The organism is Bacteroides neonati (genome assembly GCF_000499785.1).
In the GTDB taxonomy this organism is placed as follows: Bacteria; Bacteroidota; Bacteroidia; order Bacteroidales; family Bacteroidaceae; genus Bacteroides; species Bacteroides neonati.
On the sequence record NZ_HG726023.1, the window covers coordinates 326,532 to 384,202 of the forward strand.

At 39.8% G+C, this 57,671-nt stretch carries 44 protein-coding genes, 1 tRNA gene and 2 pseudogenes (1 of these 47 only partly in view); 25 read left to right on the forward strand and 22 right to left on the reverse strand.

From position 1 onward, the window contains the following. Nucleotides 1–23: 23 nt before the first annotated feature. Both TY03_RS22675 and TY03_RS14025 read right to left on the reverse strand, forming a co-directional pair. Nucleotides 24–200 carry a hypothetical protein gene (locus TY03_RS22675; RefSeq protein WP_187373998.1) on the reverse strand — a complete coding sequence of 59 codons (177 nt, stop codon included), beginning with the start codon at nt 198–200 and terminating at the stop codon, nt 24–26. Nucleotides 201–337: 137 nt separating this feature from the next. Continuing rightward, a complete protein-coding gene (locus TY03_RS14025) occupies nt 338–784 on the reverse strand; it encodes a MarR family winged helix-turn-helix transcriptional regulator (RefSeq protein WP_042371041.1) in 447 nt (148 codons plus the stop codon). 158 nt (nt 785–942) lie between these two features. Here TY03_RS14025 and rpsF point away from each other — a divergent pair, with 158 nt between their 5' ends. From rpsF to rplI, 3 genes are read left to right on the forward strand one after another with little or no spacing between them, the layout of a single operon-like run. Beyond that, on the forward strand, nt 943–1,287 hold the full coding sequence (gene rpsF / locus TY03_RS14030; RefSeq protein ID WP_042371044.1) for a 30S ribosomal protein S6: 345 nt from the start codon (nt 943–945) through the stop codon (nt 1,285–1,287). Nucleotides 1,288–1,290: 3 nt separating this feature from the next. Beyond that, nucleotides 1,291–1,563, forward strand: coding sequence for a 30S ribosomal protein S18 (gene rpsR / locus TY03_RS14035; RefSeq protein WP_042371046.1), 273 nt, complete (start codon nt 1,291–1,293; stop codon nt 1,561–1,563). An 11-nt stretch (nt 1,564–1,574) separates the two neighbouring features. After that, nucleotides 1,575–2,018 (forward strand): 50S ribosomal protein L9, encoded by a 444-nt coding sequence (rplI, locus tag TY03_RS14040; RefSeq protein WP_042371047.1) that lies wholly within the window; start codon nt 1,575–1,577, stop codon nt 2,016–2,018. Between the two features lie 217 nt (nt 2,019–2,235). Here rplI and TY03_RS14045 read toward each other — a convergent pair whose 3' ends face one another. Both TY03_RS14045 and TY03_RS14050 read right to left on the reverse strand, forming a co-directional pair. Then, nucleotides 2,236–2,442: a hypothetical protein gene (locus TY03_RS14045; protein WP_042371050.1), complete on the reverse strand. Its 207-nt coding sequence runs from the start codon at nt 2,440–2,442 to the stop codon at nt 2,236–2,238. A gap of 168 nt (nt 2,443–2,610) precedes the next feature. Beyond that, nucleotides 2,611–4,284, reverse strand: a complete 1,674-nt coding sequence (locus TY03_RS14050; protein ID WP_042371051.1) for a long-chain fatty acid--CoA ligase — start codon at nt 4,282–4,284, stop codon at nt 2,611–2,613. 141 nt (nt 4,285–4,425) lie between these two features. On the opposite strand from TY03_RS14050, the gene mtaB reads away from it, so the two are divergent. Genes mtaB through TY03_RS14065 form a run of 3 tightly spaced genes read left to right on the forward strand, consistent with a single transcriptional unit; the run spans nt 4,426 to nt 7,329 of the window. Next, nucleotides 4,426–5,742 carry a tRNA (N(6)-L-threonylcarbamoyladenosine(37)-C(2))-methylthiotransferase MtaB gene (gene mtaB / locus TY03_RS14055; RefSeq protein ID WP_042371054.1) on the forward strand — a complete coding sequence of 439 codons (1,317 nt, stop codon included), beginning with the start codon at nt 4,426–4,428 and terminating at the stop codon, nt 5,740–5,742. Nucleotides 5,743–5,772: 30 nt separating this feature from the next. Further along, a complete protein-coding gene (locus tag TY03_RS14060; protein WP_042371056.1) occupies nt 5,773–6,804 on the forward strand; it encodes a glycosyltransferase family 2 protein in 1,032 nt (343 codons plus the stop codon). 6 nt (nt 6,805–6,810) lie between these two features. After that, a complete protein-coding gene (locus tag TY03_RS14065; RefSeq protein ID WP_042371058.1) occupies nt 6,811–7,329 on the forward strand; it encodes a methylglyoxal synthase in 519 nt (172 codons plus the stop codon). A 60-nt stretch (nt 7,330–7,389) separates the two neighbouring features. Here TY03_RS14065 and folB read toward each other — a convergent pair whose 3' ends face one another. The 3 genes from folB to TY03_RS14080 all read right to left on the reverse strand — a co-directional run bounded on the left by folB (nt 7,390) and on the right by TY03_RS14080 (nt 13,309). Next, nucleotides 7,390–7,758 carry a dihydroneopterin aldolase gene (gene folB, locus TY03_RS14070; protein ID WP_042371060.1) on the reverse strand — a complete coding sequence of 123 codons (369 nt, stop codon included), beginning with the start codon at nt 7,756–7,758 and terminating at the stop codon, nt 7,390–7,392. Nucleotides 7,759–7,853: 95 nt separating this feature from the next. After that, entirely contained in the window at nt 7,854–10,574 is a 2,721-nt protein-coding gene (locus tag TY03_RS14075) for a 4-alpha-glucanotransferase (protein ID WP_042371062.1), read from the reverse strand. A 197-nt stretch (nt 10,575–10,771) separates the two neighbouring features. Beyond that, a complete protein-coding gene (locus TY03_RS14080; protein WP_042371064.1) occupies nt 10,772–13,309 on the reverse strand; it encodes an adenosylcobalamin-dependent ribonucleoside-diphosphate reductase in 2,538 nt (845 codons plus the stop codon). Nucleotides 13,310–13,581: 272 nt separating this feature from the next. Here TY03_RS14080 and TY03_RS14085 point away from each other — a divergent pair, with 272 nt between their 5' ends. Then, nucleotides 13,582–14,325, forward strand: coding sequence for an NADPH-dependent oxidoreductase (locus TY03_RS14085; protein WP_042371401.1), 744 nt, complete (start codon nt 13,582–13,584; stop codon nt 14,323–14,325). Between the two features lie 58 nt (nt 14,326–14,383). Here the strand turns inward: TY03_RS14085 and dnaA are convergent, their stop codons facing one another. From dnaA to TY03_RS14100, 3 genes and pseudogenes are all read right to left on the reverse strand, one after another. Then, nucleotides 14,384–15,805, reverse strand: a complete 1,422-nt coding sequence (gene dnaA, locus TY03_RS14090; protein WP_042371067.1) for a chromosomal replication initiator protein DnaA — start codon at nt 15,803–15,805, stop codon at nt 14,384–14,386. 344 nt (nt 15,806–16,149) lie between these two features. After that, nucleotides 16,150–17,046: an MlaD family protein gene (locus TY03_RS14095; protein WP_042371069.1), complete on the reverse strand. Its 897-nt coding sequence runs from the start codon at nt 17,044–17,046 to the stop codon at nt 16,150–16,152. Between the two features lie 18 nt (nt 17,047–17,064). Beyond that, nucleotides 17,065–18,349 (reverse strand): annotated as a pseudogene (locus TY03_RS14100) (N-acetylmuramoyl-L-alanine amidase family protein). Nucleotides 18,350–18,415: 66 nt separating this feature from the next. Here TY03_RS14100 and TY03_RS14105 point away from each other — a divergent pair. The 9 genes from TY03_RS14105 to TY03_RS21520 all read left to right on the forward strand — a co-directional run bounded on the left by TY03_RS14105 (nt 18,416) and on the right by TY03_RS21520 (nt 26,326). Further along, entirely contained in the window at nt 18,416–19,312 is an 897-nt protein-coding gene (locus TY03_RS14105; protein WP_042371072.1) for a bile acid:sodium symporter family protein, read from the forward strand. A gap of 179 nt (nt 19,313–19,491) precedes the next feature. Further along, nucleotides 19,492–20,685, forward strand: coding sequence for a site-specific integrase (locus TY03_RS14110; protein WP_042371075.1), 1,194 nt, complete (start codon nt 19,492–19,494; stop codon nt 20,683–20,685). Nucleotides 20,686–20,787: 102 nt separating this feature from the next. Beyond that, on the forward strand, nt 20,788–21,711 hold the full coding sequence (locus TY03_RS14115) for a hypothetical protein (RefSeq protein WP_042371076.1): 924 nt from the start codon (nt 20,788–20,790) through the stop codon (nt 21,709–21,711). Between the two features lie 118 nt (nt 21,712–21,829). Then, nucleotides 21,830–22,117 (forward strand): helix-turn-helix domain-containing protein, encoded by a 288-nt coding sequence (locus TY03_RS14120; RefSeq protein WP_042371077.1) that lies wholly within the window; start codon nt 21,830–21,832, stop codon nt 22,115–22,117. A 5-nt stretch (nt 22,118–22,122) separates the two neighbouring features. Beyond that, entirely contained in the window at nt 22,123–23,172 is a 1,050-nt protein-coding gene (locus tag TY03_RS14125) for an AAA family ATPase (protein WP_042371078.1), read from the forward strand. An 86-nt stretch (nt 23,173–23,258) separates the two neighbouring features. Continuing rightward, complete coding sequence (locus TY03_RS14130; RefSeq protein WP_042371080.1) at nt 23,259–24,215, forward strand: toprim domain-containing protein; 957 nt, start codon at nt 23,259–23,261, stop codon at nt 24,213–24,215. Between the two features lie 145 nt (nt 24,216–24,360). Beyond that, nucleotides 24,361–24,729: a MobC family plasmid mobilization relaxosome protein gene (locus tag TY03_RS14135; protein WP_042371082.1), complete on the forward strand. Its 369-nt coding sequence runs from the start codon at nt 24,361–24,363 to the stop codon at nt 24,727–24,729. Beyond that, entirely contained in the window at nt 24,695–25,615 is a 921-nt protein-coding gene (locus tag TY03_RS14140; protein ID WP_042371084.1) for a relaxase/mobilization nuclease domain-containing protein, read from the forward strand. The genes TY03_RS14135 and TY03_RS14140 overlap by 35 nt, the downstream gene beginning before the upstream one ends. A gap of 18 nt (nt 25,616–25,633) precedes the next feature. After that, a complete protein-coding gene (locus TY03_RS21520; RefSeq protein WP_052332498.1) occupies nt 25,634–26,326 on the forward strand; it encodes a hypothetical protein in 693 nt (230 codons plus the stop codon). A gap of 806 nt (nt 26,327–27,132) precedes the next feature. Here TY03_RS21520 and TY03_RS14150 read toward each other — a convergent pair. Next, a complete protein-coding gene (locus TY03_RS14150) occupies nt 27,133–28,062 on the reverse strand; it encodes an IS4 family transposase (protein WP_230201980.1) in 930 nt (309 codons plus the stop codon). A 157-nt stretch (nt 28,063–28,219) separates the two neighbouring features. Here TY03_RS14150 and TY03_RS14155 point away from each other — a divergent pair, with 157 nt between their 5' ends. Genes TY03_RS14155 through TY03_RS22220 form a run of 3 tightly spaced genes read left to right on the forward strand, consistent with a single transcriptional unit; the run spans nt 28,220 to nt 32,382 of the window. Continuing rightward, entirely contained in the window at nt 28,220–28,543 is a 324-nt protein-coding gene (locus TY03_RS14155; protein ID WP_042371086.1) for a hypothetical protein, read from the forward strand. Further along, nucleotides 28,536–29,222 carry a hypothetical protein gene (locus TY03_RS14160; RefSeq protein WP_052332499.1) on the forward strand — a complete coding sequence of 229 codons (687 nt, stop codon included), beginning with the start codon at nt 28,536–28,538 and terminating at the stop codon, nt 29,220–29,222. Before TY03_RS14155 ends, TY03_RS14160 begins: the two co-directional genes overlap by 8 nt. Before the next feature lie 28 nt (nt 29,223–29,250). Continuing rightward, nucleotides 29,251–32,382 carry an esterase/lipase family protein gene (locus tag TY03_RS22220; RefSeq protein WP_052332500.1) on the forward strand — a complete coding sequence of 1,044 codons (3,132 nt, stop codon included), beginning with the start codon at nt 29,251–29,253 and terminating at the stop codon, nt 32,380–32,382. A gap of 462 nt (nt 32,383–32,844) precedes the next feature. On the opposite strand, the gene TY03_RS22480 is transcribed toward TY03_RS22220, so the two are convergent. Beyond that, the gene (locus TY03_RS22480; protein ID WP_154663600.1) at nt 32,845–32,994 is read right to left on the reverse strand and encodes a hypothetical protein; all 150 of its coding nucleotides are present in this window, start codon (nt 32,992–32,994) and stop codon (nt 32,845–32,847) included. 298 nt (nt 32,995–33,292) lie between these two features. Between TY03_RS22480 and TY03_RS14175 the strand changes: the two genes are divergently transcribed. The 3 genes from TY03_RS14175 to TY03_RS14185 all read left to right on the forward strand — a co-directional run bounded on the left by TY03_RS14175 (nt 33,293) and on the right by TY03_RS14185 (nt 37,460). After that, complete coding sequence (locus TY03_RS14175) at nt 33,293–33,688, forward strand: VOC family protein (protein WP_042371087.1); 396 nt, start codon at nt 33,293–33,295, stop codon at nt 33,686–33,688. Between the two features lie 455 nt (nt 33,689–34,143). Then, complete coding sequence (locus TY03_RS14180) at nt 34,144–34,680, forward strand: HD domain-containing protein (protein ID WP_042371411.1); 537 nt, start codon at nt 34,144–34,146, stop codon at nt 34,678–34,680. An 89-nt stretch (nt 34,681–34,769) separates the two neighbouring features. Beyond that, the gene (locus TY03_RS14185) at nt 34,770–37,460 is read left to right on the forward strand and encodes a putative LPS assembly protein LptD (RefSeq protein ID WP_042371088.1); all 2,691 of its coding nucleotides are present in this window, start codon (nt 34,770–34,772) and stop codon (nt 37,458–37,460) included. Between the two features lie 81 nt (nt 37,461–37,541). Here the strand turns inward: TY03_RS14185 and ung are convergent, their stop codons facing one another. Together ung and asnA are read right to left on the reverse strand one after the other, a co-directional pair. Then, nucleotides 37,542–38,204 (reverse strand): uracil-DNA glycosylase, encoded by a 663-nt coding sequence (gene ung / locus TY03_RS14190; RefSeq protein WP_042371089.1) that lies wholly within the window; start codon nt 38,202–38,204, stop codon nt 37,542–37,544. Between the two features lie 2 nt (nt 38,205–38,206). Continuing rightward, entirely contained in the window at nt 38,207–39,244 is a 1,038-nt protein-coding gene (asnA, locus tag TY03_RS14195; protein ID WP_042371090.1) for an aspartate--ammonia ligase, read from the reverse strand. Nucleotides 39,245–39,455: 211 nt separating this feature from the next. Here asnA and TY03_RS14200 point away from each other — a divergent pair. Then, nucleotides 39,456–39,527, forward strand: a tRNA-Arg gene (locus TY03_RS14200). Between the two features lie 87 nt (nt 39,528–39,614). Here TY03_RS14200 and TY03_RS14205 read toward each other — a convergent pair. From TY03_RS14205 to TY03_RS14230, 6 genes and pseudogenes are all read right to left on the reverse strand, one after another. Beyond that, on the reverse strand, nt 39,615–41,018 hold the full coding sequence (locus tag TY03_RS14205; RefSeq protein WP_042371091.1) for a hypothetical protein: 1,404 nt from the start codon (nt 41,016–41,018) through the stop codon (nt 39,615–39,617). Nucleotides 41,019–41,021: 3 nt separating this feature from the next. Further along, nucleotides 41,022–43,682, reverse strand: a complete 2,661-nt coding sequence (locus TY03_RS14210; protein WP_042371092.1) for a glycoside hydrolase family 2 TIM barrel-domain containing protein — start codon at nt 43,680–43,682, stop codon at nt 41,022–41,024. Further along, the gene (locus TY03_RS14215) at nt 43,682–44,461 is read right to left on the reverse strand and encodes a sialate O-acetylesterase (RefSeq protein ID WP_042371094.1); all 780 of its coding nucleotides are present in this window, start codon (nt 44,459–44,461) and stop codon (nt 43,682–43,684) included. Before TY03_RS14215 ends, TY03_RS14210 begins: the two co-directional genes overlap by 1 nt. 96 nt (nt 44,462–44,557) lie before the next feature. Continuing rightward, nucleotides 44,558–46,153 (reverse strand): RagB/SusD family nutrient uptake outer membrane protein, encoded by a 1,596-nt coding sequence (locus tag TY03_RS14220; protein WP_042371096.1) that lies wholly within the window; start codon nt 46,151–46,153, stop codon nt 44,558–44,560. 13 nt (nt 46,154–46,166) lie between these two features. Further along, nucleotides 46,167–49,226 carry a SusC/RagA family TonB-linked outer membrane protein gene (locus tag TY03_RS14225; protein WP_042371097.1) on the reverse strand — a complete coding sequence of 1,020 codons (3,060 nt, stop codon included), beginning with the start codon at nt 49,224–49,226 and terminating at the stop codon, nt 46,167–46,169. 160 nt (nt 49,227–49,386) lie between these two features. Further along, nucleotides 49,387–53,417, reverse strand: a pseudogene (locus TY03_RS14230) (two-component regulator propeller domain-containing protein). 249 nt (nt 53,418–53,666) lie between these two features. Between TY03_RS14230 and TY03_RS14235 the strand changes: the two are divergent. Beyond that, on the forward strand, nt 53,667–55,301 hold the full coding sequence (locus TY03_RS14235) for an alpha-L-fucosidase (protein WP_042371099.1): 1,635 nt from the start codon (nt 53,667–53,669) through the stop codon (nt 55,299–55,301). 14 nt (nt 55,302–55,315) lie between these two features. On the opposite strand, the gene TY03_RS14240 is transcribed toward TY03_RS14235, so the two are convergent. Beyond that, nucleotides 55,316–55,987: an HAD family hydrolase gene (locus TY03_RS14240; RefSeq protein WP_042371101.1), complete on the reverse strand. Its 672-nt coding sequence runs from the start codon at nt 55,985–55,987 to the stop codon at nt 55,316–55,318. A 91-nt stretch (nt 55,988–56,078) separates the two neighbouring features. Between TY03_RS14240 and TY03_RS14245 the strand changes: the two genes are divergently transcribed. Continuing rightward, on the forward strand, nt 56,079–56,549 hold the full coding sequence (locus TY03_RS14245; protein ID WP_042371103.1) for a DUF5035 family protein: 471 nt from the start codon (nt 56,079–56,081) through the stop codon (nt 56,547–56,549). Nucleotides 56,550–56,644: 95 nt separating this feature from the next. Here TY03_RS14245 and TY03_RS14250 read toward each other — a convergent pair whose 3' ends face one another. Continuing rightward, a protein-coding gene (locus TY03_RS14250) for a glucose-6-phosphate isomerase (protein ID WP_042371105.1) crosses the window boundary here: on the reverse strand, nt 56,645–57,671 show its 3' portion. The gene runs 311 nt beyond the window's last position; 1,027 of the gene's 1,338 nt are visible here — the last part of the coding sequence; its start codon lies off the right edge, out of view; it ends in the stop codon at nt 56,645–56,647.

The following is a 57,671-nucleotide window of genomic DNA, read 5'->3' on the forward strand; positions in this document are numbered from 1 at the left end:
GCTTTTTTATATTTGATCAAATATTAATCGGTAATTCTCTTGTTAATGACAATATACGAGATAAGTCCTAATACAACCAAAACAGCTGAACCGCCCAGAATTGCATTGTTGTTTACATTACCGGTAAAGGAACAAACAAGCAAAGTGATCGCTCCGACTAAGATTAATATTAATCCTAAATTCTTTAATAAGCCTTTCATGTGTATGTATTTTAATAGATTATTATATTCTTGTCGCAAAGAAAAGCATAATTCTTTAACGGGCGAAATAATTTGTGCAAAAAAACAATTATTTAAGAGTAAATAGCCGATTTTAGGCTGCACAGTTCAGTGGATTGCTAATCTTTTGTATTGAAAAAGATTTTGCGCAGTACCTCTTGACTAATACTCAGCTCTTCCGAAGTTACTCCATATAATGCCTCTATCAGTGTGCGATTAGCTATATTGCGAGCCTTTTCTTCCAACTCTTTTCCTGTTTTAGTTAAGTGAATGAGGTTTGTCCGACGGTCCTTCTTATCCGAAATGCGCACGACTAAATGCTGACGCTCCATATTATCAATTAGGCGAGTCATGCTAGGCTTGTCCTTAAAAGTTGCATTGCACAACTCTTGTTGGGTGACGCCGTCTTTCTCCCACAGAAAAATAAGCACGGTCCATTGTTCGGGACTAATCTCTAAACCATTCATACGGAAGTTACGATATAATTTTCGGTTGATGGCAGCAGATACCTTACCATTCAAAATGGCAAATATAAGGCGAATATCAAAATTGAATTGTTCTATCATGAAATTATTGTTTAAGCAACTTTGCAAAGGTAAAGGTCTTCTTTGAGAATTCCTATATACGGGTACAAAAAAACATTAAATGTTTGCAGATCAAAATAAAATGGCTAACTTTGCACCGCATTTTAAAATAAAATAATTATTTATTTAATTAAACGAGTATGAATCAATATGAAACCGTTTTCATTTTAACTCCCGTTTTGTCTGATGTTCAGATGAAGGAAGCGGTAGAAAAATTCAAAGGCATTCTTCAGGCTGAAGGTGCTGAGATTATCAATGAAGAGAACTGGGGATTGAAGAAACTGGCTTATCCTATCCAGAAGAAATCTACAGGATTCTATCAATTGATTGAGTTCAAAGCAGAACCTACTGTAATTGACAAGTTGGAACTTAATTTCCGTCGTGACGAACGTGTGATCCGTTTCTTGACTTTCAGAATGGAGAAATACGCTGCAGAGTACGCTGCAAAAAGAAGAAGTGTTAAATCAAACAAAAAGGAGGATTAAATCATGGCACAACAAGCTCAATCAGAAATCAGATATTTGACTCCCCCCTCAGTAGACGTTAAGAAAAAGAAATACTGCCGTTTTAAAAAGAGTGGTATTCGTTATATCGACTACAAAGATCCTGAATTCTTGAAGAAATTCTTGAATGAACAAGGAAAAATCCTTCCTCGCCGTATTACCGGTACTTCTTTGAAGTTCCAGCGTCGTATTGCGCAGGCTGTGAAGAGAGCACGTCACTTGGCGTTACTTCCATTTGTAACTGACATGATGAAATAAGGAGGAAAAGTATGGAAATTATATTGAAAGAAGACGTAGTAAACTTGGGTTATAAGAATGATATCGTAACAGTAAAATCTGGTTATGGTCGTAACTTCTTAATCCCTACTGGGAAAGCTATCATCGCTTCTCCTTCTGCAAAGAAAATGTTGGCTGAAGACTTGAAACAGCGTGCTCACAAACTTGAGAAAATCAAGAATGACGCAATTGCCGCTGCTGCTAAGTTGGAAGGTGTTGCTTTGACTATTGCAACAAAAGTAAGCTCAACCGGTACCATCTTTGGTTCTGTAGGTAATATTCAAATTGCTGAAGCATTGGCAAAGTTAGGTCACGAAATCGACAGAAAGAGCATCGTTGTAAAAGACGCTGTGAAAGAAGTTGGTTCTTACAAAGCAATCGTAAGACTACACAAGGAAGTTTCTGTTGAAATTCCTTTCGAAGTAGTTGCTGAATAAGCATTATACATTTTACGTATAAAATATAAAGTCCCAACTCACAATTGAGTTGGGACTTTTTTTATTAAAGATTTTCGTATAGGGGTGTGCTGTCTATTTTGCTAACCTTCCTGTTTAATAGAATGTGGAGTCGATGGAGTAGCTATATATAAAAAAGGTCTGTCATGTTTAACATGACAGACCTTTAAAGTCTCTTTTCGAGTTCGTTGAACTGTAATTATTCAGCTACTACGATAGAAGCGCTATCTACAACAGTTGTATCAACTGCTGCTGCTGCTTCTGCTGCTGCTGCTTCTACAGCTGCGATAGAGTCAGCGATACGGATAGAATCTGCAGTTGCTTTTTCAGCGTCAGCTGCTTTGTTACCACAAGATGCGAAAGATACAGCTACGATAGCTACGAACATCAAAACTAATTTTTTCATTTTTTTTGCTTTTTAAATCTGTAATACAATCAATTGCTTATTAAAACATTGCAAAGATATGTACTTTCTCAATACGTTGTTCTCGAAAGACCAACTTTTTTTTATTTTTTTTTTAGAAGAGTGTTTTTTTATGTAATTTAGCATGTTATACAACATGCTAAAAGATAGCTAAACCTCTGCTATACTGTTGTATAGGTATCTTTTGATACTTCTTTTCGGAGTCTTCTCAAACTCAGTAGGATAGAGTTGGATTTGGCTCACTTTCTCGTATGAAGCGACCATGCTATTGAGACTTTTTAGATTTTCTCCCATAATCGTTTTTAAGTTTTCATCGTCGCTTAAACCTAGGGAGTCTAATGCTTCATAATCGGCGTACACCAAACCTACCAATTTTTTGTTTCGTTCAATAATTAAGCTCTCCAGAATGAATGGCATATTATTGAGTTTGGCTTCAATTTCTTCCGGAAAGATATTCTGCCCACTCGAACTTAAAATCATTGTTTTAAGTCTTCCGCGGATGAATATATTGCCTTCCTCATCTATGGTGCCCAAATCGCCGGTGCGTAACCAGCCATCTTTGCTAAAAGCTTCTTTGGTGGCTTCCTGATTTTTATAATAGCCTGCCATTACATTTTCTCCCCGTACTTGTATTTCTCCTATTTCGGCTTCCTGATTTTCTTTATAAACACGGGCCTCCATGATATCCAATATTTTGCCGGATGAACCTGGGAGAAATTCGTTCCAAGGTGCATAGCTGATAAGTGGTGCACACTCCGTCATGCCATAACCAATGGTAAAGGGAAATTTAATTTTGTAAAAGAAGGCTTCTACTTCGGGGTTCATGGCGGCTCCGCCAATAATAATTTCCTTAAAACGTCCTCCTAATGCATCGATGAGTTTTTTGCGGATTTGACCATAAATCTGGTTGTCGAGCAAAGGAATACTCAATGCCCATTTCATGCTTTTCTTAGCGATGAGGGGTTGAATGATATTCTTATATATTTTTTCGATAACCAGAGGAACGGTAATGATGAGGTTTGGCTTTACCTCCTCGAAGGCTTTCATGAGAATTTTGGGAGATGGAGTTTTTCCCAATAAAGTAACATGTGTACCAACGGCAGTCGCTGTTAAGAAATCGAATGCACACCCATAGGCATGGGCTAATGGAAGGAAGGAAAGTACCTTATCACCTCGCTTCAGAAGCTCGGTACGAATACCGAATGTTACATTGCCGGCAAGGTTATTACCGGTAAGCATAACGCCTTTACTGAAGCCCGTAGTGCCGGAAGTATAATTGAGCAGCATTACCTTATCATTAGATAAGGTGGTGTATTCGATATTCTCGGGATGGAATCCTTTGGGATAAGCAGTATGCATCTCTTCATCCAGATGCTTGATAAATCGCTGAATAGTCTCTCCGTCCCGTTGATAAAGGCAACGGAAATCTGTAAGGGAAAAAGCTCCGCGAATTCCCGATAGCTTTTCTTCTTCAAGTACCTCCCAGATGCTATCACTGGTAAAGAGAAAGACCGATTCGGAATGGCCGATGATATGGTGAACATCGTTCGGATTAAAGTCCTGAAGAATAGGAACCACAATGGCACCATACGTGATGGTCGCCATATAGGCGATGCACCATCTGGCATTATTTTTTCCGATAATGGCAATTTTATCGCCACGGCGCAGACTGCAGTGCTTGAACAATAAGTGCAGACGGGCTACCTCTTCGGCTACTTGCCCATAGGTATAACTCTCTTCTTCACCATAATCAGTGTAACAGGGTAAATCCCAGTTTTCTCGGAAACTACTTTCGTATAGTTTGATAAAATTCTCTTTAATCATTGCACGTTTTTTAATGATTTGTGCAAAAGTAGGAATAAACTTTCATAACTTAAAGCGTTTACTTCATGAACTAATGAATCGGATAACAACTTTTAAAACTAATAATGCGTAAATTTGCACCAAATATGTATTTTAAGGATTATGATAGATACCACCGTATTTCAGGATAAGACAGCCGTTTACTATACTTTGGGCTGCAAATTAAATTTCTCAGAGACTTCTACCATAGGTAAGATACTGCGCGAAGCGGGTGTGCGTACTTCACGAAAAGGCGAAAAGGCTGATATTTGTGTAGTCAACACGTGCTCTGTAACCGAGATGGCCGATAAGAAGTGCCGTCAGGCCATTAACCGGCTTGTGAAACAACATCCGGGTGCATTTGTCGTAGTGACGGGTTGCTATGCTCAATTAAAACCCGGCGACGTCTCGAAGATTGACGGGGTTGACTTAGTATTAGGTGCCGAGCAAAAAAGCGACTTACTACATTATTTAGGCAACTTGCAAAAACATCAGGAGGGCGAAGCGCATACCTCTGCTTTAAAAGATATCCGCTCTTTCGCTCCCTCTTGTTCGCGGGGCGATCGTACCCGCTTCTTTCTAAAAGTGCAAGACGGATGTGACTATTACTGTTCGTATTGTACCATTCCGTTGGCACGCGGACGGAGTCGCAACGGTACGGTTGCTTCAATGGTCGAACAAGCCCGTACGGCTGCTGCCGAAGGTGGCAAAGAGATTGTGTTGACCGGAGTTAATATTGGCGATTTTGGAAAGAGTACCGGCGAAACTTTTTTCGATTTAGTAAAGGCACTTGATGAGGTCGAAGGCATTGAGCGTTACCGTATCTCTTCTATTGAGCCCAACTTACTGACGGATGAGATTATCGAATTTGTGTCTCGTTCGCGTCGATTTATGCCTCATTTTCATATTCCGTTACAGTCCGGTAGTGACGATGTACTTGCGTTGATGCGTCGCAGATACGACACAGCCTTGTTTGCATCGAAAATAAGTCGAATCAAAGAAGTGATGCCCGATGCCTTTATTGGTGTTGATGTCATTGTTGGTACCCGCGGTGAAACAGAAGAGTTTTTTGAGAATGCTTATCGCTTTATTGAAAGTCTTGATATAACCCAGTTGCACGTATTTAGCTATTCCGAGCGTCCGGGTACTCAAGCCTTGAAGATCGACCATGTAGTAACACCCGACGAAAAACATAAGCGCAGCCAAAGGCTTCTTGCTTTATCGGAGGAGAAAACAAAAGCTTTTTATACTCGCCACATCGGACAAACCATGTCTGTATTGATGGAGAAGAGCAAGCCGGGTACGCCCATGCACGGTTTTACTGCTAATTATATTCGTGTGGAAGTGGAGAATGAACCGTCGCTTGATAATCAGTTAGTCACTGTTCGCTTAGGCGAGTGGAATGAAGATGAAACAGCGTTGAAAGGTACCATTCTTTAAATGATATAATCGGTTTTATACTATACACCTATGATTAAGGTTTCGATTGTGATCTTGAATTGGAACGGATGTGAGATGCTTCGTTCGTTTCTTCCTTCTGTTATTCGTCATTCCCAAGGCGATGGCATTGAGATCTGCGTAGCTGATAATGGTTCTACGGATCACTCTGTCGATATGTTGCGTAGAGAGTTTCCATCTGTTCGCCTTTTGCTGCTCGAACAGAACAATGGTTTCGCCGATGGCTATAACCTGGCTTTGCAGCAGGTAGAGGCAACCTATGTCGTGCTACTTAATTCGGACGTGGAGGTTACTCCGCATTGGTTGAACCCTTTAATTTCTTATTTGGACACACATCCCGAAGTCGCTGCCTGTCAACCCAAGATACGGAGCTGGCATAACCAAACTGTATTTGAGCATGCAGGGGCTGCCGGAGGGTTTATTGATAGGTATGGATATCCTTTTTGCAGAGGGCGTTTGATGGAGGTTGTCGAAGAAGACGGCGGACAATATGATACCATTTGTCCCGTGTTTTGGGCTACGGGAGCTGCCTTATTTATCCGGCTGGAGGATTACCGGAAGGTGGGAGGGCTTGATGGACGCTTCTTTGCCCATATGGAGGAGATTGATCTTTGCTGGCGACTTCGTGCCCGGGGTAGGAGCATTGTTTGTATTCCTCAGAGTGTTGTATATCATGTAGGTGGAGCAACGCTTAAAAAAGAGAATCCGCGTAAGACATTTCTAAACTTTCGTAACAATCTTGTTATGCTTTACAAGAATTTGCCTTCTCATGAATTGCGTTCAGTGATGCGTGTGCGTTGTGTACTCGATTATGTGGCTATGCTGGTGTTTCTACTCAAGATGCAGGCACCGAATGCAAAAGCCGTTCTTGAGGCGAGGCGTGAGTATGCTGTTATACGTTCGTCATTTACGGCTGTTCGTGAGGATAATCTGAAAAAAACTGTCGTACGTATTATCCCCGAACGGATAAAAAGTAGTATCTTGTGGCAGTTTTACGTGAAGAGGCGGAAGCATTTCTCACAATTACTTAACTTTAATGAATAACATCAAATGAAAACTTTTGTAAGAAGAAATATTGGCTTGGTAGCCCATGATGCCATGAAGAAGGATTTGGTAGAGTGGGTGCTCTGGAATTCGGAATTATTGATAGGACATAAGTTCTATTGTACAGGTACTACCGGTACATTAATTCTGGAAGCATTGAAAGAAAAGCATCCCGAAGTGAAGTGGGACTTCACGATTCTCAAATCAGGTCCGTTAGGAGGTGATCAGCAAATAGGATCACGTATCGTGGATGGAGAAATAGATTATCTGTTTTTTTTCACCGATCCGATGACATTACAGCCTCATGATACAGATGTGAAGGCGTTGACCCGATTGGCGGGAGTCGAAAACATTGTTTTCTGCTGTAATCGCTCCACGGCCGATCACGTGATTTCCAGTCCTTTATTTGCCGATCCTACTTATGTACAGGTTCGTCCCGATTATTCCGGCTATACACAGCGTTTCAAGGGTAAGCCGGTGGTGATCGAAGCGGTAGAATCGATTAAGAAGAGAAAGAAAAAATAAGAGAAAGAATAATAATGAATAATGGTTACTAATAGCCCATCAAGAGTGTATTAGTAACCATTATTTTTTGCATATCATCTCTACACCTGCGCTATCTATATCGGCACTCATAGGTGGGTGTCTCTTCGAGAGTTTGATGTTTAGTTCGTCAATAGCCGGAAACTCATCGAACAACCGCTTCGCCATACGACCGCATACGTGTTCTAATAACTTTGACGGAATAATCATCTCCTCTTTCAATACATCGTATACGTCGGCATAGCTCACCGTATTTTTTATTTCATCTGTCTGTGCCGCATGTTCAACGTTTACTTTGAGTTTCAGGTTGACCAAAAACTCATTGCCTACAACCGTCTCTTGCGGTAATACGCCATGATAAGCGTAGAAGCAGATGTTTTCTAAAAAAATATAACTCGACTGGATGGTCATCTTCTTACTTATTACTAGATTATATTTGCAAAAATAGGCTATTTATTTGAAACGATGAAAGCAAATAGATTCTTTTGTAAGCAGAGAAACGACTATTATCGATTCTCTTTGTCTGATTTCAGAGGCTTCCTTCCGGTTTGATTGACTAATTCTTTTATTTTGTTATTCAACCCCTCGGCTTTAAGAAGTTCCTCTAAGGTTAAGTGCATCCGGTATCGCCAATAATGACGCGGGTTGGAAGGCACATTGATGCGTTCTTCCTGTACGTTCGGATTGCGCCATGTCTCGTCTATCGAAAGCCAGTCCTGCCATGCCAGAATACAAAGAATGGAGTTACTGTATAGATGATTGCGCACAACCTCTTCGCACAACTCTGCCGTTGCTACCGAAGGAGCATTGCCATGACGACCCAGCATGGAGTTGTAATATCGCTGCGTCTGTTGATAATCTTCTTCCCACCATCCACGTAGTGTAGACATATCATGGGTCGAAATGGTGCAAACAGAACGATATGGATATTCATTAAGATGTCCGAATTCGTAGGTCGGGTTCTTAGGCATGCGCTGAATCTCGAGACTAAGAATACGCAGGTCGTTCATGACCCAAGCAACACATTCGGGAATCATTCCGAGGTCTTCGCCACATACCAGCATACGAGTCGACTGCGTTAGCTGTGGCAGTTTCTTCATGGCCTGCTGATGCCAGAATTCATTGTGACGATGGTAATAATACTGATCGTACAAACGGTTGAAAGCAGTTTTCTCCCATTCATTGAGTGATCGATAAATAAAATCGTGCTGTACGCCTATACGTGGATGAAACTTCTGAGGCTCTTTATGGTCGGGTACAAATAGCACATCGCTGATCAGTGAATATAAACCTTCTTTAATGCGAGAGCTTTCTTCATCTGTTTTATCAGCAAAATAAGCTTCTACTTTACGTTGCGTATCGAACTCGGAACGCATGCGGTAAACCTCCCACGTGTCTGTTGGTTCGATAAACGTTTCTTTCACATAATCAGTATGCGAACCGAAAACCTGTTCGAGGAAATACTCATGTATGTAAGGTTTTAAAAATTCGTCTCTGAAGGACAGACCGTAGCTTTCAATTTCCATTTTACTCATGGGCAGTGCCGGTACGAACTGTCCCAACAGGCCGTGTACGGCATTCATCGGTATCTCCCAGATACGGAAGAAACCTAATATATGATCTATGCGATAGGCATCGAAGTATTCCGACATTTTATGGAAACGCTTCATCCACCAGGCATAGCCATCTTTCTCCATCATTTCCCAGTTGTAGGTTGGAAATCCCCAATTCTGCCCGTTTACGGAGAAATCATCCGGAGGGGCTCCAGCTTGTCCGTTGAGGTTAAAATAGTGGGGTTCTGTCCACGCTTCGACGCTGTTGCGGCTTATCCCGATCGGAATATCTCCTTTCAGTACTACACCATTGTCTCTGGCATACTTAGTAGCAGCCATGAGTTGCAGGTGAAGGTTGAATTGTATGTAGAAATAGATTGCAATGCTTGAGTAATCAGCTGCTTGTGGCTGACATAACTTTTCTATTTCCTCTGCATTATAGATCGTATATTGGGGCCATTTTCTAAAATCGGGTGTTTTATATACATCGCGCAAATGGCTGAATACGGCATACGGTTGTAGCCACTCCTTATTTGATTCAAAGAATGTTTTAAACTCTTCTGACGCTAATACTTTTTCGCCTTCTTGCTTGAATATAAGCTCAAAATAGTTCCACTTTAGCTGATTTACTGCCTCATAGTCGATAGCCGGCAGATTATTCAGTTCTTTCTGCTGTTTGGCGAATGTTGCTAATGCTTTCTTATCTTTGAGTTTACCTAATTGTTGAAGGTTGGTATACATGGGATGAAAAGCATAAATGGAGATACTGTTGTATGGATACGAATCTGTCCACGTATGCGTCATGGTAGTATCGTTGATCGGTAGTATCTGTACCACTTGCTGATCGGTACTTACGGCCCAATCTATCATTTGTTTCAGATCTCCTAAATCACCGATGCCATAACTACTCTCCGATTTTAAGGAGAATACGGGGATTGCTACCCCGGCACCTTTCCAGGCAGGAGTTTGGAAGTAGGCATATCGATCGGAAATGACGAGTGTTTCGTTTGCCTTTATCTCGGGGTTGGCCATATAGCGATTCGGGTTGCTTTCCCAGGCTTCGGCCTTTTTCTCTTTCTTATTATATAATACGAATTTGTATTCGAGTGGAAATGTAAGTTTAGTTGCATCTATTTCGGCTATCCATTCCGGAAAGTTGCTATCGCTCATTAGTAATGCGTTGCTCGATTCCCAGTTGCCCAATATGCTTTGGTTGCCGCAGATGGCCAAACAATAATCGCTACTGATGCGAGGAGCATAAGCTTTGATGACTAAGCTTTTCTTATAACTTTTGGGCAAAGCTGCCTTATGTCGATGGGCTAATAGCGACTCTGTAAAAGCTGCACTGTAGAGATATTGCTGTTCGGGTATGTTTTTCCAATTATCATAAATTCGATATTTCTTGTTTTTATCTCCCCGTAAATAAAGGTGGCGTGGTATGCTATTCCACTCATTTCGAACGATTTTTTCATCTTTCCAAATGAAATAACTATACGTAATAACGTTTTCATCAGAGGGTTGCAGCTCCTTTTGGACTGTCCAATGAATACCGTCAACGGTCTGTAACGGGATTGCTTTGGCAAAATCGTTGTTACCTAACTCCGAAGTAGACCCTGTTAACCAAACCTCTTCTCCCCAGCTGGTTCGATATTCAATATTAAATGATACGATCATATATTAGATTTTAGTTTTTTATATTGATAGCATACTATTATTACTACTGCAAGTATAGAGATATTATGTGTTATGTCGTACTCATGTGTTTGCCGAACTAATCTAAAAAGTATGCAAACGTTTGTGCTGTATTTGTGCTAACATAAAAAGGAGCCCGTAACGGTGCTCCTTTTTATGTTGGTTATTTGTATGTTCTATTATCCGCATCTGGATGTACCACATGTGGTGCATATCAGACACCCTTCTTGGTAAACCAATGTTTCACTGCCGCAGTTGGGGCATTTCTTGCCTCTTGCTTCCGTACCATCCTGAATGTATTTCTTCAGTGCACGTTCTACGCCATTCTTCCAGGTATTGATGTTTTCGCTGTCAAGCTGCAAAGAACCGACAAGTTTGATCACTTGTTCGATAGGCATTCTCCAACGCAGTACACCCGAGATTAGTTTCGCATAGTTCCAATACTCTTTGTTGAACTTTTCGGATAGCCCTTCGATCGTCGTTTTATATCCACGCTTGTTTTCGAACTGGAAGTCATATCGTTTGTTTCCATGTTCATCTACGCTTTTAATAATTCGACCTGTGGTCACTGTTTTCGGCAATAGAATTCCTTCGTCGTCATCTTGCAAACCGGTAAATATCTCGTAAGGACGTCCGTCGAGTAATCCTACAAAAGCAACCCATTTCTCTTTGTTGTTTTGGAAGCGTACTACATCTGCCTCAAGGATTGTTGGGCGAACTTCTACTACCGTAGGTGGTTTACAGGGAGGAAGCTCCTCTTTTTTGTCCGACTTAGTCGAAATCAACACTCCCGAACGAGAGCCGTCACGATACACCGTACATCCTTTACATCCCGACTTCCAGGCTTCTACGTAAAGGCGGTTCACGAGATCCTCATCTACGTCATTGGGTAGATTGATGGTTACACTGATTGAGTGATCGACCCATTTTTGAATTCTTCCCTGCATTTTCACCTTCATCAACCAATCAACATCGTTGGAAGTAGCTTTGTAGTAAGGTGAATGAGCAACCATGTCGTCAATCTCCTCCGATGTATAACGCTTGGCCGGATTGTACCCGTTAGCTTCCATCCATGTTACGAATTTATGGTGGAATACGATGTATTCTTCAAAAGCATCTCCGGTTTCATCAATAAAATCTACGCGTACGTTGGTGTCATTTGGGTTTACTTTTCTGCGGCGTTTATATACCGGTAAGAATACGGGTTCGATTCCGGAAGTTGTTTGAGTCATTAGACTTGTTGTTCCGGTAGGAGCAATGGTTAAGCAAGCAATGTTCCGGCGTCCGTATTTTTTCATATCCTCATACAATTGCGGATCTGCTTCGCGGAGGCGATTGATGAATGGATTGTTTTTTTCGCGGTCACTATTGTATACCTCAAATGCACCGCGCTCCTTGGCCATATTTACCGATGAGCGGTAAGCATGTAAAGCTACGATCTTGTGAACTTCTTCCGAGAACTCGGTTGCCTCTTCCGTTCCATACCGTAGTCCCAGCGCAGCAAGCATATCGCCTTCGGCTGTGATACCAACACCGGTGCGTCTTCCTTGTCCGCTTTTCTTATATATTTTCTCCCAAAGTTCGCGTTCGGCATGCTTCACATCGTCTCCTTCGGGGTCGGCATTGATTTTTTCAATGATGCGTTCAATCTTCTCCAACTCCAGATCAATAATGTCATCCATGATTCGTTGAGCCAATTCAACATGCTTTTTGAATAGCTCGTAATCAAAATGCGCCTCTTTCGTAAATGGGTTTACTACGTATGAGTATAGGTTGATAGCTAGTAATCGACAAGAGTCATAAGGACACAAAGGTATTTCTCCACACGGATTTGTAGAGACCGTTTTGTAACCTAAATCGGCATAGCAATCGGGTACGGATTCGCGAATGATGGTATCCCAAAAGAGAACACCCGGTTCTGCCGACTTCCATGCGTTGTGAACGATCTTTTTCCACAAAGTAGTAGCATTTATTTCTTTCGTTGTAGTCGGATTCTCCGAGTCGATAGGGTATTGTTGCGTATAAGTTTTCTCTTCGGTAGCCGCTTTCATGAAGGCATCGTCCAGCTTCACTGATACGTTGGCTCCTGTAACCTTACCTTCTGTCATTTTTGCGTCAATGAATGCCTCCGAGTCGGGATGCTTAATTGAAACACTTAACATCAGTGCACCGCGGCGACCATCTTGAGCTACTTCGCGCGTAGAGTTCGAGTATCTCTCCATAAAAGGAACAAGTCCCGTGGAAGTGAGTGCGGAGTTTTTGACTGGTGAGCCTTTGGGGCGTATGTGTGATAAATCATGTCCCACACCACCGCGACGCTTCATGAGTTGTACCTGCTCTTCATCAATCTTAATGATTGCACCGTAAGAGTCGGCAGCACCGTCTACGCCAATGACGAAACAGTTGGAGAGTGAAGCTACCTGATAGTCATTGCCGATACCGGTCATTGGACTGCCTTGCGGAACGATGTATTTGAAATGATCAAACAGCTCGAAAAGCTCCTGTGCGCTTAGCGCGTTGGCGTACTTTGATTCTGCTCGTGCAACCTCGTTTGCAATTCTCCAATGCATATCGTCGGGCGACTTTTCGTAAATATTTCCGAATGAGTCTTTGACTGCGTATTTATTCACCCAAACCCGCGCTGCAAGTTCGTCGCCTTGAAAGTATCGTAATGATTCTTCGTATGCTTCGTTATAAGAATAAGTTTGTTTTTTCACGGTTTATTTGCCTTGATAGTTAGTTAATTTAATAGAGCTATGGTAGTAGGAGTTCGCTGTAATTAAAAACAATGCAAAGCTATGAATGTTTTTTATTATAGCAAAAGAAAATTCAATTAAATTTATAGTTTTCTTTTTTTAATTGTTATATTATTGATTATTAGAGTATTGTGTGTTTTGTTTTGCCCTTGAAGTTTTCCAAAAAGAAAATTATATTTATTTGTTATGCTGGCATAGATATTATTCTTTTTGTATCTTTGCAAAAAAAAGATATGTTTGAAACGATAAAAAACAGAAGGACTATCAGGAAATACTCACAAAAGGATGTATCTCCCGAAATGTTAAATGATTTTCTTGAGGTGTCTTCTCGTGCATCGACGCTTGGAGGTATTCAGCTTTATAGTATTGTCGTGACACGTGATGCTCAAATGAAAGAAAAATTGTCTCCGGCGCATTTTAACCAGCCAATGGTGAAGCAGGCTCCGGTAGTGCTTACTTTTTGTGCGGATTTCAATCGCTTTAGTCGGTGGTGCGAACAACGAAACGCACAACCGGGCTATCGCAACCTGATGTCGTTTTTGAATGCAACGATGGATACTCTTCTGGTCGCTCAAACATTTTGTACTGTTGCCGAGGAGGCTGGTTTGGGCATTTGTTACTTAGGCACTACCACCTACAACCCACAGATGATTATTGATACATTGGGTTTGCCCGAATTAGTATTCCCTATCACCACTATAACTGTGGGGTATCCTGAAGCAATTCCGGCACAAACCGATCGTTTGCCATTGGACGCAATTGTGCATGAAGAGCGATATCAAGAATATACTCCATCTAAAATAGATGAGTATTATGCTTATAAAGAATCACTCCCGGAAAATAAGCTTTTTGTAGAAGAAAATAAGAAAGAAACATTGGCTCAAGTGTTCACTGATGTGCGCTACACAAAGAAAGACAATGAATTTATGTCCGAAAACTTATTGAAAGTACTTCGTCGGCAGAAGTTTATAGAGTAGTGCTGATTTTATAATGAAGAATGAACATGCAATCGGTATATTCATTCTTCATTATAAACTAATTTCCTTTTTTCTTAAGTAGGGTCTGTATGTTTTCGATGTCTGATCGAAATGCTTTATCGACTTCACACTGGCCTTTAACTGTTTTGCAAGCATGTAGTACGGTAGCGTGGTCTTTGTTTCCTATGAATTTACCAATTTTAGAAGTTGAGAAATCGGTATGCGTTTTAGCCAAATACATCGCCACCTGGCGCGCTTGAACAACTTCTCTTTTTCTTGATTTCGTATGGATGGCTACCGGCTCCAAGTCGAAGTGCTTGCAAACAGTATTGATAATATCATCTATGCTGATAGAGCGAGCCTCATTGCGTACCACCTTACGTACGATACGTTGCGCCAAGTCCAAGTCTATTTCTTTATTATAGATGGTCGAGTGGGCCATGATTGAAATAACAATACCTTCAAGGTCGCGAACGCTCTCATTTACATTTTCGGCGATGTAGTCAATCACTTCGGCTGGGAACTCCAAGCCATCGCGATGAATCTTGTTGCGGAGAATGTTTTTGCGCAGTTCCACGGTTGGTCTTTCCAGTTCGGCTACCATTCCCCACTTAAAACGCGTCAGAAGTCGTTCCTCCATACCTTGCAATAGTACAGGTGCGCGGTCGGAGGTTAGTATTAATTGCTTGCCGTTTTGATGTAGGTGATTAAAGATATGGAAGAACGTATTCTGTGTTTTGGTAACACCTGCAAATTCTTGAATATCATCAATGATTAAAACATCAATTGTTTGGTAGAAGTTGATGAAATCGTTCGTTGTATTATTTCGAACGGAATCGGTATATTGTACTTGGAATAAGTGAGCCGATACATATAAGACCCTTTTCCCTGCGTATAATTCTTTGATTCTGGTTCCTATAGCATTAGCCAGATGTGTTTTGCCTACTCCCGATGCTCCATGCAGAAACAAGGGATTGAATACGGTTTTAGCCGGGCTTTGAGCCACTGCCTCAGCTACACTACGTGATAGTTTATTGCTATATCCTTCTATGAAGTTTTCGAAATTATAATCAGGATTCAGATGTGGATCTAAATCTTGCGGAGCCGGTGCTTGTAAAATGTTCGGAGCTTTATTCCCTCCACCGCGAATAACGCTCTTTTGTGGTACGGCCATAGAACGGTTGCTGGCTTCAAGGTTTACCGTTTGGTTCGGTATTGAAGTCCGGTCTACCATGACGTTGTACATCAACTTGGTACCATCTCCTATAACTTTATACAACGTCTTACGTAGCAAGTCCACGAATTTATCTTCCAGAAATTCATAGAAAAACTGGCTCGGTACTTGTACGATTAACGTTCTGTCCTCATATTTTAATGGTACGATGGGAACAAACCACGTTTTAAACGTCGACTCAGGAACATTGTCTCTAATGATTTCAAGACAGCGGTTCCATAGCCCGACATGATTGGATTCACTCATAACGGCTCTAATACATTTATTAATTAAGCAAAACTTCTACTACTATGCAAATTTGGGAATCTTATTCGAGAAAAACAAATCCTTTTTTTTTGCGTTTCTTGTTTAAAAGCCAACTGTCAGATAATCAACTGATTAAATCGTTTATGCAAAACTGTTAAAGTAGTTGTTGTTTGCTTTTGTGCAAGTTGTTGTTTGTTAGTATATTATCTCTTTGCGAAACACTTTTTAACGCATTCCATGTCGCTTAGACTTTCCTTTTTTTTAGTCTGTTGATAGGATTCTTAGCGTTTCTATTTTACTTTTTTAGATGGTTGTTATTTATATGAAATCTAAATAATGAAGTTTTATTGTTTGTCTTTCTTTCCGAAAAGAGAAAAGTGCACATATCGTTTGGGGTGTGCTTTTAGATCCTCTAATAAGCTTGCAGCATTGATACTTGTTGCATTTAAATTATTATACAATTGAGGGTCATTCAGAAGCAGCCCGATGGTGTTATCCTTGCTGTTTAGCTTATCGGTTGCTAACTTCACATTGGCGATGGTTGAGTCTATTCTGGCGAAAGTGCCGGCATAGTTTATCTCTTTTAAATTATTACTGATTACTATAAAGTTGTCTCCAATTGTATTTAGTTTTCCTGTTAGTTGTGGAATATCTTCGCTAAAGACATGAGCCATTTTTCCACTTGCTACTTCGAGGTTTGCAGTAATCTTTTGGAGCGAGTGTAAACTTGCAGGGATACTTGAATCGCCTAAGATTGCATTCAGAGAAATCATAATGGAATCTAGTTTTGGCAATATTTGTTGCACTTGCGGCATTATTTTGGCTACATCTTCCATCATGCCATTGTTTAGACTTCCTTGAATTGTGTCGCCTATTGCATACTTTTCGCGCGGATTGTTATTTAGTAAGATATTCATTCTTACACCGCCCATCAGCTCCGAAACTAGTTCGGCTGTGCTACCTTTGGGGATACGAAGGTCCGTGTCCAGCTCTACCTCTACGATAACATTGCCGGGTTGTGTGTAGTCGTAAGCTATGTCGCGTACAATACCTACCCGAACTCCGTCGGCGTATACAGGGCTTGATTTTGCGAGTGCATTTACATTATTGAATTTCACATAAAAATAGCTAGCCGGCTTGAACATATTAATACCTTTCAGGTAATTAATCCCGTAAACCAATATACATAGTGCTACTATACCAGCAATTCCTATTCGAACTTCTTTTGTGATATACTTCATTATTCTAATCTTTTATTTTTAGTTCTTTTTCTTTTTAAATTCATTAATGGCAGTGTGGATATTCATCTTCTCTCCGTTTTGAAAGGCGATGATGAAGGCATCTTTAAACTGCGCAGCGATGTTACGTCTTGTGCGTAATACCTTATTATAATCGGGCGAGGCTCCATAGGTGTACTTGAATATTCCTCCTTCTTTATAGTACTCCACATCTTTGAGTCCTTTGAGGCGTTTGTCATTTTTGGATAGCGGGCTCGATGAGGTGAGTATTTGTATTTTAAACGTAATGATGTTGTCGTTTGTTGCGCTCTCTACTACAATCGGACGAGATACTTCTGCTGTTAATTGACTAACGCCAGTCGAGCTGTCATTCTTTTCTACCTCTTCATATACGGCCACCTGCGTGGCTTCTTGCTTGGGTTGTAGCGAGTCTTCGTTGTCAGCCGGAATAATAGTGCGGCTGGCTCCGGTTAAGCGAATTTCGTGTTCTCGTTTGTAAGTTAGAAAAGCACGATGGATACCGCGTGCCAGATTATTGGTTCCTTCTTCCGTGTTGAGATAGCGTTCTTCTTCTGGAGTCGAAATGAATCCTAATTCTACCAAGATGCTCGGCATTGCACTTGCTTTCAGAACCAGGAAACCTGCTTGGTGTACTCCCCGGTCTACTCGTTTGCACGAATGGCGAAATTGTTTTTGCACCAATGAGGCCAGATGAACGCTTTGCTCCATGTATTTATCTTGCATAAATTCGAAGATAATATACGATTCGGCAGAGTTGGGGTTGAAGCCGGCATATCGAGTCTTATAATCACTTTCATAAAGAATTACGGAGTTTTCGCGCTTAGCTACCTCCAGGTTGGCGTCCGATTTGGCAAGACCCAATGTCCATGTTGATGCTCCTGTGGCCGTTTTATTCTTTGCCAGCGCATTGGTGTGTATTGATATAAATAGATCGGCGTTGGCCTCGTTGGCTATTTCGGCTCGTCGGTCTAGGGGGATAAATACGTCTTTGCTGCGTGTATAAATCACTTTCACATCGTCGGAACTCTGCTTAATTAAGTTTCCCAGCCTAAGCGCCACTTTGAGATTGATATTCTTTTCTTTTGATATGCGTCCCACCGCACCTGGGTCGTGTCCTCCATGGCCGGCATCTATAACGACAACAAAGTCTTTTGCCCATGCCTTGCTACCATGAAGCGGAAAAACGAGCAGGCATAGGAAAATAAGTCTGTGTAATATGTTCAATCTACGTAGTTCCATATCTAAAATAATGTGCAAATGTAGTAGAAATTTGCCGAAAACTCACTATTTGCGGTTAAGTTTTGTGTTTTTTACCATAACTTTGCCGTGCTAATTTTAAAACGATGCAATGATGTTGAAATTTCTTAAAGATTGGACATTGCCTATTGCCATGTTAATCGGTGGGGTGGGTTATCCACTATTTACAACCCTCTCTTTCTTGACTCCGGCCCTTATCTTTGTTATGCTGTTGCTTACTTTTTGTAAAGTGTCTCCGCAAGAACTCCGGCCGAAACGTTTGCATTTGTGGTTGCTTTTGATTCAGATATTCGGTGCATTGGTGGTTTATCTATTGCTTTATCGTTTTAATAAGATATTGGCCGAGGGGGTGATGGTTTGTGTTATTTGTCCTACTGCAACGGCTGCTGCCGTTATTACGAGTAAGTTAGGGGGAAGTGCTTCCAGTTTAACTACCTATACCTTGATTGCCAATATTGGTGCCGCCATTGCGGTGCCTATTCTTTTCCCGTTGATTGAGGCCAATCCCTCTCAAGACTTCTGGAGTGCTTTTACGGTTATTCTAAGTAAGATTTTTCCGTTGCTTATTTGCCCTATTTTTGTGGCCTGGTTGTTGCATCGTTTTTTTCCAAAGGCGCATCGAATTTTATTAAGCTACCACGAGCTGGCTTTTTACCTATGGGCTGTTTCTCTGACTATCGTCACTGCTCGAACCATTGCTTCGCTTATCAATGATTCGGCCGATGGGCAAACGGAAATATTGATCGCTCTGGGTTCTTTGGTCGTTTGTTGTTTGCAGTTCTTTCTAGGCAAAACATTGGGAGGTTTGTACAATGATCGCATCAGTGGAGGGCAGGCATTGGGACAGAAAAATACAATTCTTGCCATCTGGATGGCACATACTTATTTGAATCCGCTTTCTTCGGTTGGTCCGGGGGCGTATGTATTGTGGCAGAACATTATCAACTCGTGGCAGTTGTGGAAAAAGAGAAAGAAAGAGGGTAGTAAATGATATAAAAGTATTTGATTAATAGCATTTTGTGTATATTTTGTTTTTTTGCTTAATTTCTTTCTTGTTTCTCTTCTTATTCCTATAAATTCCTTTATTTTGTTACCAGTTTGTTACTCGTTTATGCTTGAGTAACAAAATAAACCCCTATATTTGTGTCGGTAACAAAATAGGGATATAAGATGGCAAAGAAGAAACAAGAGGCTAAACTAAAGGAGCCTGTGAAAATTAGGTTTAAACAGCTTGCTAATGGTAATCAGTCTATTTATTTAGATTACTACACTGGTGATGTGATAAGGAAAGAAAACTATGTTGGTGGTAAGCGGCAATATGAGTTTTTGAAGTTGTATCTAATGCCGGAAAAGACAAGAGAGGATAAGTTGAAGAATGAAACAACGTTGGCTCTTGCTAAGGCTATTCAGAGTAAACGTATCGTAGAACTACAGAATGATGCTCACGGCTTTCAGAATAACAATAAGTCCAAAGCCAATATTATTGACTACATCGAAGAGATGAGAACGCAGGCAAAAGAGCGTGGCAGTCTTAATTATTGTAGCACAATGGGAAATGTAGTGCGGGAGTTGAAATTATATAGAGGAGATTGTATTGCTTTCAAAGATGTAGATAGAGACTTTCTGGGTGGTTTTGTTGACTTTCTGAGACAAGCAAAGAGGGCAAGTAAATTTGGATTGGAGAAAGGTGGTGGTATTCTTAGCAATAACTCTATTGTAGCTTATTATGCTGTTGTAAGAACCGCTCTCAATCGTGCCTTTCAAGATGGAATTATTAATATTAATCCTACAGTTGGATTTGATTTTGCTGCTAAAGTTAGGGCAGAAGCAAGTAAAAGAGAATATCTGACGATTGAGGAAATTAAAACACTGATAGCTATGCCATGTAAATCCGAAATAATGAAGCAAGCTTTTCTGTTTAGCTGTTTGTGTGGATTACGAGTTAGTGATATAAAACGACTAACATGGCAAAATTTGCAGAGAAGCGGTGATAAGGTTCGGATAGAGATTACAATGCAAAAGACGAAAGAGGCTATTTATCTTCCAATATCAGATGAAGCCTTGAAGCTGCTACCTGAAAGAGGAGAAGCGAAAGATAACGAGGTGATTTTTCCCTTGACTCATCAAGGAACAGTAAACAACGTCTTGCAAAAGTGGGCAAAGGAAGCAGGGATAACGAAGCACATTTCGTTCCATGTTGCACGCCATTCACATGCTACAATGATGCTTACCTTGGGTGCAGACCTTTACACTGTTAGCAAATTATTGGGACATAAGAATATTGCAACTACTCAAATCTATGCCAAGATAATTGATAAAAAGAAAGATGAAGCGATAAGTCTCATTCCTAATTTAACAGATTAAAAGTTTAAATTACAATGTTATTTTTCTATATATTTTCCTTTTTGAACTTGTTTCTTGTTTATAGAATGTATCTTTGGGACTAAAATAAAGACATAGCACATTATGGATGAAGAATTAAATAGAGTGAATGATGCATTTAAAGCTTCGTTTGATCGTATACAACGTATCTTTGATTTGTGTATAGCTCCTGTTTACGAAGCTTTAGTTGATAGAGTTTTTCTTAACTGTCGCTATTATGGTCTGGCAGAAACGATTGAGTTTGAGAAGAAGGAATATAATAGAATATCAAAAGAACTGATAGAAATACATGTAAGCAATCCGGTATTGGTCGATCTTCAAAGATATTACGCTGACCCTGAATTCTTTTGGGAAAGTGGTCTGTTCGAATATTTACAACCAGCAGATAAACGCAAGTATCGTACCTATCTTCACACTCAATTTGATTATTCGAAATACGTACAAAATAACACTTTCTATGATAATGAATTGCCCTATTTTTCTGTTATAGTAAAAGTTGTTGCATATGAAAGATTTCTTGATTCTTTGCGTATACGCACACAAGGAATACTTGGTGAGATAGAAGGGTTGAATGGAATGGTTCCGGTGGCTCTCGAAATTCCAGCCAAACCAAAAGTCGAAACCGATAACCCATTTGAGCAAAGTTTCATAAGTGTACAGCTGAACCTAATGGCTGAATGCGCCAATGAGGTAAAGATGTTTAATGCTATGGTTACTCATGAAGATTGGAAAGCAATATTCGATTGCAAGCCCAATAATATTTTGAAATCAAAGAATAATAGGCTACTTGCGTACTTCTTTTCTAGCCTGAGCAACCGTAATCTGATTACCGGAAATTGGCAATCGGTCATTGCCAAATACAAACTGTTTTTAGCTTCTCAAAAGAATGACTATCTGAATTGCAATGATTTAGCTAATGCAAACGCTAATAATAAAGATGTGCAACTATCGTATAAATACACAGTCATAGGCAGATATATCAAGCAACTACAAAAAACTTTAGGATAGTCTAAGACCTAAAACATCCTCAATTCACTATCAAGCTTATTCCCAATACATTTGCCCCCGTTAACGAGAAAATAACGGGGTGCGCACCCCATTTGTTTAATTTCAAATTATTACTCAAATGGACAAAAGTCTTGAATTACGAGTTTCAGAACTCGAACAGTTGTTATTCTATTCAAAGAATGTACTTAGCTTCGAGGAAGCAAGTCGATTTCTTCATCTGTCTAAAAGTTACCTGTATAAACTTACATCGGGTAATTTAATCCCTCATTACAAGCCGCAAGGCAAGATGCTCTATTTTGAAAAAGTGGAGTTAGAAGCGTGGCTACGTCAAAATCCAGTAAAGACACAGGCACAAACAGCCCAAGAGGCAGAGCAATATGTATCTAACCATCCATACAAGAAGTAGCAGTTATGGAAAACAAGAAAGAACATACTTCTGAAGAACTTGCCGTTTTGTGGCAATCCGCTCGGCTGAAAGTTACGGATGAATATAAAGTAGCCCCTGAAATACTCTGGGCGCATGGCTCATCCATTGGGACACTGGGCAACTTTAGTGCATCAACTGGGAAAGCCAAAAGTAAAAAGACATTTAACGTATCCGCCATTGTGGCGGCTGCGTTGAAAAATGATGAGGTGCTACGCTATGTAGCCGAACTTCCTCCAAGCAAGCGTAAACTACTTTATGTGGACACAGAGCAAAGCCCGTTTCACTGCCAAAAGGTAATGAAGCGTATCTTGCGTTTAGCAGACTTGCCAGCAGATATACATCCTGAAGATTTGGAATTTCTCGCTTTGAGGCAGTACAACCCTGAAGATCGTGTAGGAGTCATTGACCATGTTATCAACCATATGAATGGTTTGGGTTTGGTGATTATAGATGGAATCCGTGACTTGATGTATGACATTAACAATCCGAGTGAAGCAACTATTCTGGTGAACAAGTTGATGCAATGGACAGACCAACATCAAATTCATATCCATACTGTTTTGCACCTTAACAAAGGGGATGATAACACGAGAGGGCATATTGGTACGGAACTGAATAATAAAGCTGAGACGATTCTTCAGATAACCAAAAGTGACATGGACGGTGATATTAGCGAAGTGAAAGCAATGCACATTCGTGACAGAGAGTTTGAACCGTTTGCGTTTCGTATCAATGATGAAGCTTTACCGGAATTGGCAGAAGGGTATGTGATAGAAAAATCCAAAACACAAAAAAGGTTTTCTTATACAGAGCTAACAGAAGCCCAGCACCGTGAAGCGTTGACAAACGCATTAGGCGACCAACTAATAAGAGGTCATCAAAATCTGTTGGACATATTGCAAAAGGGATATGTGACTGTGGGTTTTGAACGTGGTAGGAACGTTATTCTTGATCTTAAAAAGTTCCTTGTCTATAAGCGCATGATAGTGAAAGAGGGGAAAGGATATAAATACAATCCCGAATTTCACTATTAAAAATGGGTACGGTTTAGTTGGGGTGCCTATAGATGGTAACAGACTAAACCTATCACCAATTTATCAATTCAATTAATTTTAAGAATATGACAATTAGCGAATCTAAAAATATAGCATTGGAAGATTATCTGCATAGTTTGGGCTTTAGCCCTGTAAAGCAGCAAGGAAATAATCTTTGGTATAACTCCCCCTTTCGTACCGAAACCGAAGCCTCATTCAAAGTAAACCTATCTCGTAACGAATGGTACGATTTTGGTTTAGGTAAAGGTGGTAACATTATTGCTTTAGTATCGGAACTTCACGGAACGGATAGCGTGCCGTATTTATTGCAACGGATAGCGGAGCAAAGTCCTGCTGTTCATCCCGTCTCTTTTTCTTTTCGTCCGAAAGCCTCTTTGCCGAGCTTTCAACAGTTGGAAGTTGAGCCGCTTACCAATCCGGCGCTTTTGACTTATTTGCAGGAAAGAGGTATCAATATTGAACAGGCGAAAAAAGAATGTAAGGAGTTGCATTTCGCGAATAATGGTAAATGGTACTTCGCTATCGGTTTTTCTAATGTTGTAGGGGGTTACGAAGTGCGGAATAAGTATTTCAAAGGCTGCATCTCTCCCAAAAACATTACGCATATCCGGCAAAAAGAGCCGCAAGAAGCATGTTGTGTGTTTGAGGGGTTTGTGGATTATCTTTCATTTCTTACTTTGCGGCAGAAAAGTTGTCCGAGCTATCCAGACCTTGATAAGCAAGACTATCTTGTTCTGAACTCTGTTTCTAACCTCTCCAAAGCTTTGGAGCATTTGGGGAGTTACGAACGTATTTATTGCTTTTTAGATAACGATGTGGCAGGAATCACCACCCTGCAAGAGCTTCGCGAGGAGTACGGTTTACGTATTCATAATAGCTCGCAGAAGTACGGGGAGTACAAAGACCTTAACGACTATCTATGCGGCAAGAAGCAGGAGCAGCCAGTACTCCAAGTGCCATCTGTTGAGCGGAAAAATGAACAACCGATACCCTTGAAACGGAGTAAAGGCAGAAAGATGTAATCTACCATAGTATAAACCATGCGCCAACTGCGGGTAAGCCAACTAACGATAGCAAGGTTATGGAAATGTATACATTTCCGCTCCTTGCTTTGCCTATGGCAAAGGGAAATTACTCCCGTTGGTCGCAATTTCAAGAAACAACCTTATGGATAAAGATAGACAACCCCGATCGGGGATTAACAAGAATAGAGTACGTATCGTGAGTGCCCGTTTCTCCGAACTGGAGTACCAGGCATTGCAGAAACGACGGAAAGATGCAGGGGTATCTCTTAGCAGTTTCACTCGTTCTGCAATGTTAGCAGGCAAGGTGGTGCAGCGCATCAGTAAAGCCGATGCTGACACTTTGCGTAAGTTAGCAGGAGAAGCAAATAATCTCAACCAGTTGGCGCATAAAGCCAATGCTGGAGGATTTGCGGGAGTGGCAACCGAACTGATAGCATTCAAGAAGAAAATAGTAACTATCATAAATCAGTTATCCGATGATTGGCAAAATAAGCAAAGGGGCAACTTTTAGTGGTTGCATAAACTATGTATTGGGCAAGGAGGGTGCGGAACTGTTAGCATCGGATGGAGTGCTGACCGAAAATCGTTCTACCATAATCGACTGCTTTCAAGCACAGCGCATGATGAAGCCGAATATCCGGCAACCAGTCGGGCATATCTCGTTAAGCTATGCTCCTGAAGATTCTTTCTGCTTGACCGATGAACTCATGGTGAAGTATGCGATGGAATATATGGTGAAAATGAGTATTAAAGATACGCAGTATATCATAGCACGACACAGCGACCAAAAGCATCCACATATTCATTTGGTTTATAATCGTGTAGATAATAATGGGCAGACTATAATTGACAAGAACGATCGTTATCGCAATACGCAAGTTTGTAAGGAGTTGAAAGATAAATATTCCCTTTACTTTGGGAAAGACAAGGACAGAGTGCGTACCCATCGACTGAAAGGCAAAGATAAAACTAAATACGAGATTTATCATGGAGTCAAAGCATCATCGGTTAAGGCAACTGATTGGAAGCGGTTTAGTGACTTGTTAGCAAGGCAGGGCATACAGACTATTTTGAAGTATAAGGGGAAGAGTGATACTTTGCAAGGAGTTTCATTTACTAAAGAGGGTATTACGTTCAAGGCTTCGGAAGTGGATCGTAACTTTAGTTTTGCTAAGTTAGATAAACTGTTTGAACAGAATGGCTGTATTCAACAAGCAGAGAATAAGCAGCCTTCTTCTGTTTACCAAGAGCAGGCACACTCTTTTTTCGAAGATGCTGTGGAGGGTATTACACAAGGTTTGGGAGGTCTATTTACTCTGTCATCTAATCCTGTAGAGGATAATCCTTACAATCCCAATTTGAGAAAGAAGAAAAAGAAAAAAGGAATCAGGTTTTAATTATTAAAAGTAGAAAATATGAAAGATAATAATTCAGTAAATGAAATGAGCTTGGTGTTGGATGGTATGTCAAATATGCTTTCTGATATAAAAGTGTTGTTGGAGGAACGCCCTTTAAGTAGTGGTAATGAAGATTTAGCATTGCTATCAGACCGTTTGAGCTTGCTTCAACAAGATATTCAGGTATTCAAAGATAAAACGATAGTCAATCACCAAGATTGGGAGGATTCACTAATCGTTGTCCAAAAGTACATTGCAGCATTACAGGTGTGCAAGAATATGGTGAAGACGAGAGCTGATGTCTTTGCTGAATTACAGCGTATAGCGGAACAGGTAAAGCGATTGGAACGAATCACCGTTTACAAGTGTCATAGCTTTGAATTGAAGACTTCTCGTCCGTTCTTTTTTCAAATAGGGCTGATTCTTGTAATCACGGCTCTTATTTGCGGAAATGCTTATCAGCTCAAGAAAAGCCACAAGTTGGAAGATAATGATTTAAAATATCGCCATATTCTGATGCGTGGTGGTATTAATGGCGGTAAACTTGATACGTTAGAAATCTGTTTTAATAGAAGTCGGAACTATGAACAAATCGATATTATTCGTGAAGAGGTGGAAAACTTTGAATATAGGTCAAAGAAGGTTGCAGAGAAGTTAGAACAGATTAGGCTGCTAAATCAAGAAGCAAAGATTTTACAAAAAGGAAATTAAAAAGATTACTCGCTTATGCAGAAAAGTTGTGCTTGCTGATATATTAAGCTCAATTTTTGTAATTTTTTCTTGAATATCAATACAAAAGAAGACTATTTAGTGTGCATATATGTGTCTCACTTTAGCTATCATACAGCCAATGCCAGTATTCCCAGAAAAAAGTGAAATAAAAAAATAGGTGTTGAAAATATGATTATTGATCACTTTATTCCCAGCTTTTAAGTGATTGTACATCGGTGTATATAGATGATGTCTACTTAATTAGCTCATTTTTAGTTTTTTATTTTAGATATAATAGATACTTATTGTACATGAGAAATTAGTACTTATCGACCCGTTATTGTCTATCTTTGCAAAAGATAAAAAAAACTTAATGAAGTAGTACTAACATTATTTATTTTAGTTCTACTGGATCTGCAAGTAGCCGCACAGAGTATAACCAACAATTCGATAGAACTTGGTTGCCAATTTTACGGGCTACCAAGTTCGGATAGTAAGAGCTTCTATGGGTAGGATAGTTAAGTTTGGTTATGATATTGTTTAACTAGTGTCCCATTAAAATTGGGACGAATTAAAAATTAAATAAACTTGACCCATTGGGTCCGAATCGCTCTTTGTCATTTTGAAATTTAGTATTATCAAAAGAGGTCTTTCAGGTGAGTTTTATCGGCCAATGAGATGCTCAGTATTTGTAGCACTTCGTATGTACTTCTGTCCAGTTGCATATCGTGCTGAATGATTGCCACTAAACAGTAAGTGCATATTGCAGCATATATCTGTATTCGAACAGCATTCTCTGTAGTACCCTAAAATCTTTTGATTTTAAGATGCTGCTTGAGCCATTTGAAAAACATCTCTACCTGCCAGCGGTTTTTATAAAGTTCGGCAACTTGAAGTGCAGATATATGCGTGGCATTGGTTATGAATGTAAATTCTCTTTCTTGTTCTTCATCCCAATATTTGACCAGTCTAAGTGGCTCCGGATAATATTGTTTAGGATAGAATCCAGTCAGAAGTACACTTACGTCTGAAAGCACATTCTTAGGGAGCCTACGTTTCCATTGAATAGATTTGTATTGAAGGTTCTTTTTTTGCTCTGACAACGAAGTAGGCTTCAATCTGATGAATCTTATGTAGCATCTTGAAGTTGTTATAACCGCGGTCAAGATATAATAAGAGTCTGGTTCATAAGGAATTTCATTCATTGCTTTAGAATCGTGTACGGATGCTTCCGTGATATGAAAGAATGCAGGGATCTGTGTTTCTACATCATATAATGTATGCACTTTGATACCACCTTTCTTCTTGCGGAATTTAGCCCACCAAAAGACTGAAAGACACAGGTCAATAGTTGTCGAATCAAAAGCATAAACGTTGCCACTAAGTTTGAAAATATGATTAACACGCTTTTGTCGTGCTTCGCTAACTAGGTAGTAAGCGTGTTCTTCAAAGATATGATCGTTTCTATCTTGATGTGCTCGTGCCAGCGATGATTTTGATACGTTTTTACCCATTCCTAAATGATAACATTTGGAATGATGAGCTTCAAGAGCAACTATCAAATCTCTCAGACTTTCACGATTAGAAAGTTGATCGAACATCAAAGCAAGTGGTTGATTCCAGCAAGTGAAATGCTTTATATAGCGATTCCCGCGATACTTGTCGACAATACGTCGAAACTTATCCTCGTTCAAGAATAAGATTAATTGGGAAAGCACATATTTCTCTTTATTCATTGCAGTCTTTTATTGGGCTGCAAAGGTGTAAGTTGAAAACGTCGCGCTTTAAAAATCTGTGTAACTAACTAAATTTCAAATATTTCAAAGAACTATTTTAGGTTTTAATGGGACAGTAATGTTAATGGGATATTAATGATTTTAAAACTTTATTGATATGAAAAAGACAATGAGTATTTTACTATTTATGGCATTATTCGCCGTAGTTAGCTCCTGCAAAGAAGATGAGATTATTTTGGAAAATTCTCAAGCAAATGAGATTTTGAGTAGATCAATCAATGATTTTTCGGATGTTTTATCTGATGAATACAAAAGCAAAATTCAATCCGACAAGGAGTTTATGCTTATCGACCAGATTATCTTCCGAGACTCTATGTATTTATTGAATTTGAGTGCAAATGAAGCAAAAGATCTGTGTATACCTGATAGTTTATATGCCTTTTACCTCCAGTTAGTAACCAATCTTAATAAAAATGAATAGAATCAAAACATATTCTTTATATGGTATCGCAATCTTATTTGTTTTAACAAGTTGCAAAAAAGACCTCTTCGAGATACTATTTCCTAAAAATAAAAGTTTTGTGGAATGTATGGTTAATGGCGAAAGAGCTTATGGCGAAGGACTAAGAGGTCCTTTTGAGCCATACGTCAACTTTCACATGAATTATTATTACAACAAGAAGGATACTTTTACTTTTAATATAGAAAAGTATATTTTTCTTGAGGATAACAAACGTTATTTAATTAGCCTTTCTGTTTGTCGAAAATCCTTACCAGCTATCGGTGAAAAAATGTATTTTAGTAAAAATGTATATTCCAATAAAGATTATATGTTTGAAGATAACAGCTTTATCGCAGCCATCGAATCTTACCCTTATTTATATGAATGTACGGATACCTTAAAGCTTCCTGAATCAATAAGAAAAAAAAGACTTTCGATAAGGACAACGAAGGCCACTGATGGTTACATAGAGTTCACAAAATTAGATATAGTGAATGGCCATATATACGGAAAATTTGAATTTGCAGCTGAAGCAACCAGTGAAATTATTGACGGAGTTATTATAGCGAGCTCTGTAAAGCAAGGACATTTTGAAGGATATCACTTGGAGTGTGACAAAACCTTTTATCAGGCTGGACTTCCTGAAATAATTTTCTAGAACATCAACATCTTAAGAAGCTACCATTATGAGAAAAACTTTGCTTATTTTATTCTGTCTGATTGCAATATCAGCATTTTCACAACAGGTTGAAGATAATTCTGATATTAGAAATTGGCTGGACAAAACGTTTAATAATATTGATAAGAAAAAAATTCCGCACGGCATTCTAAGAGACTATGCTTTCGAGCTAGCCGATTTAGATATGTATAATGGAAGAGAACTAAATGATAGTAACTACGTTAATAGGATAGCGTTTGAAAATATATTGAGAACGATACGCTCTGGTACTGTTGGCACAAAATCTTTTGATGCAAATATTATTTTGGCAAATCAATACTCACGCTCTGCACCCGGCAAAGGTGTCATAGGAGTTGCTTTGTATCAATACTCACAAATTCGTGCAGATGCTCTTTCTAATAAACTTATTAGATACGAAAATAATCAGGTTTTTGATAACAATATAAACGGTGTATGGCAGAATCCGTATCAATCAAATTATACTTTTGGATTCTCAGCACAAGACAGCCTTTTGTATGGTAATTCAATTCACTATACCTTCTCTGCTGATCTTTGGAAGAGCAATGTCATAACAAGTAGCATGGCATTTGATGCTGGCGATGGTAGAGGCTACCAGGAGATCTCAATTGGGGGTAGTTTGTTGGTCACTTATGCGCAAGGTGGCATTAAACATTTAAGAATGAGAATACGGCTGCAAAATGGGACTTACTTATACTCCCACAGTCTTGCAAAAGTAATTGCAGATGATGTAATCACGAGAGCTGAAGCTTCATGGATACTACCGGACAAGACAGAAGATATAACCGCCTCTACCTCATATGATGGTGTATTTGCTAAAGGAAGAATTTCTTATTTGTATTCTACTAATAGCCCTAATAAACTAACTAAACCACTTATCGTAATGGAAGGGTTTGACCCATTGGAGTTCGCACCAGAGGATAAACAAGCCTATTTATATGATAAGAAATACGGAAATACTAACCTGAATTTCTTTATAAATTCTTTGAGACGTAGCGGCTATGCTTACAATAAATTGAGAGCTGAATATGACATAATTTATATTGACATGTTTGAATGCAAAGATTACATACAGGCAAACGCCAATTTATTAAAAACTGTGATAGAAAAAATCAATCAAGAGAAACTCGCAAACGGATCTACAGAAAAAAACATACTAATAGGACAAAGCATGGGAGGGCTTATAGCAAGATATGCTTTAAAGAAAATGGAGAATGAAAACCGTATACACGATGTTTCTTTACTTATTTGCCATGATACTCCACACCTTGGAGCAAATGTACCATTAGGCGTGTTGTATGGTTTATATGGTTTACAAAGCTTTCTTCATAATAAAGTGCTTATTGACCTTATCGCAGATACAGGAGATATAAATAATAAAATTCTTCCAGTATTACGGAGCAATGCAGCTAAACAGATGCTAATAAATTATATTGATAGATATGGGAATTTAGATAATTCGGTGCATAATACATGGCAAAAAGAGCTTTCTATGCTTGGGTATCCACAAGGAGATAATGGCTACAAAATGAGAACTATAAGCATTAGTAATGGACAGACAGCGGTTACTAGAACAAGTGATTCTTTCCTCTTCGTCGATGGGAGTATATCTACGAAATTTTTAGGCGATTTTGTTTTGAATCTGTTTGGAGCACAATACCCCGTGCAAAGTACAATAGGTACATTTTCACAAGATTGGATAGTGTTTTCATTGGGCCTTTTACCAGGAAGTGACAAAATCTCAGTTCACTTTGAGATGAATCCAGGATATAACAATAACACCATAGCGGACATGTATTTTAGATATACGAAGAAGTTTATGTGGATAGCCAACATGCGGAGAACTATTTTCTCATATAAAAAAACATGGCCTAGCCCAATGCTGACATACGATCTTATGCCAGGCTCGTACTACTCCTATGGTAAAGCGCGAAACTCAGTAGAGAACTCTGAGGATTCTGCGAAATGGTTTAAACCTTTCTTGAAGTATAATCTGAAAATTTCATCTACAGATAAGATTATGTTTATACCTACTGCAAGCTCTTTGGATATTGGTGAAGGTAAAGTTCCTCTTACAAAAGAGGATTATAATAAAAAGTACTTAATGGATATTCCACCATTAGCACCCAAGCACACACCGTTTGATGCATTTTATATAACTAACGGTTCAACTATGCATATCTCTTTTGACTATGATATGCTAAATTGGATGATAGAACAAATGAAAACTATGGCCGATGGCCCGGCAATTGGCTTTACCGGTAGCCAATATACCATACGAAATAATACGGATAATTATTCTGTATCCTGGAGTTCTTCTGATGAGTCAGTTGCGACAATAAATAATTCGGGAGTACTAAATGTTAAGAAGCATGGCTATATTACACTCACAGCGACATGTACCAAAAATAATATTGAGAACAAGTTTCACAAACAAATTATGACAAAATTTCCATCATTTGTTCTTGATAGAGAAATAAACGGAAATTATATAGTTAAAGCACGGTGTATTGACCTAGGGGCAGCTCCCTACCTTAAATATATAAAATATGAATGGGCTCAAAAAAGTGCAAATAGTCAAAGTGGAACTCTTTATTGGGACGAAAGTTTGACACCTGATTATACAGTTGGTAGTCAAAGAATCACCAATAAACTCTCTGTTTATATGAGACCTGTTAGCACAGAAGACATGAAAGGTGACCCCATATTTATAAGCTTTGATGCAACATTTCCGCTTAGTATTGAACCTTACAATTCTATTGTTGAATTAAATAAAAACTCATATCTTGACGACGAATTTATTGAGGTCTTCCCGAATCCAAATTACTTAAACAAAGATGATTTAATGAAAAATGAGGAGTTCAAAATAGAAAAAGTCGCTTCATCAGTAGGGAGTACTCAATCGAGGCGATGGGTAGTCGTAGGTCCACCTTCTATTAACTTCCGCCTTTATCTTAAAGATCTTTTTGGAGAACGTGAGTTAAGAAGTTGGTATAGTAGTGGCTTTCAAGGTCAGCATCCAGGTGAATTAACAAGAATAATTTGGATGTATAATAAACATAATCGCTTAGTACATCGTACCGTGCTGAGGTTAAGGTATAATAGCGGGTATTCCTGGTAATCGGAACTATCAAGAACAGATCCATCAAAAAGAATATGGGAATTTTATCCTTCACCCTTTTTTAGGAGATAGGTATTTCTCTTTCCCATTGCATAATCCTTTTAATTTATTCCCGTGATATCTTTCTTCCAGTAGCTGTTCGAGCGGAAAAGAATCACGGGAATTCACATAGGCAACCGGAACGATTAGGAGCAGATCTATGCAAGGCGAATACGGGGCTATACTTTATAATTGTAACCTTAATTACAAAAAAAATGAATATAAGACAATTAAAACAAACACATACAATCGTTTAGGAATAATTTAGGATAAACAGAATCAATCAAATCTCATCTCCCAACTAAAAAAAATGAAACGAATGTTTTGCGGAATTGGCAGGTTCATTGAACGGGCTGGCGTTTTTCAACAAAATTAAAAAGAGCCACTAGGATCAGATTATGGTAATATCCCAATATTACAAGTTTAGTTTATCTTTTTGTTTATATAATCAAAACGAACTAAACCTATTGCTGTTTTTGGGTAGTTAAGAAAGGTGCTGGCAAAAAGAAAAATAGTTTGTTTTTCTTTTTGCCAGTATTCTGCTTTTTTGTTACTTTTGTTTCTGACTTCCATCACAAACTATTTTTCTCGTTTTTTTGTTACCATTTTGTTACTTGATTGTGCCTGATATATATGTATATATTTGATAGTTAGCTGTATGTGTGTTTTTATGTATACTCTGTGGCAGAATATAATCAATAGCTGGCAACTCTGGAAGAAGAGAAAGAGTGAGGCGAAGTAGTAATCGCATAAACTCCAGCTAAGCATTGATGGATTTTATGTGATTGGTTACGCCGATAACTAAAGGAATTTTTGTACATTTGAAACAATTACAGCTACTCATCAAATTTTTAATTAAAAACAGAATCGTATGAAATTTAGCAATGTACGGATTTTAGTCAAAGACTATCGCAAATGTTTTGAGTTCTATACCCATCAACTGGGATTGGAAGCTGCGTGGGATGTGGGAGAGTGTTATGCTAGTTTTAAAGTAGCAGATGGGATAGAGGGATTCGCCATATTCACGTCTGATCTGATGGCGCCGGTTGTTGGAAATACAGATAAAATGCAGCCCATTGGCCTTCGTGAGAAATCGATGATTTCTTTTGAAGTCGATAATGTGGACGAAAGCTATAAAAAATTATCAGCTAAAGGACTTAAGTTTATCAATGAACCCATGGATATGCCCGATTGGGGAATGCGTGTGGTTCACTTGTACGATCCGGAAGAGAATTTGATAGAGTTATTTACACCGCTAGCTACATAAGGATATTTAAAAAATATTATTCTGGCAAGTGCACGCAAATGATTGTTGGAGTCGGAGGTGTTACGGAAAATTCAATGGGTGAAATTGGTAAATACACAAGTATCACTATCGTGTTGAGTCAATTATTTAACAAAAAACGGTTTTGATAAAAAGTGGAAAATGATGATTGGTTTAAAGTTGTAATACTTTATAATTTACTGTAAATCAATTATTTAAATGTGTTTTTAAAGCATTCGATCTTTCTCGTTTTCTTTGTTTACAAAACTAGTATATTAACAGAGCGTTAAAGACGTACTCTTGGTGTCAATGAATACGTATTCGTTGACACCAAAAGTACGTACTTTTGTGCAGTAGGAAAAATGGATTATTTGTACATTAACTTCGATCAATAGATATTTTTTAGTAATATTGCACGGAAATAATCATTTAGTAATTACCTAAAGCAGTGAATGAAGATGAATCCTGTTGAACTGATCTCGACCTATTATCCGGAAGAGAATGAACGTAAGCATATCTTGTTGAAACATAGTGAATCGGTAGCCCAAAAAGCGATTTCGATTGCCGACCATCATCCCGAACTAAAATTGGACACAACGTTTCTGTATGAAGCTTCGATGCTCCATGACATTGGTATCTTTCTGACCAATGCACACGGCATTTATTGTATGGGTACGCATCCCTATATCTGTCATGGTTATCTGGGTGGTGAGTTGGTGAAACGTGCCGGCCTCCCTCGGCATGCATTGGTTTGCGAACGCCATACGGGAGCGGGAATTTCTTTGCAACAGATTATAGAACAAAACCTCCCCATCCCACACCGCGAGATGATTCCTGTAAGTCTTGAAGAACAAGTAATCTGTTTTGCCGATAAATTCTTTTCTAAAAGTCATCTCGATCGGGAGAAGACGCCCGAAGCAGCTCGAAAAAGTATCTCTAAATATGGAGAAGAGGGTCTTGAGCGGTTTGACAGATGGTGTGAGCTCTTTTTATAGCACCTAAAAAATAATTAAAAATAAAGATTCGCACGTATTATTGGTGAAGATTGTGTACTTTTGCTCCTTCTAGCGTAAACTATTAGTTAATGACGCCATTGAAAGCAAATACATTTATATCATTTATACTACTATTTGTCTTGCTGATGTTTCCCTATGAGGTTATGTCTCAACGGAGAAAGAGTAGGGAAGCTGTTGCAAACGGCTTACAGACAGATACGTTGAAAGCAGATACATTGCGTACGGATACGCTGTCTCTGACACCTCAGGCGAAGAAAAAGCAACCGTTGGATGCTCCGGTTATTTATTCGGCGAACGACTCTATTGTCTTTACCGAAGGAGGATATGCCCACCTCTATGGAGATGGAAAGGTCAACTACGAGAAGATAGAGCTGGGGGCGCAAATCATCACGATGAATATGGATAGCAGCACCGTTTATGCACGCGGTATTACCGATTCGCTGGGTGTTGAAACGGGTAAACCGATATTCAAAGACGGAGAAACTCCCTATGACACCAAAGCGATCCGCTACAACTTTAAAACGAAAAAAGGATATATCAATAATGTCGTTACCCAACAGGGCGAAGGATATGTGGTAGGCAATAATGCCAAAAAAGGTGCCAATGACGAACTCTTTATGCAAGATGGTAAATATACCACTTGCGATCATCACGATCACCCCCACTTTTACCTTCAACTGACCAAAGCCAAGGTACGTCCCAAGAAGAATGTAGTAACCGGACCTGCTTATCTGGTAGTCGAGGATGTGCCGCTTCCGCTGGCTGTTCCTTTCTTCTTCTTTCCTTTTTCGAGTAGCTACTCTTCGGGTTTTGTCATGCCTACCTATATGGACGATTCCTCACGTGGGTTTGGTTTGGCAAATGGTGGATATTACTTTGCGGTAAGCGATCTCGTCGATTTGAAACTTACCGGAGATATCTTCACCAAAGGTTCATGGCGACTGGGGGTAGAGTCGAACTACAACAAGCGTTATAAGTTCTCGGGTTCGATTCTGGCCGACTATCAAATTACTAAGCTGGGCGATAAGAACATGCCTGACTATTCGGTGGCTAAAGACTTTAAAGTTGTTTGGAATCATCGTCAGGATGCTAAAGCAAGTCCAAACAGCACGTTCTCGGCTAGTGTAAACTTCTCTACCAGTAGCTACGAACGTACTAATATCAATAATCTGTATAATTCGAATCTGTTGACTCAGAATACTAAAACCTCGAGTGTCAGCTATTCTCGTAGCTTCCCCGATCAAGGGCTTACGCTTTCGGGAACAGCCAATATTGCTCAAACCATGCGCGACTCTTCTTTGTCGATGACATTGCCCGACCTCAATATCACCCTGAGCCGTTTGTATCCGTTTAAACGCAAACATGGTGTCGGTTCCGAGCGTTGGTACGAAAAGATTTCATTGAGCTATACCGGTCGTATGACCAATATGATCAAAACCAAAGATACGGAATTGTTCTCATCGGGTTTGGGTAAGTGGGAAACGGCTATGAATCACAGCATCCCTATTCAGGCAACATTTACGCTCTTTAAATATTTGAACATCTCACCCAGTGTGAACTATACCGAACGTTGGTATACCCGCAAGATAAATAAAGAATACGATGATACGAGAAACCAATGGGTAACTCAACCTGGCGATACATTGCGTGGCTTTTATCGGGTGTCTAACTACTCGGCTTCAATAAGTATGAATACCAAGTTGTATGGTATATATAAACCTTTGTTCATGAAGAAGAAGGAGATACAGATTCGTCACGTATTCTCTCCACAGGTTAGCTTTAGTGGTGCACCCGGGTTTACCCAATACTGGGAAAGTACAATCGATTCGGATGGTCGTGAGCAATATTACTCTCCTTTCGACGGACAACAGTTTGGGGTAGCACCTCGTGAGAAACAAGGAACCGTGTCGTTCGATGTTTCCAATAACCTTGAAATGAAATTTAAAGCGAAGAATGACTCCATAAAGAAGAGAAGCTTGATCGATGAACTCGGAGGTGGTATTTCGTATAATATGGCCGCCAAGAGACAACCATGGAGTGACTTAAGCTTGCGCTTGCGCTTGAAGTTCTCGAAGAGCTATACGTTTAATCTGAATACATCATTTGCCACGTACGCCTATACGTTCGATAAGCAAGGTAATGTAATTGTAGGCGATCGCACCGAATGGTCGTATGGGCGTTTTGGGCGTTTCCAAGGATATAACTCTTCATTCAATTATACCTTTAACAATGACTCGTGGAAGAAATGGTTCGGTTCCAAAGACGAAGCTGATAAAGATAAGAAGAATAATGAGAATGCAGATGGAGAATCGGGTTCGGGCGACAATGTGGATAAAACGGAGAAGAAAGTCGAAAAGGCGAAAGCTGATACTGACGGTTATCAGGTCTTTAAGATGCCATGGTCGCTGAGCTTTAATTATGGATTTGGCTTCCGCGAGGATCGTTCGAAACCTATCGATCGCACCTCAATGCGCTATCCGTTTACATTTACACAAACGCTCGGAATTTCGGGAAATATTAAGCTTTCCAACAATTGGACAGTCAACTTTACTTCGGGCTATGCTTTTGAAACCAAAGAAATAACGCAGACCTCTTTGACTATTTCGCGCGATTTGCACTGTTTCAATATGTCGGCCAGTCTTTCTCCTTTTGGTCGTTGGAAATACTATAACTTCACTTTCCGCGCCAATGCAAGTATTCTGCAAGACTTGAAGTGGGAGCAGCGAAGCCAAACGCAAAGCAACATACAGTGGTATTGATATAAAAAGACCGAGAGTTGAACATTACGATGCATTGCATACTAAATGTTCAACTCTCGGTCTTTTGTTACTATTCGTCTTTTACCAGTTAATTTCTTTTTTTCCGTGTGCTTTCAGGTATTCATTGGTTTTGGTGAAATGTTTGTTGCCCCAAAAACCATTGTGAGCCGAAAGCGGAGAGGGGTGGGCGGAGCATAGCACGAGATGCTTGTTCCGATCAATAAATGCTCCCTTCTTTTGTGCATAATTTCCCCATAAGATAAATACCAAATGTTCTTTGCCTTCTGCCAATGCGCGAATAGCAGCATCGGTAAATTCTTCCCAGCCACGACGTTGATGCGAACCGGCTTGGTGGGCACGTACGGTTAGCGTAGCATTTAGCATCAATACCCCTTGCTCTGCCCAGCGAGTCAGGTTGCCCGTTGTGGGTGCATCAATGCCTATATCGCTTTTAATCTCCTTGAATATATTGACCAATGAGGGGGGGAAGGGAATACCGTCATTGACCGAAAAGCATAACCCATGTGCCTGTCCGGCTCCGTGATAAGGATCTTGTCCGATAATAACCACTTTGGCTTTATCGAATGGGCAGAGATTGAAAGCGTTAAAGATCAGTTTCCCCGGAGGATAAATAGCGTGTTGACTATATTCGTTCTTAACAAACTCGGTTAAGGTGCGAAAATAGTCTTTCTCAAATTCCGGCTGTAGGTGAGCTTTCCAACTCTCTTCTATCTGTACATTCATTATTAAATCAGATGTATATCGAAGGTTTCACACTCTTTACGCATAGATTCGGGCCAGATACTTGCTTGTATCTCACCAATGTGGGCTTTGCGTAAGTAGAACATACAGAGGCGTGATTGACCGATTCCACCTCCAATCGAAAGCGGAAGCGTATCTTCCAGCAAGCGTTTGTGGAAGTAAAGCTCCAATCGTTTCTCTTCATTTTCTTCTTTGATCTGGCGCAACAGGGCCTCTTTGTCTACACGTATCCCCATCGATGATAACTCGATGGAGCGTTGCAATACATCGTCCCACAGAAGTAAGTCGCCATTGAGTCCGGGCAAATCATTGAGTCCCTTGCTGGTATAATCGTCATAATCCGGAGCGCGTCCGTCGTGTTTTTTGCCATCGCTTAGCTTGCAACCGATACCGATAATGAAAACGGCACCATACTTCTGGCAGATAGCATGCTCCCGGCACTTCGGCTCCAAATCCGGATAAAGTTGACGCAACTCTTCGGCGTGAACAAAATGTAGCTTCTGAGGTAAGCAAGGCTTTATCTGCGGAAACATTTCGTATACCATATATTCGGTACGTATCATGGCAGCATAGATGCGGTTAACTATTTCTTTGAGAAACTCCACGTTGCGGTCGGCAGCAGTAATCACCCGTTCCCAGTCCCATTGGTCAACATAGAGCGAATGCAGGTTGCCAAGTTCCTCGTCCGAACGGATCGCATTCATATCTGTGTATATACCATATCCCGGCTCTATCAGATAATCGGCTAGTGTCAATCTTTTCCATTTGGCAAGTGAATGCACTACTTCGGCTTGCGCATCGCCCAAATCTTTGATGGGAAACGAAACTGCGCGCTCTACTCCGTTGAGATCGTCGTTGATACCCATCCCTTTCAATACAAAAAGGGGAGCAGTAACCCGGCGTAGCCTCAATTCTGATGATAGATTTTGCTGAAAGAACTCTTTTATTTGTTTGATGCCGAGTTCTGTTTGCTTTAAATCTAATAGCGGTTTATAATTTTGTGGTTTTATTAGATAACTCATCGTATTTATATATTAATAGTCGGCAAAGATAGGAATAATATCTATATGTGTCATTGAAATAGTCTAAAATAATGTCAATATGATAAATGTTTTGCCGATATTTGTTTCAAAATAATATTTTGTATGGAACAAGAGGGTGTTGAACGAAAAAAAGGAGAAACATTAGGAAGATCGGAACTTTTTATCTATTTTTGTCGTCGCAATATAGCCCGGCTCTGTAGTTCAACGAATAGAATGTAGGTTTCCGGTACCTAAGATAAGGGTTTGATTCCCTTCGGGGCTACAAATAGACAACCGCTAGTGACCTTGTATGTAGGTTGCTAGCGGTTGTTTAAGTTAAAAATAATACTTGCAGAAAACGTTATCTATATCACCTCTTTCTTTTGTCCATAAAGTCGGCAAGTCGGTAGGCATTGATGTTTAATTCTTTCATTGCATGAGTTAAAGGCAGGTAAGGTTGGTATTCGTTATCCACAAGCCCTTTATTTGAGTCGAGGTTGGAGGGATCTGCTCCTTTGGCAGTTGGATCGTTGTCTTGATAACGGAACCAGTGCCACCCAACGCAATTACCACTTTCGATCAACCCCAATACAAAGTGCTGGAAGGCATATCCTCGATCTTGTTGAGTTTGTACGGTAAATCCCGCCCCAGTGGTATTACCTAAACCAGAGTCCATTCCTTTTGTATAGAATTCTGTAATAATGAAAGGCTTTTTCGCCCATTCTCCCCAACTGTACATTGCTTGAGCATTCGGTGTCCAATCTCCATAATAGTTGATTGAGACAATGTCGCAATATCGGCCGGCTGCCTCTATAATGGGGCGGATAAACTTAGCCCCTCCATGCAAACGGCTACCTAAAAACAGATGATTTGGGTCGTATTTGCGAATTGCAGAGGATACAATTTGATAATAACGATCGGCAACAATTCCGGCAAAATCGGCACGGTGTCGATCTGTTATCTCTTCGGGAGATACTCCTTGTTGTTTCAACCATTTCTCTGCATATACTCTTCCGGGATCATTCGGATTTGCCAGTGTTAAATACCCTTCCAGATTGTTCAAACCAAGGGGTAATTCATTGTCCGAAAAATAGCCTATAATGTGTGGGTCAGATGCATTTTGGGCTAGTTTTTTTGCGACTTCATCGCAGTAAATTTCGAAATCGGGATCAAAGACAAAAATACATTGATTAGGATAACCTGTATTGCCGGGAAGCTGGTAAGTTCCTCCACGTTTCTTACCATATCCACTCATCATACTGAGTATTGTCGAGCGGGTCAATACCTCTTTGTGAGATGCATTGTACGCAGCTATACTCTCCTCATCGCTCCAGGAACCAGTTCCCGAAAATCCTAAAGAATGAAGGAGCTGTGCCGATTGCTCAATCCAAACCGAAGTAGAACCAAACCGTTGGCTCATAGCATTTTTGTTTCGTTCGGAAGGTCCTAAACGCAATCCTACAACGACTTTCTGAATATGCCTGTATCCTTCAGGATCAATCATCCACCAGCGATTTTGTATCTGTTCGACTCTAAAAAAACCTGTAGAAGATAACTTAGGTGCATTTATATCACTTCCGTATTTGTTGGTTGAAACTTGCTGCACTGGGATAAATCCCTTCAGTTGAGCGACGGTACGTGTATTAAATTCTTTCCATGGTATCTCTTTTTGTCCTTTTATCCATGGGCGTGCAGAAACTTTAAAATGGCTGTCTTGCGCATATACAGATATTTCTGGTAGCATTACTAATAACAGAAAAATAATATGTTTCATACTCTAATATATTTTGACGATTCTAATGGCATTTAAAATTGGAGCAGATTCGATTGCTCCGAAATCGATAGAAAGTCCTTTGCCTTGACAGACTTGAACCTCAAATTTTTTGATGACAGCTCGTTCCGAACCATATTCTTCTGCAATATTGATTCGTTTGGCTACGCAGATGTCATTGATCGTTATTGAAAATGAACGATTGCTATAATTGGGAAGTAGTGCATCGTTGCCTAAGTTGTATGCCAATGCTTCTTTCTTTTTGTCGGAGGTTAATTCAGCCCAATAGAGATATACGGCATATCCCCCATCGGGTACTTCAGCTTTGAACGATTTAATACCAGTTCTCTGAGTCTGAAAAATAGGGTCCTGATCGGTTCCCAATATCTCAATATCGCTTGCCGGTAAAAAGCCGTAGCGTGTTTTAGTCTTCATTCTTTCTCCCCCTACATATCCCCAGGATCCAGTTTGGTAGATTTGTTCCGGAATCCAACATAATTCGGCTGTACGATCTTCAAAATAGCGTTCGGTTCCCAGCATTACATTCATCTCTTTGAATCCTTGTTTTACATTGATACAGTTAAAGTTGCATACATACTGGTCTCGATAGGATATGCCATTTTTTTCAATAACTGCATCTATTACATTTCGTCCGTTGATAAAAGGGATCTCTGTTGCAACTATTTTCTCTACAACAGGGAAAAGACCAAGGTTCTTTCCATTCAAATGGATTTCTACCCGCTCTGCATTCGTATAGATCTTTAGTGGTTGCATGCTGGTTAGCCCATCTTTACTTGCTCCTGCTCTGCTGGTCCACGTTTTTGAGCAAATATGGAGTAAGGGTGTTTCTTTTAAATACGCTTGATAGAGATAATACGTATCTTTAGGTATTCTATCGATTCCCACCAATCCTTTATTGTTTATATGCGGAACAGCATCTCTTCTTGTTTCGGAATAAAAGTCATTCAAGTTCCAAACGGTTGCTCCTACGACAAATTTGCGTTTCAGAATTTCAGGAATATAATGTTCATGGAAAAAACTGCCAAATTCATTGCTGAAGTCAAAACGAACAGGTGAAAAGGAGTGCAAGCGAGCGTCTACATCTGCTCCATATTCAGTAATGAATAGAGGTTTTGTAGGAAATATCCGGTGGAGATTTTCGAGTCCTTTTTCGAATTCGTTTACCTGTCCACCGTACCAGCCGTTGTAGATGTTAAATCCGAGCATCATCGGTAGTGCTGCAATACCGGATTCCTCATAGATGGGGTATGCGGCATGACAAGGTAGCATTGTGTACCTATGTGGATCAATCTCCCTGATCTTAGACTCAATCGCTGTAGCGATTTTATTAAGAAACTTCAGATAATTACTCCTCTCTTCGCTATTGTTCGGATCGAATGGTGGGCGTGGAAGAACCTCATTCATGTAGGCCCAAATGACGACAGAAGGATAGTTGTAATTTTGATAGACCATCTCTGTAACCTGCTCAATGCAGTTCTGTAAAAATGCATCGCTTTGGGTGATTGCATTGACAACCGGTATCTCGACTGACGTAAGCAAGCCTAGCTGATCGCACATCTGCATGACCACAGGGTCTTGAGGATAATGAGCAACACGCAAGAAGTTACTTCCCATGTTTTTCACTAATTTGATGTCTCTTACGTGCATCTCATCACGTAAAGCATTGCCCAAACCCAAATAATCTTGGTGACGATTGGTACCTATTAGCTTACGATACCGTCCGTTGAGAAAGAACCCTTTATCAGCATCAAATGAAAACTCTCTAATTCCCAGAGAATTGACTACACAATCGAGCAGCGTTCCTTTCTTATCGCGAAGACGGCTGTATACGGTGTATAAATAAGGGTCGTCTACGTCCCAACGCTTGGGTTTGCTTATGGTTAGGAACGACTCAAACGGTGTGTTTCTTATTCCACCTTTTACCTGTATTTTTTCGTTGGATACAGCCACTTGTTTTCCATTCGTATCGACAACTTCTGTTTCGAGTATGAGTGTTTGGTTACTCATTAAAGCATTCGATATGTATGTTTTTATACTGATTTCCGCTTGTTGATCAGTCAGTTTTTGAGTCGTGAGATATACCCCACTCGAAGCATGATGCGTAGTAGAAATGTGCGAAGGAGAGGTATAAATAAGATATACGTCACGATATATTCCGCCAAAGAAGGTGTAGTCGGCTGATAGGGGAGCTATGTCGGGATTGTGTGTATTATCTACACAAACGGTTATCTCGTTGGTACCGATTTTCACAGCTTCTGTAACGTCAAATGTAAAAGCAGCATAGCCTCCTCGATGGTTGCCGACCAATTGACCATTTACATATACATTTGTCTCTTGATTGGCACCTTCAAAGGATAGAAAGACTCTTTGGTCGGGAATCAGTGTTTCAATGGGAATTATCTTTCGATACCAACCCTTTCCGCGATAGAAACCTGGCGTTTCGTCGTCAGCGTCTTTGGTATTCCATGAATGAGGTACAGACACTGTTTCCCATTGAGAAGTGTCAAAGGTCAGCGCAGAAGCATCTTCTGGGTATATCTTGAATCGCCAGCCATCATTGATTGTCTGCTTTACACGTTGTCCATAACAGGCTATAGATCCAAACAGACATGAGATAATTATCAATACTTTAGTTATTCTATTCATTATTTTTTGTTATATACCATTTTCAAAACTTTATCAGCATACCGTTTTCCTAGGAGTAATTGACTGTCTCTTCCGAAATGGGGATCGGTTTCATCAATTAAAGGTGTGGTTCCCTCACTCGACACATAATCGGCATTGGCTATTCGGGTGGAGATGGTACGAATCATCGGATTAAAACGTGAAGCATTCTTATGCCAAGGTGCTATTTCACCGGCAATGAACGGAACAGCTTTTGCTTTGAGATCTTTACGAAGATGCGACACCATATTCGCAAGTTGATCTAAGTAGTTTTCCGGATGAGCACTATCACTTTCGCCCTGATGCCATAATATGGCACGAAGGGTTCCGTATCGTTGAGCTTCTTTACATCTACGAACAGCTTCTGCATAAAACGGAGTTTGTTTATTTCCTTTTTCCCATTCGCTTATTGAGCTGCCTCCACGTGCATTGACTACCAACAACACTTTCCGTCCCACTTGCTTTACAATTTCTTGTGAGAAAGAGTTACCTGGATTTATTTGTTGCATTGACAGCTCTTTACGGATAGTAGAGTATTGATTAAGTGGATTTACTGCCGGTACAACTTCTCCTTTTTGGTTTAGTATCCATACGTTGCTCAATGGGCGCTTGTCTTCTTCAATCATTGTGCCACGACCGGCCATGTTGGATTGTCCGATGAATAAGTATACATCGTATTCGTCAGTCTTGGTGGATTGTCCAGAGAGGCTTGTTAAGAATACGAATAGTACAAACGAAGTAAACAAAAATCTTTTTTTCATGCATTTTTTATATTAAGATATTATATCGAAAAGCCGCTAAAAGAGTTTGCGGCTTTTCTGTTTATGTTGGAGCTGGGTTTAGAGTAGATTCTCTAATTAATCCCAGCCTTTATTTTGTGGGAAGTTCTCTTTTCCCATCAAGTCAACTTGTTCCTGTGGAATTGGCCAACGTTCGTGTTTTCCTATCACGAAACTTGTCCGGCATTCAGTAAAATCTTTATCTAAACAGGGGTTTTCAGCCTTTGACTCACCATAATGAGCTTTGACCCTTTCACCCAATAAGCCGAGTCTCTTAAGTAAGGGCCAACGCACACCTTCAAAATTTAATTCACGAGCATATTCATCGACTAAAATGTCTTGTGTTAAGGGTCCCATGAATGTATCATTGCCTGCTCTTTTCCAAGTCTGATTGTAGCATCGTAGCGCATCAGGACTCATACCTCCATCACGATTCATATATGCTTCTGATGCCATGAGATAAGTCTCAGCCAATCGATATACGATCAAATCTTTGAAGCTGCTACCAAAACTAGGATTATCAATTAATGTCCACTGATCAAAGAACTTCTTAGACATGAAATGTAGCGTTTCTAAATACGTAGAACTATTTTTAGGCAATGGTACCTCTTTTCCGAAGCGGTCGGGGAAGTTTTTATCATTGTATACATATCTATGAACAAATAATTCTTTGTAGCGTGTGTCTTTTGCTTGATCATACAAGCTCAATAAATAGGTGTTTGGATAGACACGTCCCCAACCATATCCACCTTGCTCTGGTGAATCAATGCATCCTGAGACTTTGCTTAGGTGAGCTGTTGTTTGGATAGCAAGACGATGCCCTCCAAGAGGGGTGCCTGATCCGCCGCCTCCTAAGTTCTTCGAATATTGGAAACTCCATAAAACTTCGCGTGAAGTAAGTTCAGCACTATTGAAAATGTTTTCGGTCTTATTTTCCATACTATAAAGAGAACTCTGCTCGAATATATCTTCACACTCCTCAATCACTTTCGTCCAATCTTTTTCCCACATAGCTACTTGTGCGCGAACGTGTTTTGCCGTTGCTTTGGTCACTCGTCCTCTTTGCGCTGTTGACCAATCTAAATTGGTTATTGCATCGTCTAGATCGGTTGAGATTAGTGTCATCAATTCTTCTGTTGTAGCGGGCTTAAATTCTCTCTGTAAATTATCAACAGTGGTTATCTCTGTATTGATGTAAAGGCGATCAAAACGTTTCCAAAGTTCAAAATAACTACGACTACGGAAAAATTTAGCCTCACTCCAAGCTTGTAAAACACTGCTGTTTTCTAAGCCTATCTTTTCGGCTATGCTGATAATTCCATTGGCTTTTCCAATAATTCCATAATGATGTTTCCAGAATTTATTTACGTCGGGAGCACTGGTTGTAAAGCTAAGATTTAAGCGTCCGATTGCTGCAGAAACACCTCCTCTAAATATCATTAAGTCAGTGTTAAAATCACACATAGTAATAATGTATAGATTAGATCCGTCTTCGGACATTCCTCCGGAGAGTTCTCGCGCCATACTGTATAGACCCGTAACAGAGGCACTGAGTCCTTCGGGTGTAGTTAAGTAGGTATTTGTTACGCTTGTTTTAGAATCTAAATCTAATAGATTGCTGCAGGAAGCATTAAGCATGCCACAGATTATAAAGGTGTATATATATTTTTTCATAATGTACTTTGTTTTAGAATGTAACGTTGAGTCCAAATACATATTGCCTTGACTCTGGATAAGATCCGGGCGTTAGTTCTGGACTATAAGATTTAAACTTCGTAAAGGTAAACAGGTTGGTTGCAGTGGCGTACACCCTGAGCTTTTTTAAAGGAGTTTTTTGTAATAGCAACGCAGGGAAAGTATATCCCAATTGTAAAGTACGTAACCGAATGTATGAAGCATCTTGAATAGCCATGGAACTTTGGTAGGCAGCATTCGAACTATAAGCCGGACGTGGAAATTCATTGGATGGATTGGTGGGTGTCCAGTAATTTACTTTTATGCCATTTAGTTTCCCCGACAGGCTTCCACCTGCATTCGAGTCATACAAATACTGATTCTGTATCATGCGTCCAGATACTGCATACCAGTCCATGTACAGATCGAGTCCTTTCCAATTCCAAGTCGAAGATAGTGAAACGGTAAAGTCGGGATCTCTTTTGATGGGAACACGATCGTCAGAGTTGATTTTACCATCGTTGTTTATATCGCATACTCTCACCATACCCGGTTCTACTGTGCCTCCATAATCGAGGGGACTATCCGGTTGCCCATCATTGTTGCTGTCGTACGTGTTTTTTAACGTGTAAACAGGTTTTCCTGCTGCGTTTGTCGATATGTCAAAATCGTCGTATTGAAATATCCCGTCTGTTTTGTAATCGTAGTATATGTTGATCGGTTGTCCGATAATCCATCCTTGCCCTATCTGGCTTGCGGGTTTTCCATTCTCATCCAATCTGTCATCTATGCGGAGTATTTCATTTTTGTATTGACTGAAGTTGGTGGCAAGTGTCCAAGTGAAATCTTTGCTGCGAATGACTTCTCCTGTAATAGATAAATCGATACCGCTCGACTTTGTCTTACCTAGATTGTCCAGCATACTTGTATATCCAAGCGAAGCATTGATGGCACGATTTACCAAAAGATCTTTGGTTCTCGTCGTATAATATTCGATCATACCACTTAACCGTCCGTTGAAAAAGCTGAAATCAACTCCTATATTGGTTGTTGCCGATTGTTCCCACTTCAAGTTCGGATTAGAAAGATCTGATCCGGGTAGATAACCCCCTGAAAAGATATTTCCGAATTCATAGCCTACGTTATCTGCCAGTCCTAAAGTTGTGTAATTTCCAATTCCATTTTGATTTCCTACAACGCCATAACTCAAACGAAATTTCAAATTATCGATCCATCTTGTATCTCTTAAGAAAGATTCTTGATTGATACGCCACGCCAAAGCAGCTGATGGGAATGTACCCCATTTGTTCTCTTTTCCAAAGCGACTCGAACCATCACGGCGAACGGCCAGATTCAATAAATATCGGTCTAAGAGTGAATATTGTGCTCGAGCCATGAATGAAACCAAGTTGTTCTCGCTATAGGTGCGTCTGGGCTTATCTAAGAATTGTCCTTGAGAAATAAAATTCCAATCTCTATCAATAGGTAACTGATCTACTGAATACCCGATAGATTTCGACATGTTATGGTCGATAGATTGGACAGCAGTCAAAGCAAGTTGGTGCTTTTTGTTTTTGATAGGCACTTGGTAAGTCATAATATGTTCAATGACCCAATTCTGTGAACGAGATTCGTCCAACATAGCAGTAGCCCCACCTCCCGGATACTTGGAATCCTTGTAACTTCCATCCTCGGTTGTAGGAGTATAGATAGAGGTGTTCAGACGATAATTGAATCCTTTGAATGGTTTTACATCCATAAATAAGTTCAAACGGTAATTGTCTCTATTTACCTCACGTCCGAAATGCTCAGCTCGATAAAGTGGGTTGTATTGCCCTTCTGAATTGAGTTTTGCTGCATAGTTACCATCTTTATCTCGAATTTCAGATAAAGGAGAACGCGTGATAAATTCATTAAAACTGCCATCTTCTTTCTCTTCTTTTGTCATTGAATATGAAGAATTAATACCCAAACTAAACCATTTTGAAATCTCAAAATCAACATTAAACCTTAATGCTATTTTTCGATAACTGGAGCCTATTTTAACAAGTCCTTGTTGGTCGAAATAATTAACTCCTCCGGCAAATTTAATTTTCTCTGCTCCTCCTCGTACGCTTATGTCATGATTCTGATATAAAGCATCTCTTAGCATTTCTTTCTCCCAGTCAATGTAATTGCCACTTTCCCATACCCTTAGCATTACGTCATCTCCTAGAGCATCAGCTATTGATAATTCATTGGCATCGGTTAAGCCCTTATCGTGTGCTTTGGCTTCGCGGCGAAGCTGTACGAATTCTTCGGGCGAATAGAAATCAAAATTACGCCATAGTGATTGAACACCTACGTAGCCATTATAACTTACTTCTGCCTTTCCGGCTTTGCCACGTTTGGTGGTTACCAAAATAACACCATCGCTTGCACGTGCTCCATAAATAGATTGGGAGGCTGCGTCTTTTAGTATTTCTACCGATTCAATATCATTAGCACTTAGCATGCTAAATTCACTAGCACCCGACGGAGAACCGTCGATGATATATAAAGGTGTATTGGTTGCACTGATTGAACGAGAACCGCGGATCGTGATATTGGGTGTAGAGCCTGGTCGCCCGGAGGAACTCGTCACATTAACGCCTGCGGCGCGTCCGCGCAGCATATCAGCAACATTGCCTGATGGAAAGGTTTTCATTTCATCGGCTTTAACCGAAGCAACTGATGTTGCTACATCGCTCTTACGCTGAACACCATATCCTACTACTACCAATTCGTCCAATGTTTGTGCTGATTCCATCAACTTTACATTGATTACTGTTTTAGATGCTACCGGTATTTTCTGTTCGGCATATCCGATACTTGAAAATACAAGTGTCGATTTGGGAGATACATTTAGTGAATATTTCCCGTCTATATCTGTTATCGTTCCATTGGAAGTGCCCAATACCCTGATGGTAACTCCGGGTAATGGACCACTTTCTTCAGTTACGATACCAGACACTTTTACTTCTTGAGCACATACTTGCCAAGAGATGAGAAGCACCGATACTAGTGCAATCCATTTAATAGTCATGTTCTTCATTCGTTTCTTTTATTAGATTATTATTACGCTAACATATCCGATTCATGTCGCAAAGTTCTTAAAAAGGAGTGTTCAGCGATAATAAAAACGTACGTAAAAAAACGAAAAAAGTACAATAAATTGATTTTAAACATAGTTAAGTCGTTTATAATCAGTTGTATTATTGATTTCTTCGATAAGAGGCCGGTGTTATTCCATACGCATTTTTGAAGCATTTAATAAAATAACTTGCATTCGAAAATCCATAATTCAGAGCAATATCTGCAATAAGTGCTTGCGGGTCATTTTTTAATTTTTCAGCAGCTTTCTGTATTCTCATTGATAGAATGAAGTCGTTGGGAGTTTGTCCCGTTAATCCTTTTATCTTAGTAAAGAGCAAGGTGCGGCTCATGCATAATTCTCTGGCAAAAGTCGCCACATCAAAATCAGCATTATCTATATAAGACTCTACGATTGCAGTGGCATCCATCAATAGTTTTTTGTCGATGGGGTGGAGCGGAAGTTCATTAACGATCGATTCGCCATTAAGCTTAAATTTCTGCTGAAGTAGTTTGCGTGTAGTGATGATGTTATGACATCTTGCTACTAATATCTTAATATTGAAAGGTTTTGATATATAGTCGTCAGCCCCTGTATGCAATCCTTCTAACATATATTCTTCTGTATTGCGGGCTGTCAGTAATACAATGGGAATATGACTGGTTTCCAAGTTGTTTTTTAAAGTTTCACACATTTCCAGACCCGACATAATGGGCATCATGATGTCACTCAAGATGAGTTGTGGTTGCAACGAACAAGCTATATTCACTCCATCGCGGCCGTTGGTTGCTTTATATACATCGTAAATAGGTTCAAATATTCGTACCAGTATTTCTAACATTTCCGAATTGTCTTCAATCAATAATATTTTGATTTCTTTATTTGGTGGTACCATTTCAGAAATTTCTTGAGATTCAATGAGATATAAGTTAGATAACTGCTTACTTTCAGGTAATTCAGTGACAGCCTCTGCGTTTGATTCTCGATGAAGAGTGACGATAAATGAAGTTACACCACCAACTTCACTTTCTACGCTGATGCTACCTCGATGCTGTTCTATAATCTCTTTTGAGAGGGAGAGCCCAATACCCGATCCCTTAATAGCTGTTCGAGTCGTTGTTGTATGATCCTGCCAGAATCTCTCGAACACATGTACTAGCTTTTCTTTTTCAATCCCATGCCCCCAGTTGTTGACCGAGATTACTATATCATAATCTCCTTTTTCGCATAAATCAACAGTTATTCGGTTACCCGGTTGAGTGAATTTAAATGCATTTGATAATAAATTATAAAAAACTTTTTCAATCTGAATTTTGTCAATATATAAATCAGCTTGTTCGAGCGTTGAAGAAAAATGAAGTGCTATTTTTTTTAATTTAGCATAGCTATAAAACGAGCAGCAAACTTCATTAATCACTGCAACAATGTTTTCTTTGGTGATTGTTAAGTTCAGAAAACCCTGATCCTGTTTACGAATATCGATTACTTCATCCACTAAATTATTCATGCGATGTGAGTTTTTATACACATCAATTATCTTATTATAAACTTCTGGAGCAATATCTTTATGCATTAGCAACATTTCAAGTTGGCTTGAAATTAAAGTTAAGGGCGTTCTAAATTCATGTGATATGTTGGTGAAAAAACGTAACTTAGACTGGTTTGCATTTTCTATATATTCCTTTTCCCTTTTCTCGTTCATCAGAGATTGCCTTAGGTTTTTTCGTATCCAATATACGCGGATGAAATACCACAAAATAAAAATTAATGAACATGCTACAACCATTTTGAACCAATTTCTTTCATAAATGGGTGCTTCGACAATAAGCTCAAATGGAATCGAGTAAATGTTTGCTTGATTTGTCTGAGATTGATCTCCTCTTACACGAAACAGGTAGTGTCCGGGATGAAGATTTGTATAGGTGATCATCGTATTGTCACCTGCTTTGATGAATTCCTGATCAAAGCCTTCGAGCTGATACTCCCAACCAATATTGGAGGTGTTGTTTAGCAGATTGCTGGTTATCTCAAAAGTAACAGAGGAATACTGTGGAGGGAGTCTCAAATGATGCTGATATAGTGTTGTTGCTGTCATCAGGTTTAATGAATCAAGAGGCTGTAGCTCTCTGTTGTCGACTAAAATTCGCTTTATGAATATATTATAATCAATGGGCTTTTTATTCAGTTTTTCTTGTGTTATGGCGACTACTCCTGCCAAACCTGCAACATAGATTTTGTGATTGGAGGAGATGTAAAGTCCACCGTCGTTTACGTTATCTAAGGGGAAGTCACTTTGTGGACTATAGTTTTCAAAAGTGGTGGTCAGCGGATTGAATTTGGAGAGGCCACCATTAGTTCCCACATATATAGTACCATCCATCGGACTTTCGGCCAAGTTGGTTATGAAGCTATTTTCCAGTCTCTGCTTGCTTCCATAACCAATGAAGCGATTTGTCTTTTTATTAAAAAGATAGATACCCGACCCTGTGGATCCTAGCCAGATACGTCCTTTGGTATCACACAGTATGTGATTGATATTATGTTGGGCATTGCTTTGCGAAATTTGAGAGAAAGAGTAGCTCTTGGTCAATGAATGTTTCAACTCAATACGAGTAGATCGAAAGAGGTTGTGACCCATAAGTCGCCTTCTTTGTCAAAAGTCATATTCCACACTTGCGATATTTGCTTTGGAGTTGGTGAACAATATTTGAAGGGATGTAATGTTAGCTCTTTTTTGTCTAATATAAGAAGTCCATCTTTGGATGCGAGCAGTAAAGAGTCTCGTCCCTCAAATTCGATGATCTTCACTATATTATAAGCCTTGCCCACTTGCTTTCCCTGTGTGTCTACTACCTCCTCCGAAATATAATCGACTTGTCCGGTCTGTAGATTGATCCGGCTGAGACCTTGGTAGAGAGAAGCTACCCACAAAGTATGTTGTTTCGCTTCATAATAGAGTGATTTTACTGTTTTTAGAGGTTGTTCTTTTCTATATTCTTGTTCAAAAGTGGAAAACTCTTTCTTTACATTATCGTAAAAGTATAGTCCCTTTCCTTCACTTCCGAACCAGATTCTTCCTTGATTATCTTCTGTTATCGAACTGATTATTCTTGAGTTCAAGTGTCCGCTCACAGCGGTAGAAGGGCGATAAAAATGATACATATCATTTGCTATGTTATAATACTGTATACCTTGATAAAACGTTCCAAGCCACAATGTGCCCGAACGGTCATAAAACATAGAAACGATTGAACGTACGTCATTCGCCTCTATATTTAAGTCATATTGATAGTCTGTGAATATGCCACTTACCAAATTTAATGTTTGTAAACCGGCTAAGGTTCCGATATATAATAAGCTGTCATTGGCCTGAATAACATGACGTACATTATCGTGATTAATACTATTTGCCGCTACTTTGCTATGTCTGTAATCTGTTCTATGCCCATCGATATCCAATCTAGTTAGCCCTCGGTTACGTGTGGCTATCCAAAGGCATCCACAGCGATCTTCCATGATGGAGAAAATGGCACCTATGTTGACTTGTTGAAGCACCTTTCCTGCTCGGCTGAGGCGGAAGATACCTTGATTGGATGTGCCTACTGCAATTGATTGATCGTGACAAATGATTAAGCTGTTGATTATAATGTCTTTATCTTCTTTGGACTGCATGCTTCCAAACGAGAAGAATAACTCCGGTTTCTGTTTCGCATTTCTGTATCGGTATATCTCTTTGTCTGTGGCAACCCAAAGGGATCCATCTGCATAGCACATGGCACTCACTTTTCCTTCCGTTAAGGTAGTAAACTGATCAAGTCGCATATCGTATATTGTGATACTTTGCAGACTTCTGATGAAAAGTAGTCCTGTCTTATCGCCACAAATCTGCCTGATATTATTGACATTGATTGAAAAAGGATTAGTATTATCGGGCTTAAATATGTCAAATTTGCGTCCATCAAATCGATTAAGCCCATCTTGTGTGCCAATCCATAGGAAACCGAATTCGTCTTGATAAAAGCAATTAACTGTTTGATGTGACAACCCTTGCCTGACACTCTTAAATCGCATGTTGATGTCTTTGGTAACATTCATCGCGTTACAAAATAATCCGTAATATAGATAAAACAAAAATAGAATATAGGTCTTCATCTTATTGGAAAATTGTTTTTTTATCAAGTATTCTTTCACAAAAGTAGGCTAATTTTACAGAAAACTTTTGAAATAAATTGATTTTTAGCAAATTTTCTTACTCTTATTTTATCTTTTAGGGCTAGAATAGATGATTGGCGATATGAATAAAATTAATATGAATGATAGTTATATAATGCTGTATGATTTTACTATTTTGATATGGATAAATAGTTGTATTTTTGTTCGAAACTAATACGAAATACTCTTATGAAGAAGTGGATTGTTTATTTATTGCTTTTGGCAGGAAGTGCACAAGCATTGGCGCAAAAAGAATCGAGTGATAACAGCATATCGGCTAATAAGAATAAGCCCGAGCGCGAAGAGTGGTTGAGAGACCTTGGCTTTGGGCTGTTTCTTCATTGGAGTCTGGATAGTCAGTTGGGAGTTGTTATCGGACATACATTGGTGGGAGCATCAGATGATTATACTCATCGATTTATCAAAGAACTTCCTCAAACGTTTGATCCTTATAAATTTGATGGTTACCGTATAGCGGTTCAGGCCAAATTGGCAGGGGCTAAATACATTTGTCTGACCACGAAACATCATTCCGGTTTCTGTATGTGGGATACGAAGACAACCGATTTTAAAATAACAAATACCCCTTATGGGAAAGATTTGTTGAGAGAGTTTGTCGATGGTGCGCGTAAGGCCGGATTGGCTGTCGGTCTTTATTATTCCCCGGAAGATTTTAAGTTTTTATATGATCACGACATGAGTGTGCAAAGAGGGGGACTTGTCTTTACCGACGAGATACAAGAAAAATACAATGACCTGATTCGCCGCCAGACTCGAGAGCTTTTTACCGAGTATGGCGATATAGACATGTTTTTCGTCGATGGTGCACCTAAAGCACCCGCTCTGATCGAAGCTTGGCGACTGCAACCCAATGTTGTTGTCACTCGTGGTGCAGTGAGTACACCCGAACAAACGATACCCGGAGCAGTTAATGATAAGTTATGGGAGTCTTGTTTGACGATGGGCACACAATGGCAATATAAACCAACGCACGATGAACTCAAATCGGCTACACGTATCATTGAAATTCTAGTGGAAACTCGAGCCAAAGGAGGTAATCTATTGTTGAATGTTGGTCCTAAGCCCGACGGTGTTATTGCAGATCCGGAAGAACGTAATTTGACCGAATTGTCTGCTTGGCATTTTATCAATCAAGAAGCTATTCACAATGTGCGTCCCTGGATTGTGCCTCATGAAGAGAATATCTGGTATACCGCATCAAAAGATCAAAAGACTGTTTATGCAGTTATTTTTGGTATTCCAGATTGGGTTAGAGGTGATCGCAAAGAGTTTGTTCTTGCCTCAGTGAAAGCTACCTTACAGACTCGTATCAGTGTGTTGGGGCAAAACGATAAAGTGGTGGAGTATGCGAATCAAGTCGATGCCAAATCTCGTTTTAGTCAGCAGAAAGATGGGTTACACATATCAGTAGTTCGTGCCCAACGTATTTATAATAATAACAAATGGCCTAATCCTATTACGGTTAAGTTGGAACATATAGAACCGGCTCTGAATCCGCCTACGTTTTTAACAGTCAAATCATTGACTCAAACGGGTAAAACCACATTGGTCGGCAATGTGATTGATCTTGGTAATACAAATTTGTTAAACGTAGCATTCGAATGGAGAATATATGCAGGCTTTGTTGAGAATCTGAATGAGACCGATTGGAAGAGAACCCATTGGATGAGCGTAAATAAAGCGGGAGAATATAAAATAGATCTGCCCGATCTTCCTAAAGGAATAACGTACGAATTCAGAACTGTTGTCGCTCACCCATCAATGACTCTGTTTGGTGAGAAGATGCAATTTACAAGTCGATAGTGCATACCTGTGATTTATGGCCATCTATCACAAAGAGCTTGCATCGAAGGAAATAAGGCATCTGCACCTGCATCTAATAATACCTGATCATCTAATGGGCCTGTATTTACGGCGATAGTGAAGATACCGGCAGCAACTGCAGCTTGTATTCCAAGCGGTGCATTTTCGATCACAATGGCTTCATCCGCATTTAATCCGCCTTTTTGCAGTGCCATTAAATAGGGTTCGGGATTGGGTTTGCCATGTTTTACGTCGAAGGCAGTTACCATTAGCTCTCGACGAAACATGCCGGGGAAGTTCTCTTCTAATCGATCCAACAGAGAAGCCTGTCCCGAACCGGTTACTACCATTGGTAGTAGTCCTGCTGCTTTTACTTTTTGCAAGAGTTCCCAAGCACCCGGCATGCGTGTCGCTTCCGGATACGTATTGAATTCTCTACTTTTCTCTTTGTAGATGCTTTTAATCTCTTCGGGTGTAGCGTCGCGTCCCAATTGGCGTTGACAGATAAGATTGATTGTACCCGATCCGGTACGTCCTTCGTGCAGGTAAGCTTCTTCGCGGCTTAGGTTAAGTCCGTGTGCATGCATCACTTTGTGCCAAGAATTGGCGTGGTAGGGCATCGAATCGAAAAGTACGCCATCCATATCAAAGAGGACAGCTTTCAATTTGAAATTCTGTTGAATCATTCTATTGCTTATTGATTTTGGAGCACAAAGTTACTCTTTTTTTGCTAATTAGAATATAATATGTATTTTTGCCTCGACAAACTCATAATACATGAAAAAAATAGTTTCACTTTTATTTAGCTTATTACTCTTGGCGGCATGTTCAAATAACGGTCTAAGCCCGGTAATAACCGTTACTAGCCTGTATGTGAATGATGATACAATCGATTATGCACAGACTCTTGGGTCGATGCCTTCTTTGGTTGTGGGCGATGAGGTAAATGTTACGTTGGATCTCAATGGTAATGGTGCCGAATTAAAAACGTTTCAAGTGAATCGTACCGCAGAAATAAAGTTGGATTCTTTGGGTTACGAAAAAAGGGAAGTAACTTCGGAAATTGATTTTACAGATGTCGAGGGTGGGCGCTTGCGTTTTGTTGATGGAGTCAATGATACCCATTTGTTGGTAAAGGCAAAAGTCGTTTCGACAACCGAGAAAGAAACTAAACTATCTTTTTACCTCTCTTCAAAAGCAGAGACTAATGCAGCTCAGTATGATTTGGTGCTGAAGACGGGGGTGTAATCGCTGTTATAGCCGTATTGAATAAAAAAAGCCGGGCAAGACTTCAAAGTAAAGTCTCGCCCGGCTTTTTTTATTCAATATTCTTTTTAGTCCTTTTAAAGTCTTGCGCGGATCGCTTTCGAGTCTTCTTCGTATCCGGGTTTGTCAAGTAAGGCAAACATATTTTTCTTATAAGCCTCTACTCCCGGTTGATTGAACGGATTTACATCCAGAATATAACCGCTGATACCACAAGCTATTTCGAAGAAATAAAGTAGCTGACCGATATTATATTCGTTTAATTCGGGAACAACCAGACGGATATTAGGAACACCACCATCTACATGAGCCAGTTGAGTACCTAATTCGGCCATCTTATTCACTTCGTCTACCCGTTTGCCGGCAAGGAAGTTGAGTCCGTCAAGGTTGGCTTCATCTGCAGGAACTTCGAGCGTATGGTTCACCTTTTCTACCGAGATTACGGTTTCGAAGATGATGCGTTCGCCCTCTTGGATCCATTGTCCCATCGAGTGAAGATCGGTCGAGAAATCGACAGCAGCAGGGAAGATTCCTTTGTTGTCTTTTCCTTCAGACTCACCGTATAATTGTTTCCACCATTCGCTTACATAGTGCAATTTGGGGTTGTAGTTGACCAAGATTTCAATCTTCTTTCCGCTCTTATAAAGTTCATTGCGTGTAGCAGCATAGATAGCAGCTTGGTTTTGGGCAAAAGGAACATCCTTGCCACAAGCTTTCTCCATATCGGCTGCACCTGCTACCAATTGCTCAATATCAAAACCTGCAACGGCAATAGGCAGCAAACCTACCGGAGTGAGTACGGAGAAGCGTCCGCCTACGTTGTCGGGGATGATGAATGATTTGTATCCTTCTTTATCGGCAGTAACACGCGCTGCACCTTTCTTAGCATCGGTGATGGCAACAATTACCTTGCGAGCCATCTCTTTGCCACGTTGCTCTTCGCATTGCTTTTTCAGCAGGCGGAAGGCCAAAGCTGTTTCGGTAGTAGTACCCGATTTAGAGATATTTAGTACACCGAATTTTTTATCTTTTAAGAATGTAGTCAGTTCGTACAGGTAATCTTCGCCGATATTATGTCCGGCATAGATAATGGTTGGAGCTGTT

What these genes read in the sequence shown, in the direction of transcription:
- TY03_RS22675 (WP_187373998.1), bottom strand. Translation starts at nt 200, where the DNA reads ATGAAAGGCTTATTAAAGAATTTAGGATTAATATTAATCTTAGTCGGA.
- TY03_RS14025 (WP_042371041.1), bottom strand. Translation starts at nt 784, where the DNA reads ATGATAGAACAATTCAATTTTGATATTCGCCTTATATTTGCCATTTTG.
- rpsF (WP_042371044.1), top strand. Translation starts at nt 943, where the DNA reads ATGAATCAATATGAAACCGTTTTCATTTTAACTCCCGTTTTGTCTGAT.
- rpsR (WP_042371046.1), top strand. Translation starts at nt 1,291, where the DNA reads ATGGCACAACAAGCTCAATCAGAAATCAGATATTTGACTCCCCCCTCA.
- rplI (WP_042371047.1), top strand. Translation starts at nt 1,575, where the DNA reads ATGGAAATTATATTGAAAGAAGACGTAGTAAACTTGGGTTATAAGAAT.
- TY03_RS14045 (WP_042371050.1), bottom strand. Translation starts at nt 2,442, where the DNA reads ATGAAAAAATTAGTTTTGATGTTCGTAGCTATCGTAGCTGTATCTTTC.
- TY03_RS14050 (WP_042371051.1), bottom strand. Translation starts at nt 4,284, where the DNA reads ATGATTAAAGAGAATTTTATCAAACTATACGAAAGTAGTTTCCGAGAA.
- mtaB (WP_042371054.1), top strand. Translation starts at nt 4,426, where the DNA reads ATGATAGATACCACCGTATTTCAGGATAAGACAGCCGTTTACTATACT.
- TY03_RS14060 (WP_042371056.1), top strand. Translation starts at nt 5,773, where the DNA reads ATGATTAAGGTTTCGATTGTGATCTTGAATTGGAACGGATGTGAGATG.
- TY03_RS14065 (WP_042371058.1), top strand. Translation starts at nt 6,811, where the DNA reads ATGAAAACTTTTGTAAGAAGAAATATTGGCTTGGTAGCCCATGATGCC.
- folB (WP_042371060.1), bottom strand. Translation starts at nt 7,758, where the DNA reads ATGACCATCCAGTCGAGTTATATTTTTTTAGAAAACATCTGCTTCTAC.
- TY03_RS14075 (WP_042371062.1), bottom strand. Translation starts at nt 10,574, where the DNA reads ATGATCGTATCATTTAATATTGAATATCGAACCAGCTGGGGAGAAGAG.
- TY03_RS14085 (WP_042371401.1), top strand. Translation starts at nt 13,582, where the DNA reads ATGTTTGAAACGATAAAAAACAGAAGGACTATCAGGAAATACTCACAA.
- dnaA (WP_042371067.1), bottom strand. Translation starts at nt 15,805, where the DNA reads ATGAGTGAATCCAATCATGTCGGGCTATGGAACCGCTGTCTTGAAATC.
- TY03_RS14095 (WP_042371069.1), bottom strand. Translation starts at nt 17,046, where the DNA reads ATGAAGTATATCACAAAAGAAGTTCGAATAGGAATTGCTGGTATAGTA.
- TY03_RS14105 (WP_042371072.1), top strand. Translation starts at nt 18,416, where the DNA reads ATGTTGAAATTTCTTAAAGATTGGACATTGCCTATTGCCATGTTAATC.
- TY03_RS14110 (WP_042371075.1), top strand. Translation starts at nt 19,492, where the DNA reads ATGGCAAAGAAGAAACAAGAGGCTAAACTAAAGGAGCCTGTGAAAATT.
- TY03_RS14115 (WP_042371076.1), top strand. Translation starts at nt 20,788, where the DNA reads ATGGATGAAGAATTAAATAGAGTGAATGATGCATTTAAAGCTTCGTTT.
- TY03_RS14120 (WP_042371077.1), top strand. Translation starts at nt 21,830, where the DNA reads ATGGACAAAAGTCTTGAATTACGAGTTTCAGAACTCGAACAGTTGTTA.
- TY03_RS14125 (WP_042371078.1), top strand. Translation starts at nt 22,123, where the DNA reads ATGGAAAACAAGAAAGAACATACTTCTGAAGAACTTGCCGTTTTGTGG.
- TY03_RS14130 (WP_042371080.1), top strand. Translation starts at nt 23,259, where the DNA reads ATGACAATTAGCGAATCTAAAAATATAGCATTGGAAGATTATCTGCAT.
- TY03_RS14135 (WP_042371082.1), top strand. Translation starts at nt 24,361, where the DNA reads ATGGATAAAGATAGACAACCCCGATCGGGGATTAACAAGAATAGAGTA.
- TY03_RS14140 (WP_042371084.1), top strand. Translation starts at nt 24,695, where the DNA reads ATGATTGGCAAAATAAGCAAAGGGGCAACTTTTAGTGGTTGCATAAAC.
- TY03_RS21520 (WP_052332498.1), top strand. Translation starts at nt 25,634, where the DNA reads ATGAAAGATAATAATTCAGTAAATGAAATGAGCTTGGTGTTGGATGGT.
- TY03_RS14150 (WP_230201980.1), bottom strand. Translation starts at nt 28,062, where the DNA reads ATGAATAAAGAGAAATATGTGCTTTCCCAATTAATCTTATTCTTGAAC.
- TY03_RS14155 (WP_042371086.1), top strand. Translation starts at nt 28,220, where the DNA reads ATGAAAAAGACAATGAGTATTTTACTATTTATGGCATTATTCGCCGTA.
- TY03_RS14160 (WP_052332499.1), top strand. Translation starts at nt 28,536, where the DNA reads ATGAATAGAATCAAAACATATTCTTTATATGGTATCGCAATCTTATTT.
- TY03_RS22220 (WP_052332500.1), top strand. Translation starts at nt 29,251, where the DNA reads ATGAGAAAAACTTTGCTTATTTTATTCTGTCTGATTGCAATATCAGCA.
- TY03_RS22480 (WP_154663600.1), bottom strand. Translation starts at nt 32,994, where the DNA reads ATGGAAGTCAGAAACAAAAGTAACAAAAAAGCAGAATACTGGCAAAAA.
- TY03_RS14175 (WP_042371087.1), top strand. Translation starts at nt 33,293, where the DNA reads ATGAAATTTAGCAATGTACGGATTTTAGTCAAAGACTATCGCAAATGT.
- TY03_RS14180 (WP_042371411.1), top strand. Translation starts at nt 34,144, where the DNA reads ATGAATCCTGTTGAACTGATCTCGACCTATTATCCGGAAGAGAATGAA.
- TY03_RS14185 (WP_042371088.1), top strand. Translation starts at nt 34,770, where the DNA reads ATGACGCCATTGAAAGCAAATACATTTATATCATTTATACTACTATTT.
- ung (WP_042371089.1), bottom strand. Translation starts at nt 38,204, where the DNA reads ATGAATGTACAGATAGAAGAGAGTTGGAAAGCTCACCTACAGCCGGAA.
- asnA (WP_042371090.1), bottom strand. Translation starts at nt 39,244, where the DNA reads ATGAGTTATCTAATAAAACCACAAAATTATAAACCGCTATTAGATTTA.
- TY03_RS14205 (WP_042371091.1), bottom strand. Translation starts at nt 41,018, where the DNA reads ATGAAACATATTATTTTTCTGTTATTAGTAATGCTACCAGAAATATCT.
- TY03_RS14210 (WP_042371092.1), bottom strand. Translation starts at nt 43,682, where the DNA reads ATGAATAGAATAACTAAAGTATTGATAATTATCTCATGTCTGTTTGGA.
- TY03_RS14215 (WP_042371094.1), bottom strand. Translation starts at nt 44,461, where the DNA reads ATGAAAAAAAGATTTTTGTTTACTTCGTTTGTACTATTCGTATTCTTA.
- TY03_RS14220 (WP_042371096.1), bottom strand. Translation starts at nt 46,153, where the DNA reads ATGAAAAAATATATATACACCTTTATAATCTGTGGCATGCTTAATGCT.
- TY03_RS14225 (WP_042371097.1), bottom strand. Translation starts at nt 49,226, where the DNA reads ATGAAGAACATGACTATTAAATGGATTGCACTAGTATCGGTGCTTCTC.
- TY03_RS14235 (WP_042371099.1), top strand. Translation starts at nt 53,667, where the DNA reads ATGAAGAAGTGGATTGTTTATTTATTGCTTTTGGCAGGAAGTGCACAA.
- TY03_RS14240 (WP_042371101.1), bottom strand. Translation starts at nt 55,987, where the DNA reads ATGATTCAACAGAATTTCAAATTGAAAGCTGTCCTCTTTGATATGGAT.
- TY03_RS14245 (WP_042371103.1), top strand. Translation starts at nt 56,079, where the DNA reads ATGAAAAAAATAGTTTCACTTTTATTTAGCTTATTACTCTTGGCGGCA.